Source organism: Methanobacteriaceae archaeon, from assembly GCA_030656015.1.
Taxonomy (GTDB): Archaea; Methanobacteriota; Methanobacteria; order Methanobacteriales; family Methanobacteriaceae; genus UBA349.
This window is the reverse complement of sequence record JAUSNX010000001.1, coordinates 173,014-230,684: the sequence shown is the minus strand read 5'-3', so window position 1 is coordinate 230,684 and position 57,671 is coordinate 173,014. Positions and strand designations below refer to the sequence as shown.

At 32.1% G+C, this 57,671-nt stretch carries 56 protein-coding genes and 1 pseudogene (2 of these 57 only partly in view); 32 read left to right on the top strand and 25 right to left on the bottom strand.

Going from position 1 to position 57,671, the window contains the following annotated elements:
• The 9 genes from Q7I96_01065 to Q7I96_01025 form a co-directional block, all read right to left on the bottom strand.
• Window positions 1–635, bottom strand: the 5' portion of a protein-coding gene (locus tag Q7I96_01065; protein MDO9626199.1) for a tryptophan--tRNA ligase. It extends 472 nt beyond the left edge of the window; 635 of the gene's 1,107 nt are visible here — the first part of the coding sequence; it begins with the start codon at window positions 633–635; the stop codon falls past the left edge of the window.
• 155 nt (window positions 636–790) lie between these two features.
• Window positions 791–1,294: a tRNA-intron lyase gene (gene endA / locus Q7I96_01060; protein MDO9626198.1), complete on the bottom strand. Its 504-nt coding sequence runs from the start codon at window positions 1,292–1,294 to the stop codon at window positions 791–793.
• A gap of 197 nt (window positions 1,295–1,491) precedes the next feature.
• Window positions 1,492–2,076, bottom strand: a complete 585-nt coding sequence (gene hxlB, locus Q7I96_01055; GenBank protein ID MDO9626197.1) for a 6-phospho-3-hexuloisomerase — start codon at window positions 2,074–2,076, stop codon at window positions 1,492–1,494.
• Between the two features lie 71 nt (window positions 2,077–2,147).
• Complete coding sequence (gene npdG / locus Q7I96_01050; protein ID MDO9626196.1) at window positions 2,148–2,819, bottom strand: NADPH-dependent F420 reductase; 672 nt, start codon at window positions 2,817–2,819, stop codon at window positions 2,148–2,150.
• A 222-nt stretch (window positions 2,820–3,041) separates the two neighbouring features.
• Window positions 3,042–3,791, bottom strand: a complete 750-nt coding sequence (locus Q7I96_01045; GenBank protein MDO9626195.1) for a sugar phosphate isomerase/epimerase family protein — start codon at window positions 3,789–3,791, stop codon at window positions 3,042–3,044.
• A 121-nt stretch (window positions 3,792–3,912) separates the two neighbouring features.
• Window positions 3,913–5,769, bottom strand: a complete 1,857-nt coding sequence (locus Q7I96_01040; protein MDO9626194.1) for a PINc/VapC family ATPase — start codon at window positions 5,767–5,769, stop codon at window positions 3,913–3,915.
• On the bottom strand, window positions 5,770–6,180 hold the full coding sequence (gene hisI, locus Q7I96_01035) for a phosphoribosyl-AMP cyclohydrolase (protein MDO9626193.1): 411 nt from the start codon (window positions 6,178–6,180) through the stop codon (window positions 5,770–5,772).
• Between the two features lie 64 nt (window positions 6,181–6,244).
• Window positions 6,245–7,555, bottom strand: coding sequence for a histidine--tRNA ligase (gene hisS / locus Q7I96_01030; GenBank protein ID MDO9626192.1), 1,311 nt, complete (start codon window positions 7,553–7,555; stop codon window positions 6,245–6,247).
• Window positions 7,556–7,862: 307 nt separating this feature from the next.
• Window positions 7,863–8,525 (bottom strand): RNA ligase partner protein, encoded by a 663-nt coding sequence (locus tag Q7I96_01025; protein ID MDO9626191.1) that lies wholly within the window; start codon window positions 8,523–8,525, stop codon window positions 7,863–7,865.
• 418 nt (window positions 8,526–8,943) lie between these two features.
• On the opposite strand from Q7I96_01025, the gene Q7I96_01020 reads away from it, so the two are divergent.
• On the top strand, window positions 8,944–9,786 hold the full coding sequence (locus Q7I96_01020; protein MDO9626190.1) for a shikimate dehydrogenase: 843 nt from the start codon (window positions 8,944–8,946) through the stop codon (window positions 9,784–9,786).
• Window positions 9,787–9,833: 47 nt separating this feature from the next.
• On the opposite strand, the gene Q7I96_01015 is transcribed toward Q7I96_01020, so the two are convergent.
• Both Q7I96_01015 and Q7I96_01010 read right to left on the bottom strand, forming a co-directional pair.
• On the bottom strand, window positions 9,834–10,307 hold the full coding sequence (locus tag Q7I96_01015) for a GNAT family N-acetyltransferase (protein ID MDO9626189.1): 474 nt from the start codon (window positions 10,305–10,307) through the stop codon (window positions 9,834–9,836).
• 100 nt (window positions 10,308–10,407) lie between these two features.
• Entirely contained in the window at window positions 10,408–11,115 is a 708-nt protein-coding gene (locus Q7I96_01010) for a HEAT repeat domain-containing protein (GenBank protein MDO9626188.1), read from the bottom strand.
• 432 nt (window positions 11,116–11,547) lie between these two features.
• Here Q7I96_01010 and Q7I96_01005 point away from each other — a divergent pair, with 432 nt between their 5' ends.
• Window positions 11,548–12,510: a replication factor C small subunit gene (locus Q7I96_01005; protein ID MDO9626187.1), complete on the top strand. Its 963-nt coding sequence runs from the start codon at window positions 11,548–11,550 to the stop codon at window positions 12,508–12,510.
• A gap of 112 nt (window positions 12,511–12,622) precedes the next feature.
• Window positions 12,623–14,179 (top strand): replication factor C large subunit, encoded by a 1,557-nt coding sequence (locus tag Q7I96_01000; protein MDO9626186.1) that lies wholly within the window; start codon window positions 12,623–12,625, stop codon window positions 14,177–14,179.
• A gap of 164 nt (window positions 14,180–14,343) precedes the next feature.
• Here the strand turns inward: Q7I96_01000 and Q7I96_00995 are convergent, their stop codons facing one another.
• Together Q7I96_00995 and Q7I96_00990 are read right to left on the bottom strand one after the other, a co-directional pair.
• Window positions 14,344–16,206: a glutamate synthase-related protein gene (locus Q7I96_00995; protein ID MDO9626185.1), complete on the bottom strand. Its 1,863-nt coding sequence runs from the start codon at window positions 16,204–16,206 to the stop codon at window positions 14,344–14,346.
• A gap of 11 nt (window positions 16,207–16,217) precedes the next feature.
• Window positions 16,218–16,886, bottom strand: coding sequence for a tributyrin esterase (locus tag Q7I96_00990; protein MDO9626184.1), 669 nt, complete (start codon window positions 16,884–16,886; stop codon window positions 16,218–16,220).
• 206 nt (window positions 16,887–17,092) lie between these two features.
• Between Q7I96_00990 and Q7I96_00985 the strand changes: the two genes are divergently transcribed.
• The gene (locus tag Q7I96_00985; protein MDO9626183.1) at window positions 17,093–17,641 is read left to right on the top strand and encodes an ArsR family transcriptional regulator; all 549 of its coding nucleotides are present in this window, start codon (window positions 17,093–17,095) and stop codon (window positions 17,639–17,641) included.
• Between the two features lie 67 nt (window positions 17,642–17,708).
• Here Q7I96_00985 and Q7I96_00980 read toward each other — a convergent pair whose 3' ends face one another.
• Window positions 17,709–17,930 carry a hypothetical protein gene (locus Q7I96_00980; GenBank protein MDO9626182.1) on the bottom strand — a complete coding sequence of 74 codons (222 nt, stop codon included), beginning with the start codon at window positions 17,928–17,930 and terminating at the stop codon, window positions 17,709–17,711.
• A gap of 223 nt (window positions 17,931–18,153) precedes the next feature.
• Here Q7I96_00980 and Q7I96_00975 point away from each other — a divergent pair, with 223 nt between their 5' ends.
• Window positions 18,154–18,564, top strand: a complete 411-nt coding sequence (locus Q7I96_00975) for a hypothetical protein (protein ID MDO9626181.1) — start codon at window positions 18,154–18,156, stop codon at window positions 18,562–18,564.
• 104 nt (window positions 18,565–18,668) lie between these two features.
• Here Q7I96_00975 and Q7I96_00970 read toward each other — a convergent pair whose 3' ends face one another.
• Window positions 18,669–19,352: an ATPase gene (locus Q7I96_00970; protein ID MDO9626180.1), complete on the bottom strand. Its 684-nt coding sequence runs from the start codon at window positions 19,350–19,352 to the stop codon at window positions 18,669–18,671.
• A gap of 205 nt (window positions 19,353–19,557) precedes the next feature.
• Between Q7I96_00970 and Q7I96_00965 the strand changes: the two genes are divergently transcribed.
• The 4 genes and pseudogenes from Q7I96_00965 to Q7I96_00950 all read left to right on the top strand — a co-directional run bounded on the left by Q7I96_00965 (window position 19,558) and on the right by Q7I96_00950 (window position 23,151).
• A complete protein-coding gene (locus Q7I96_00965) occupies window positions 19,558–20,496 on the top strand; it encodes a hypothetical protein (GenBank protein ID MDO9626179.1) in 939 nt (312 codons plus the stop codon).
• Between the two features lie 134 nt (window positions 20,497–20,630).
• Window positions 20,631–21,237, top strand: a pseudogene (locus tag Q7I96_00960) (DedA family protein).
• A 168-nt stretch (window positions 21,238–21,405) separates the two neighbouring features.
• Window positions 21,406–22,365: a zinc metalloprotease HtpX gene (locus tag Q7I96_00955; GenBank protein MDO9626178.1), complete on the top strand. Its 960-nt coding sequence runs from the start codon at window positions 21,406–21,408 to the stop codon at window positions 22,363–22,365.
• A gap of 150 nt (window positions 22,366–22,515) precedes the next feature.
• The gene (locus Q7I96_00950; protein MDO9626177.1) at window positions 22,516–23,151 is read left to right on the top strand and encodes a hypothetical protein; all 636 of its coding nucleotides are present in this window, start codon (window positions 22,516–22,518) and stop codon (window positions 23,149–23,151) included.
• A 487-nt stretch (window positions 23,152–23,638) separates the two neighbouring features.
• Here Q7I96_00950 and Q7I96_00945 read toward each other — a convergent pair whose 3' ends face one another.
• Both Q7I96_00945 and aroD read right to left on the bottom strand, forming a co-directional pair.
• The gene (locus Q7I96_00945; protein ID MDO9626176.1) at window positions 23,639–24,259 is read right to left on the bottom strand and encodes a S24/S26 family peptidase; all 621 of its coding nucleotides are present in this window, start codon (window positions 24,257–24,259) and stop codon (window positions 23,639–23,641) included.
• Window positions 24,260–24,401: 142 nt separating this feature from the next.
• Entirely contained in the window at window positions 24,402–25,067 is a 666-nt protein-coding gene (aroD, locus tag Q7I96_00940) for a type I 3-dehydroquinate dehydratase (protein MDO9626175.1), read from the bottom strand.
• 487 nt (window positions 25,068–25,554) lie between these two features.
• On the opposite strand from aroD, the gene Q7I96_00935 reads away from it, so the two are divergent.
• From Q7I96_00935 to Q7I96_00915, 5 genes are all read left to right on the top strand, one after another.
• The gene (locus Q7I96_00935) at window positions 25,555–25,947 is read left to right on the top strand and encodes a DUF5518 domain-containing protein (protein ID MDO9626174.1); all 393 of its coding nucleotides are present in this window, start codon (window positions 25,555–25,557) and stop codon (window positions 25,945–25,947) included.
• 226 nt (window positions 25,948–26,173) lie between these two features.
• Entirely contained in the window at window positions 26,174–26,902 is a 729-nt protein-coding gene (locus tag Q7I96_00930) for a hypothetical protein (GenBank protein MDO9626173.1), read from the top strand.
• A 311-nt stretch (window positions 26,903–27,213) separates the two neighbouring features.
• On the top strand, window positions 27,214–28,074 hold the full coding sequence (gene sucD / locus Q7I96_00925) for a succinate--CoA ligase subunit alpha (protein ID MDO9626172.1): 861 nt from the start codon (window positions 27,214–27,216) through the stop codon (window positions 28,072–28,074).
• 199 nt (window positions 28,075–28,273) lie between these two features.
• Window positions 28,274–29,485, top strand: coding sequence for a hydroxymethylglutaryl-CoA reductase (NADPH) (gene hmgA / locus Q7I96_00920; protein MDO9626171.1), 1,212 nt, complete (start codon window positions 28,274–28,276; stop codon window positions 29,483–29,485).
• A gap of 90 nt (window positions 29,486–29,575) precedes the next feature.
• Window positions 29,576–30,154 (top strand): TIGR00267 family protein, encoded by a 579-nt coding sequence (locus Q7I96_00915; protein MDO9626170.1) that lies wholly within the window; start codon window positions 29,576–29,578, stop codon window positions 30,152–30,154.
• A 56-nt stretch (window positions 30,155–30,210) separates the two neighbouring features.
• Here Q7I96_00915 and Q7I96_00910 read toward each other — a convergent pair whose 3' ends face one another.
• From Q7I96_00910 to Q7I96_00895, 4 genes are all read right to left on the bottom strand, one after another.
• Window positions 30,211–30,714 carry a hypothetical protein gene (locus Q7I96_00910; GenBank protein ID MDO9626169.1) on the bottom strand — a complete coding sequence of 168 codons (504 nt, stop codon included), beginning with the start codon at window positions 30,712–30,714 and terminating at the stop codon, window positions 30,211–30,213.
• Between the two features lie 72 nt (window positions 30,715–30,786).
• The gene (locus Q7I96_00905) at window positions 30,787–31,629 is read right to left on the bottom strand and encodes a TatD family hydrolase (GenBank protein ID MDO9626168.1); all 843 of its coding nucleotides are present in this window, start codon (window positions 31,627–31,629) and stop codon (window positions 30,787–30,789) included.
• Window positions 31,630–31,815: 186 nt separating this feature from the next.
• Window positions 31,816–32,526 (bottom strand): DUF116 domain-containing protein, encoded by a 711-nt coding sequence (locus Q7I96_00900; protein ID MDO9626167.1) that lies wholly within the window; start codon window positions 32,524–32,526, stop codon window positions 31,816–31,818.
• A gap of 229 nt (window positions 32,527–32,755) precedes the next feature.
• The gene (locus Q7I96_00895) at window positions 32,756–33,187 is read right to left on the bottom strand and encodes a HEAT repeat domain-containing protein (protein MDO9626166.1); all 432 of its coding nucleotides are present in this window, start codon (window positions 33,185–33,187) and stop codon (window positions 32,756–32,758) included.
• Between the two features lie 267 nt (window positions 33,188–33,454).
• Between Q7I96_00895 and Q7I96_00890 the strand changes: the two genes are divergently transcribed.
• On the top strand, window positions 33,455–33,577 hold the full coding sequence (locus tag Q7I96_00890; GenBank protein MDO9626165.1) for a hypothetical protein: 123 nt from the start codon (window positions 33,455–33,457) through the stop codon (window positions 33,575–33,577).
• Between the two features lie 174 nt (window positions 33,578–33,751).
• Here the strand turns inward: Q7I96_00890 and Q7I96_00885 are convergent, their stop codons facing one another.
• Window positions 33,752–34,228 (bottom strand): hypothetical protein, encoded by a 477-nt coding sequence (locus Q7I96_00885; GenBank protein MDO9626164.1) that lies wholly within the window; start codon window positions 34,226–34,228, stop codon window positions 33,752–33,754.
• Window positions 34,195–34,350 carry a hypothetical protein gene (locus Q7I96_00880; protein ID MDO9626163.1) on the bottom strand — a complete coding sequence of 52 codons (156 nt, stop codon included), beginning with the start codon at window positions 34,348–34,350 and terminating at the stop codon, window positions 34,195–34,197. Before Q7I96_00880 ends, Q7I96_00885 begins: the two co-directional genes overlap by 34 nt.
• Window positions 34,351–34,622: 272 nt before the next feature.
• Between Q7I96_00880 and Q7I96_00875 the strand changes: the two genes are divergently transcribed.
• The 8 genes from Q7I96_00875 to polX all read left to right on the top strand — a co-directional run bounded on the left by Q7I96_00875 (window position 34,623) and on the right by polX (window position 45,213).
• Entirely contained in the window at window positions 34,623–36,818 is a 2,196-nt protein-coding gene (locus Q7I96_00875; GenBank protein MDO9626162.1) for a VWA domain-containing protein, read from the top strand.
• A gap of 172 nt (window positions 36,819–36,990) precedes the next feature.
• Window positions 36,991–38,178, top strand: a complete 1,188-nt coding sequence (locus tag Q7I96_00870) for a histidine kinase dimerization/phosphoacceptor domain -containing protein (protein ID MDO9626161.1) — start codon at window positions 36,991–36,993, stop codon at window positions 38,176–38,178.
• 147 nt (window positions 38,179–38,325) lie between these two features.
• Window positions 38,326–39,450 (top strand): FIST N-terminal domain-containing protein, encoded by a 1,125-nt coding sequence (locus Q7I96_00865; GenBank protein ID MDO9626160.1) that lies wholly within the window; start codon window positions 38,326–38,328, stop codon window positions 39,448–39,450.
• Between the two features lie 19 nt (window positions 39,451–39,469).
• A complete protein-coding gene (locus tag Q7I96_00860; protein MDO9626159.1) occupies window positions 39,470–41,638 on the top strand; it encodes a PAS domain S-box protein in 2,169 nt (722 codons plus the stop codon).
• A 148-nt stretch (window positions 41,639–41,786) separates the two neighbouring features.
• Window positions 41,787–42,296 carry a DUF367 family protein gene (locus Q7I96_00855; protein MDO9626158.1) on the top strand — a complete coding sequence of 170 codons (510 nt, stop codon included), beginning with the start codon at window positions 41,787–41,789 and terminating at the stop codon, window positions 42,294–42,296.
• 3 nt (window positions 42,297–42,299) lie between these two features.
• Window positions 42,300–42,446, top strand: a complete 147-nt coding sequence (locus tag Q7I96_00850; GenBank protein ID MDO9626157.1) for a 50S ribosomal protein L40e — start codon at window positions 42,300–42,302, stop codon at window positions 42,444–42,446.
• 89 nt (window positions 42,447–42,535) lie between these two features.
• Window positions 42,536–43,270, top strand: a complete 735-nt coding sequence (locus Q7I96_00845; GenBank protein ID MDO9626156.1) for a geranylgeranylglyceryl/heptaprenylglyceryl phosphate synthase — start codon at window positions 42,536–42,538, stop codon at window positions 43,268–43,270.
• A gap of 236 nt (window positions 43,271–43,506) precedes the next feature.
• A complete protein-coding gene (gene polX, locus Q7I96_00840) occupies window positions 43,507–45,213 on the top strand; it encodes a DNA polymerase/3'-5' exonuclease PolX (protein MDO9626155.1) in 1,707 nt (568 codons plus the stop codon).
• 58 nt (window positions 45,214–45,271) lie between these two features.
• On the opposite strand, the gene Q7I96_00835 is transcribed toward polX, so the two are convergent.
• Window positions 45,272–45,526 carry a hypothetical protein gene (locus Q7I96_00835; GenBank protein ID MDO9626154.1) on the bottom strand — a complete coding sequence of 85 codons (255 nt, stop codon included), beginning with the start codon at window positions 45,524–45,526 and terminating at the stop codon, window positions 45,272–45,274.
• A 52-nt stretch (window positions 45,527–45,578) separates the two neighbouring features.
• On the bottom strand, window positions 45,579–46,241 hold the full coding sequence (locus Q7I96_00830) for a molybdopterin-dependent oxidoreductase (protein ID MDO9626153.1): 663 nt from the start codon (window positions 46,239–46,241) through the stop codon (window positions 45,579–45,581).
• A gap of 686 nt (window positions 46,242–46,927) precedes the next feature.
• Here Q7I96_00830 and Q7I96_00825 point away from each other — a divergent pair.
• The 9 genes from Q7I96_00825 to Q7I96_00785 all read left to right on the top strand — a co-directional run.
• On the top strand, window positions 46,928–47,314 hold the full coding sequence (locus Q7I96_00825) for a heavy metal-binding domain-containing protein (protein MDO9626152.1): 387 nt from the start codon (window positions 46,928–46,930) through the stop codon (window positions 47,312–47,314).
• Window positions 47,315–47,601: 287 nt separating this feature from the next.
• Window positions 47,602–47,775, top strand: a complete 174-nt coding sequence (locus tag Q7I96_00820; GenBank protein ID MDO9626151.1) for a hypothetical protein — start codon at window positions 47,602–47,604, stop codon at window positions 47,773–47,775.
• A gap of 4 nt (window positions 47,776–47,779) precedes the next feature.
• Window positions 47,780–50,125 carry an AAA family ATPase gene (locus tag Q7I96_00815; GenBank protein ID MDO9626150.1) on the top strand — a complete coding sequence of 782 codons (2,346 nt, stop codon included), beginning with the start codon at window positions 47,780–47,782 and terminating at the stop codon, window positions 50,123–50,125.
• 234 nt (window positions 50,126–50,359) lie between these two features.
• Entirely contained in the window at window positions 50,360–51,496 is a 1,137-nt protein-coding gene (locus tag Q7I96_00810) for a DNA double-strand break repair nuclease NurA (protein MDO9626149.1), read from the top strand.
• Between the two features lie 9 nt (window positions 51,497–51,505).
• On the top strand, window positions 51,506–53,080 hold the full coding sequence (locus tag Q7I96_00805; GenBank protein ID MDO9626148.1) for a DUF87 domain-containing protein: 1,575 nt from the start codon (window positions 51,506–51,508) through the stop codon (window positions 53,078–53,080).
• The gene (locus Q7I96_00800) at window positions 53,080–54,363 is read left to right on the top strand and encodes a DNA repair exonuclease (protein MDO9626147.1); all 1,284 of its coding nucleotides are present in this window, start codon (window positions 53,080–53,082) and stop codon (window positions 54,361–54,363) included. The genes Q7I96_00805 and Q7I96_00800 overlap by 1 nt, the downstream gene beginning before the upstream one ends.
• Window positions 54,353–56,794 carry an SMC family ATPase gene (locus Q7I96_00795; GenBank protein MDO9626146.1) on the top strand — a complete coding sequence of 814 codons (2,442 nt, stop codon included), beginning with the start codon at window positions 54,353–54,355 and terminating at the stop codon, window positions 56,792–56,794. Before Q7I96_00800 ends, Q7I96_00795 begins: the two co-directional genes overlap by 11 nt.
• Window positions 56,784–57,104, top strand: a complete 321-nt coding sequence (locus tag Q7I96_00790) for a hypothetical protein (protein MDO9626145.1) — start codon at window positions 56,784–56,786, stop codon at window positions 57,102–57,104. Before Q7I96_00795 ends, Q7I96_00790 begins: the two co-directional genes overlap by 11 nt.
• 541 nt (window positions 57,105–57,645) lie before the next feature.
• On the top strand, window positions 57,646–57,671 hold the 5' end (the start) of the coding sequence (locus Q7I96_00785) for a hypothetical protein (GenBank protein ID MDO9626144.1). The gene runs 418 nt beyond the window's last position; the window shows 26 of its 444 coding nt (coding positions 1–26); the start codon lies at window positions 57,646–57,648; the stop codon falls past the right edge of the window.

Here is a 57,671-nt window from a genome sequence, read left to right as displayed (position 1 = left end):
TCAGGTCCAACTGGAACAACAGTTGGTTTTGGACCTCCGAATTCTTCTAATTGGGGGTGTAATATATCTGCCACTTGAATGAGAGGTGCCTGCATGTGGGCCATATTGGTAGAACCATTAAAACCATAAATAGCTTTCATTTCATTAAATGTGACTTTTTTGGATAAAACATATGCTAAATCATTCACTAACAAATTTTTGGACTGAAGATAAACATTGATATTGGATTTTTTAAAGTCAAGGCCCAGAGCAATATAATTGGTAATGTATTCGTTTATGGCCAGTTCTCTGGAGGCTTCAAAATCTACTCCACGGGCAGAGTAAGATTCCATATCTGCAATGGGGATGTAAATATCAGCTCCGTGATTTTCGTACCATATTATTTGATCAACAACCATCTTATGGCCAATGTGCATTTTTCCACTGGGCATCATTCCAGTTATTACGGCAAAATTTTCTTTATATCTTATTGCTTTGACTATTCTACCATAATCGCGCTGGCCAAATATGATTCCCCTACGCATTAGTAAATGGGGATCATTTAAATCATTTAGTAAATCTTTAAATGGTTTAATACCAAATTGTTGTACTAATTTCTCGTAATCAACGTTAGAAGAGCCCCAAGGGTCTATCAAATGAATCACCTTATTTAATTATAAAATTGACTTCAATAATTTATTTTTAAATTTATAATAATTTTATTATAATAATGTTTATTTAGTATATTTTTACTAATGGATTTAATTAGACCTTATTTTTTTTTAAACTTATTTTTTAAAAGAAATATGTATCATGGGCGAACCCATTCTATATTATAATAAGTTATATCTCCTTCTTCATCCACCACGGCTAGCATAAGATTCTTATTGACTCCATGAGCCACCCTAACATAGCTGGAAAAGTCCATAACATTTAAATCATAGTTTTCGGATATTACTCTGACTAAAAAATCAGAATGGCCGTCTCCAGGAGATTTTCCTCTTTCATATAGCCTGAACTCTGACCCGTACTTGAAACCAGTTTTAACTATATATCCTCTGTTTCTAAGGTCTTTAAAAACCTTGTATTTGCTGTATAAACCCTTTTCTTTTAATAGGGATGTTAATTCATGTAAGGAATATTCTTTTTCTTCTTCAAAAATGGAAATTTTTCCCTTTTCTAATAAAAATACAGCTTCTATTAATGATAATTCAAGACGATCATTTTCCAACCTTCCAAAATGACTTTTTTGATTTATTTTCACGGAGGATGGATTAAATATAGTTACTACATCTTGAGATAATTCAGAACGCATTTATTCACCTTTAAAATATAATTAGATGATTATATATCATTATTAAACAAAAATGTCAAATTTAAGCATTTAAAATATTAAAATGGTTAGGATTATAAAACATTTATAAATTCAAAACATTTTATTTGATTTATAATCTAATTTATAATCTTTAATTTGTTTTAATTGTATATGTTGTTCATTTCTTTAAGATTTGCTTACTCTATTATAGCATGCCTTTTTTTAAGGTCTTGTTCTTTTTTACCTAGAAGTGCCATGAATTCGGCTATCAGGCCATCCAGAAACAAGTGAGTACTGTCTTCGAATAGAGTTCCCATAGGAGTTAGATCATCGTAATTACCTTTTAAAACATTGGAAGTGTAATGTTTCCATGGTTCCTTTGTTTTACTATCAATACTTATTACCACATTAAGTAACTTACTTAAAGTTGATTCTAGGTTAGCAGTTATTCCTATTACACTTGCACCCACATCTTTAGAAGTTTCAGCAGCTAAAGTAACGGTTTTTGTTTCTCCAGAACCAGATATGGCGATTAAACAGTCGCTATCTTTAATAGCAGGGGTGGTTACATCACCTACTACATACACGGTGAAACCGAGGTGCATTAAACGCATGGCAAACATTTTACCTACTAATTCAGAGCGACCAGTACCTACAATAAACACACAGTCTGAATTTATAATGGTTTCAATCATTTGAGAGACTTGTTCTTCCTCAATCTTGTTAATAACAGCCAGTGCATGTCTGGTAATTTCTTCAGTTGTTTTTTTTATGATTTCCATTTTTTCACTTGATTAGGATTTATTTAATGCTCAGAACTAATAAATAAATGGTTTATGTCTAAATATTCTATTTAAAGACCTGTAATTCTAATACCGGCTAATCTGGTTTTGTTTCTAATATTTAAATTTATTAAAAGAGGAGTAATTTTTTCTACAATACGGGCATTTTCCAGAGGCCCGCAATCAATAGATTTAACACCAGGTATTTTTTCAGCTAACTCCATTACAATGGTTTTAGATTCAGAATCGTCTCCAGATATTAGACAATCGCATTTTACATCTTCTTTAATATTGGTTAAACTGGCAGAACTCACATTGTTAAATGCTGAAACTACAATGGTGTTTTTATCCTTTAAAATTTCGGCAGTTCTCTCTGCCGCAGATCCTTCCCATAAATCTATGTATCTGGTGCTCTTACCACCCACGCATGTTTCTAGTGGCACGGTTGCATCAACCAGGATTTTTCCTTCTAAATAATCTTTTATACTATTAAGTGTAATTTTCTGAGCTTGTAGGGGAACGGTTAATATTACTATATCTCCCTGAGCAGCAGCGTCCTGATTGGTCATCCCCTGGATACAATCAAGTTCTTCACCCTTAAGCATATTATGAATGACGTTAACACTATTTTCAGCTTTTTTAATATCTCGGGATCCTAAAAGAACCTTTTCTCCTGATTTTGCAAATCTCAATGCCAGTCCAAATCCTTGATCCCCGGTTCCACCTATTATAGCCACTTTCATTTTTTCACCAATTTAAAAATAATGATATAAGAATAATTATCATATAATGATTTAATTTCATATTATAAAAATTAATATAATAATTGTTTGATAAGAATATCTAAATGAATTTTATTTAAAATTAACTATTAATATTTATCTTAAATTATTTTTAATTCAATAAATATTATTTTCAGCAGAAATTAAGCTTGTTATTTGATTATTTAAATCAAGATCCTTAATTTAGATTTTATTTTTCAAGAACCTTAGACTTTCTAAAACTTCTTCTCTATTTTTAACTTCTATAGTTAAAACACCATTATAATTTATTTTATTAAGATTTTCAACTAGATTATCAAAGTCAATAGTTCCCTTACCCAGTGCTTCGTGATTATCAAAAGATCCATCATTATCTGACAAGTGTATATGCCTTAAACGGTCAGATTTAACCATTTCTTCAGCTGAAAATCCAGTATTATGGGCGTGACCAACATCTAATGTCATGAATACTCCTAATTCTTCAACAAGATCATTAAGTTGGTTTATATCTTTAAATAAGTAACCTTCCATGTCAGGCATGTTTTCCACACACATTTTTATTCCTATTTCATCAGCATAATCAGCACATTCACGCAATGAGTTGAAATTGTTCTCTATAATTTTTTCTTGGAATATTCTGGCCAGAAATGGAACTTGACCGGGATGCACCACTACAATATTTGCATTTAATTTATGGGCCAAATTAATAGATTTTTTAACCTGTTCTATAGATGCCTTTCTAATGGATTCATTGGGAGATGCCAGATTCATATCTGATATGGGGCTATGTAATGTTGTTTTTATAGTGTAGGATTCAAATATTTCACTTTGAACTTCATTTAAAGGATATTCATTGATTATTTCACAGTAATCTACCTTTAAATCTTCTAAAAATGGTAAAATATCCTCCAATGGATTTGGATAAAGTGCAAGTGTGGAAACTCCAATTTTCATTTTAATCTCTCTAACTTTTAAAATTATTATAATACTATAATATATGTTATAATGGCACTAAATGCCATCAGTAATGTTTTATAAAAGGAATATCCGTATTTAATCAATAAAAAGAATTTTTTCATTGATCAAGTCTTATACGGGCACTGACCGGAATATTTCTTTTAAGGGCTTTAATTATAATATCTGCCAATTCAATATCTTTTTTAATTTTTATTGATCCTTTTTTACCGACAGTTGCTGTGAATAAATATTCTTCTTCTACAATGATCTCAAAAGAGGTTCCTATGGCATCTTTTCCAAAGTTAAGCACTACATAGTTTCCAGATAGTTCCACAGGTATTTCAATTTGGTCTTCCATAACTTCTTGAGATTCTACTTTTTGAGATTTTAAGGGTTCTATTCCAATTCCTATTCCTATTCTTTTTTCTAATTCGTCAATGTTTCTTCCTTTTTTACCAATAATTTTAGGAATATGTTTTTCTTCCACCCATACCGTGGCCCTTTTATCGGATTTGACTTCAACTCGGAATTTAGATCCTGGAACTCTCCTTTTAAATTCCCTTTCAATTTCTCTCTCAGCAATTTTTTGTACCGGACTTCTATCTTGTGAAACAGGTGCTGCGGCTGCTCCCACATCCATAACTATGGTCTGTTCACCATAGGTGTAAATCTCATTTACCAGTTCTCCGGTTCCAAAGTCCCTTATTTCTATTAAAGGTCGGGCCAAATCAGCTTCAGTCATTCCGGTAGGAACTTTTACTGTCATTTTTACGTCATAAATGGCCTTTACTTTTCCTTCGTCAATGAAAATTGTAGTGTCCACTACGGAAGGTATAACTCCCAGTTCAACTCGCCCGATAATTCTTTGTATGGCATCAATTGCTCTAGTAGCGTGTACTACTCCAATCATTCCCACACCCGCCAATCTCATGTCGGCAAATATACGGAAATCCTTGGATTTACGCAATTCATCGTATATAGTATAATCTGGCCTTACTAATAACAGAATATCTGCTGTTTTTTGCATGTCCTTTTCAATAGGAGCGTATTGGGTTATTTCATTTCCAACCTGCAAATCCCGGGGGGATTCCATGGTTTTTACAATGGATCGCAAGTCTTTGCTGTAAAAATCTGCTACTGCCTGAGCAAAAGTACTTTTACCAGCACCAGGAGCACCTGAAATTAATACTCCCTTTGCAGTATCTCTTAAACGTGCTATTAATTTATCTGGAAGCTTATAATCTGCCAGTGAAACTCGGGTTATGGGCCTAACTGCAGTTATCTCAAAACCGTCTGAAAATGGAGGCCTCGCAATGGAAATCCGGTATTCCCTAAATTGGACTACGGTAGCACCTTGCATTTCAATTTCAATGAAACTTTTAAAATCACTTTTAGCTCTTTCTACAATTTCACGAGCCATAGCATGAATCTCAGAGTGCCTTAAAGGCTTAGAACCAAGATTAACTAAATTTATATTTCCTGGAGTACCCTTTTTGGCCATAGGTACCACACCTTCTTTAAGGTGAATGGACATGGTGTTTTTATCGAAATATTTGCTTATTTCTAATTCTTCATAGGCCATTATCTCTTGCTTGATGTAGACAACGTCCAGGCCCTGTGCTTTACCTACTTCTGATTGTACCCGGTCACTGGTAACTAGAACTGCATCGTGTTCCCTAGCAGTGCCTCTAATCATGGCGTCGATTTCTCCGCCTCTAGAAAGGGAAATTTCTTCTAGGGTTGGCCTTCTTCCCACAAAAGTTAGAGATATGGTGGCTTTTTTACTGAGTTCCTGAAGATTTTTTAACTCTTCCAAGCCATTAAAACCAGTTTCTCTACCTCTATTCGCCTGGTATTCCAACTCAGATACAACTGCTTCTGGTACAATAACTTCACTGCCTCTAAATTCTTCTTCCTGCACGATATTGGTGATTCGGCCGTCAACGATAACGCTGGTATCTGGTACAATTCTCATTTACCTCTCCCCATAAATTTCTTTTGGCTCAAAAATTTTCTTCCCAATTTTTTCAAACTTTTCTGTATCATTTAATTTATCCAAATCATCTAAATCAATTTTTCTGTAAAAACATGAATAGTAACCTGTGTGACAGGCTCCACCTTCTTGTTTGACTTTTAAAAGGATGGCATCCTCGTCGCAATCAACCCTAACTTCTTCTACAAACTGGATATGGCCTGAACTTTCGCCTTTTAACCAGAGCTTATTACGCGATGTGCTCCAATAATGGGCTTTTTTAGTCTCTAAAGTTTTCTTTAACGCTTCTTTATTCATATAAGCAACCATAAGAACTTCTGAAGTTTTAAAATCTTGAGATATGGCAATGATCAAATTTTGACCATTAATATTGTGTTTAAAATTTAATGGAATAATAACTTCTCCTCAATTAACTTTTTATTTACAGTAACTATCAACAGTAACTATTTATTCTGAGTTAGAGTGTTTTTGAAATGTGTTCAACTATATTTTCTACTAGGATAAACTCTTGATTTCCGGTTTCCATGTCTTTAAGAGTTATATTTCCTTCTAAAAGATCCCTTTCTCCCACCAATATTACATATCTGGCTTTTAAGTGGTTGGCAAAGGAAAGAATTTTTTTGAATTTTCGTCGGCCCAAATCAACTTCAGTGGAAATACCTGCACTTCTGAGTTTTTGTGCAATTTCAAATGATTTTGATCTAGTTGCATCAGATATTGGTGCTACAAATACATCTGTAGCTCCATTAGTGGTAGAAACTTTTTCCTCAAACATAAGAGCATTCATTAAACGATCAAATCCAAAGGCAAACCCAGTTGACTCTATTTTTTCCCCGCCAAATGTTTCAATAATGTTGTAGGTTCCCCCACCACAAATTTGTTTCTGTGCTCCTAATTGTGGGACGTAAACTTCAAAAACCATTCCGGAGTAATAGTCTAAACCTCTGGCAATTCCTAAATTGATTACTACATTGTTATTTTCTTTATCTCCAATGTTATCAATTCCAAAATCATTTAATGTATTTAAAAGGGCTGAGAATTCTTCAAGGGCTTCTAAAACAAGTTTTTTATCAGAAATTTGTTCTCTGACTTTATCTAATACTTCTGAGCCGCCTTTCATATCAATAATCATTAAAAGGATACCAGTGGTCTTATCATCCATTTCTATTTTATGGAGATAATTTTGAAGACCATATTCGTCTCCTTTATCAATTAAAGCCATTATTTGATCTTGATCTGTTCCTTCTACCTGGGCCTCTTTTAATAGTCCCCTTAAAATTCCTAAATGGCCCACATGGATTTCATATCCTTCCAGGCCAAGTTCTTCTAATGATTGAGATGCCAGGGCAATGACTTCTGCATCAGCTTCCGGGGTTTTCCCTCCAATCATTTCGCAACCAAACTGCCAGAACTGACGATATCTTCCTTTTTGCGGCCTTTCGTATCGAAAACAGCTTCCATAATAATACATTTTAATGGGTTTTGGAGATTTTTGCATTTCATTCATGAAAACACGAGCTACAGGGGCTGTGATTTCAGGGCGAAGTGTCAGTTCCCTTTCACTTTTGTCTTTAAAGTTGTAAAGTTGATCTACAATTTCCTCTCCAGATTTCTTGGTAAAAAGTGATAAATCTTCAAATAAAGGAGTTTTTATCTCCTGATAAGCATAAGTTTCAAAAACCTTCTTTAAAGTAGATTCTACTTGTTTTCGTTGTTTCATTTCTTCAAAGAGGAAATCTCTTGTTCCTCGCGGTTTTGATAATTCCATTAAATTCTTCCTCCAGAGGATAAATTTGATAAGTTTATTAAATTTAATTATTTTATAATATTTTTTTTAATTTTATTCTTTTAATACAATAAACAATTTGAACTTAAAAGAATATAATGATTTAGCTGTTTAATGGGATATAAATTTCTGTAGGAAAATATTTAGCAATAAATAATGGCTTTAATAGATTAATATAGTCTGGAATTAGGGATATTGTACCCAAACTTCACAATCATCCTTAAAATAAACTTATTATTAATTTATTGAATAGAATATTAATTAATTTAAATGAATAATCAGTATTTGATTACTCATAATATTTTAAATATTCTTTTAACATTTTAGGAAATGAATTAGCATTTAAAAATCTAAGTCCCAATCTTTCGGCCCAGACCCTAATTCCATCATCAGCAGCCACTACACCAGCACCTAATTCCTTAGCTAGAAGCAGTACATCAAGATCGGGGGCACTGTCCAGAGTTCCTTTTCTAAGTGCAGCCCGGTATTTTTTTCGGAAGTCTTTTATGGCTTTTCCAATGATTTCCATTTCTATTTTGTTCTTTTCTTCCCCACGAGAGGTCATTACCATGGATTCCATTGCTGCTTCCCATATTGCTGTTTCAGAAGTTTTCATTCCTTTATTCATCCTCTCTCTCATGTCCTGTACATATTCAAAGAAAATTTCTGAGGGAATCTGAGTATCATATCTATTAGGAGTTTTTTTAACAATCCATGTTTCGGCCTTTACCATCACTTCTTCAGGACATTCATAGCGGGCCATGTAATCTGAAAACTCTTTATAAGTTACTGGGGGCATGTGGCAACTGATATTGAGTTTTATTCTGGACCTGGCCAGTAAATCTAGCATTACATCAACTGATTTTGTCAAATCACCATTTCCCATGTCATCTCTTAATACATTATCTGTAAAAGCAGTTGTATCCAGAACAAATCTCTGTTTTGCAAGCAAAATTTCACACTCCCCTAAAGTTCCCCTAAAACATATTAATTTTTATAATCTGGTCTAGATCAAATAGGTGCATTGACTCTAACTAAACCAAAATATCCATATGGGATTAGTTTATAATCAATATTTACTAAGATTAACTCAATTAGTATTTGATTTCAAATTTATTTAAGTTCTAACACTAATTTTATCTAAAAATAGATTAATATAATTAATGGTACTCTAATTAATGATGGGACTTTTAAAATATGGGTTAATAAATATTTTTATACAATTATTTTAGAAAATCAACTAAAATAGACAGATTAAGTAGAATAATTATAAAAATTATAAACTAATATTAATTATAATTAATTAGGGGATTAATCTGATAATTAGTTAATTATAATTAAATCTAGGACTAATTGGAGAATGGGAAGATATGATAACTGGAAAAACTAATATTGTGGGTTTAATTGGCGATCCTGTAGAACACAGCATGTCCCCACCAATGCATAATGCCGCTTTTGAATATTTGGGACTGGATTTTGCTTATGTTCCCTTCAATGTTAAAACTACTGCGCTAGGTGAAGCTATTAAATGCGCTAGTGCTCTGGGAATCAAAGGCCTCAATGTAACCATTCCTCATAAAACCAATGTCCTGGAATTTTTAGATGTGGTAGATAATCCTGCAGAACTAATTGGAGCAGTCAATACTATTAAATTTGTCAATGGTAAGATTATTGGGTATAATACTGATGGTATTGGTGCTGTAAGGGCATTGGAAGAAGTTGTTCAGGTGAAAAATAAAAAAGTGGTTTTGGCGGGAGCTGGTGGAGCGGCCCGGGCAGTGACTTTCCAATTAATTCTTTCAGGAATTGAAAGCATTACTATAATTAATAGAACTCTTGAAAAAGCTTTAAAATTAAAAAATGAAATTGAATCTAAGATTGATTCAAATATATTCTATGGTAATTTAGAAATTTTAGAAAAAGAAATTTCAAAGGCAGATATATTAATTAACACCACACCCATTGGTATGTATCCACATACTAATGATAAACCTCTGGCCAATGCAAGTATGATGCATTCTGATCTGGTGGTTAATGACCTGGTTTATAATCCTATGGAAACTGTTCTTTTAAAGGAAGCTGAAAAGGCAGGGGCTAAAAGTGTTTCTGGATTAAAGATGTTACTTTATCAAGGCGCAGAGGCATTTAAAATATGGACTGGCCAAGAACCCCCAGTAGATATTATGGAAAAAACATTACTTGCTTTATTATAATTATTATTTCAAAAAATCATTTTTAAAGATTTATTATAGTTTTAAAGTCATAAATACATCTGCATCCGAATCATATCTTTACATTGGATACCATTTTCATATATTTCTTCTTTATAGTGGTGTTTGATAAAAAAATCAGAGTCTACCCCTACAATCCGAAAACCACATTTTTGGTATAAAGCTATTTGATTTATTCCACAATTTCCAGTTCCAATTTCGATGATTCGGGTTTCCACTTTCATGGCCATAGATATAACATAATTTATTAGTTGTTTACCAATTCCTTTTTTCTGAAATTCTTCTCTAACGGCAATGTTTACAATTTCCAAAGTCTTTGGTCTGGTGGGCATTATAACAATTATCCCTACCACATTGCCACTTTTTTTCGCCACATATAGTTGGCTACGGCCAAGATAATCATTTAACATCTCTTTAGAAGAATCTCCTAATAATAACAACTCATAAATGTTATTATCTATTTCTTCAATCTCAATCTCTTCAATCTGAATTTTAAGTGTCATTGAATAATCCTTTTTATTATTTTTATTATTATATAAAATTCTAATTTTTTAAAAAACTGATGATACTGATAAAAAAAGTTAATTTTAAGTTTAATTATAATTATGACTTATTTTTTATTTTAATTTCTTTTATGGCCTTTTCAAGTGCAATCTCAAATCCATGAGATTCTCCATTTGAATTTTCGAGGGCTTCTTGAAGATAAGGAAGTGCTTCTTCGTCACCTATTGTTCCCAGGGCATTGGTAGCATTTACTCGGACAAAATAACTCTCATCATTTAATGAATTAACCAGTGCTTTCACGGCCACATTATCTCCAATTTTACCCAGAGAAGTTACGGTACAGGCCCTTAATAAATAATCTTCCTCTCCTAAAATTTCAGTTAATGGTATGACTGCTTTTGCATCCCCTAAACTGCCCAAGGCATCTACCACTTCACATTTAACATTCAAAGTACCGTCTTTTAAGGCTTCAATTATAGGTTCAACGGCTCTTTTATCTCCAATTGCGCCCAGAGCCAAGGCCGCTGTTTCTCTAACATGCCAGTAACTATCTTTCAACATTCCAATAATTGGATCAAGTGCCTTTTTATTTCCAATTCGGCCCAGTGAAAGAGTAGCTGCCTTACGAACAGGCCAGTAATCATCATTTAAACAGTTGATTAAGGAATCAACAGATTCTTCGGATTTAACATCTCCTAGAATATATGCTGCCTTTTCTCTGATTCGATTATCTTCATCCAGTGCTTTTATGAGGCCACTAACATCTTTTTCGTCCCTCATTTTTTCCAGATCTTCTATGGAAATCATGGTATTTTCTCTTATAGCTTATTTAATTAATTATTATTTAATTTTCAATAATAAAGTTTTTCTGTTTATTTTTAAGGCCAATACATTGCTTTTAAACAAATGTGTTGATTCATGTCTTTATGGAACTATGAAAATTAATTTTTAGTAAAATACAAAGTAAATATGATATAGATCATAGTTATTGAAAATAATTTTCAACTAAAGCATATAATTAATAAGTCCCTAAACAAATTAAAATAAGAATAAAATTATTTAAAAATAAGTTTTTTATAAATAAATATAATAAAATTGATTAGTACTATAAAATATATTATAACTCTAAATCTTATTTAATAGATTAATACTCTTTTTAATGAGTTATTAACTAATAAATTGTTGAATTGATGTATATTAAATTAATTGACATATATTAAAATTATTAACGGTGATTTCATGAGTGGACCATGGGTAGAAAAATATAGGCCAGGCAATCTGGATGAAATTGTAGGTCAAGAACATATTGTTGACAGGCTTAAAAGATATGTAGAAGAAAAAAGCATGCCTAATCTCATGTTTACTGGACCTGCAGGTGTGGGAAAGACAACCACTTCATTGGCACTAGCAAAATCAGTTTTAGGAGAATACTGGAGACAGAATTTTTTAGAACTCAATGCATCTGATGCCAGGGGAATTGACACAGTAAGGACCCATATTAAACATTTCTGTCGATTAAAACCAGTGGGAGCCCCTTTCAGGATAATTTTCCTGGATGAAGTGGACAATATGACTAAAGACGCCCAACACGCTCTTAGGCGAGAAATGGAGATGTACACCAAGACCGCTTCATTTATATTGTCATGTAATTATTCTTCTAAGATAATTGATCCGATACAGTCCCGTTGCGCTATTTTCCGCTTTGCACCGGTGAAAGGCCATCATATAATTAAACGTCTGGAATACATTGCCACCCAGGAAAATTTAGAATATGATCTCCAAGCCATTGAAACCATAGTCTATTTTGCAGAAGGGGATGTGCGTAAGGCTATAAATATTTTACAATCTTCAGCTTCTATAGATGAAAAAATAACTGAAGAAAGTATCTATGATGTGGTATCTAAGGCCCGACCAAAAGACGTTCGTAAAATGGTCACCGTAGCTTTAAATGGAGATTTCATGGGTGCCCGGGATACATTAAGGGAAATCATGGTTTTACAGGGAACTAGTGGCGAAGATATGGTAAATCAGATTTATCAGGACGTTTCTAGAATGGCTATGGACGATACCATTGACAAGGAAGTTTATATATACTTAATTGAAGCCATTGGAGAAACTGATTTTAGAATCAGAGAGGGAGCTAATCCACGTATACAATTGGAAGCTCTTTTGACTAAATTTTTAGCCAAATCAAAGGTTTAAGACTCAATTATTTAAATTAATAAAAATTTGAAATTTTAAAAACTTGGAATTAAAATTTTAATATAATTTTAAAGAATTATATTAAATATATGCTCTCAAGAGGACAGATTAAATGATATGGACGGAAAAATATCGACCTCAAAGTTTTGATCAAGTTATTGGCAATGCCAAGGCCAAAAAAGAGATTAAGGAATGGGTTGATGGCTGGCATAAAGGCGAACCACAGCAATGCTTGCTTCTAGTTGGTCCGCCAGGCACAGGAAAAACCACCATGGCCCATGTAATAGCCAATGAATTTTCAGATTCAGTGGAACTCAATGCCAGTGACAAGCGTTCCTATGATATTATAATGAATACTGTGGGTGAAGCTTCTGCCACCAGGTCTCTTTATAACCAGGGATTAAAACTCATAGTTCTGGATGAAGTTGATGGAATCCATGGAAATGATGATAGGGGTGGAACAAGGGCCATTGGAAAGATTATCAAGGATGGAAAACATCCACTTATTTTAGCGGCTAATGATTTCTATAGTAAGCGTCTTAAAACCATTAAAACCAAGTGCCAGGTTATTAAGATGCAGAAAGTGCATACCAATTCTATAGCTGCTTTCTTAAAAAAGATTTGTCATAAGGAAGGGGTTAAATTTGATGATGATGTCATAAAAGAACTGGCCAAACGTTCCAGTGGTGATATGAGATCGGCTATAAATGATCTGGAAGTTATGGCCCAGGGAAAGGACCAAATTACCATGGAAGATATAGCTGTGGTAGGTATCAAGGACGCTACTTCCAATATTTTTGATTCAGTTAGAATTGTTCTAAAAAGTAAAACATTGAAGAAGGTAAAACAGGCCATGCGCCTGAATGAAGATCCAACATTAGTAATGGAAATTATTGCTGAAAATATTCCAAGGGAATATGAAAAACCCCATGAAATCCAAAAAGCTTATGAAATGATTTCCCAGGCAGATTTATATTTTGGAAGAGCTATATCCAGCCGTAATTATACTTACTGGAGATATGCTTCAGATTTAATGGGTTTAGGGGTGGCTTTATCCAAGGATGAAACTTATCGTAAGTTTGCCAGATACACGGGATCCTCATCATTCGCTCTGCTTGGCAGAACCCGTTCTAAGAGGGATATGCGTGATAAAGTGGCCTCAAAAATGGCAGAAAAACTTCATGTTTCTAATCAAGTGGCCATTGCTCAATTTCCTTTTATGGAGATAATGTTTACCAATGATGAAGTGGCCTATGAGATTTCCACTTATTTGGGACTGGAAGACGATGAGATAAAGCTTTTCCGTAGTAAAAAGATTCCTAAAAAAATTGCTAAAAAAGTAAATGCTGAGAAGTTAGCTAAGAAAAAGGCTGAAGATCAGGTCCCAGATATATCTGAAGGAGGAGAATCTTCTCTCTTTTCAAGTATTTCACCACCAGCTAAAGCGGAATATTCCTCTAAAAAAGTTGATATTGATAAAATAAAGTCTGAAAAGAAGGTAGTTTCTAAAGATGAAAGCAAGGCTAAAAAACAAGCCAAAAATGATTCAGAAAAAGATAAAAAATCTTCTAAATCCAAGGCTAAAAAGGTAAATAATAATGAAGAAGAAGAAGATAAAAATGCCAAAGAAGAGGATAAAGGAAAGCAAACTTCTCTTTTCAATTTTTAATCTTTTTTTTTATTTAAATAGATTTTAATTTTTTAAAAAAAATTCTAAAAAAATATTATAATTCCAAGTGAATTATAAATATATTTTCAATCTATATTTATTTCTAAAAAAATTTAAAAAATAGAATAATTAGATTTATTGAAAAAATAAATAATTAATTTATATTAATTTCCAATAAGTCTTAAACCAGTTATGGCAGCAGCATTAATATCTAATGCTCTTAAATCATCTGTAGAGAATTTTCTTATATCATCGTGACCAGTTAGCTGGGCTAACATCTTGGTTTCTTCAGTCATGGATTTAATATAATTAGCAACTCTCATAGCAGATAAATCTAAATCCATTCTTTCTCTCAGGATTGGGTCCTGGGTAGCCACTCCTACGGGACATTTACCAGTGTAACACATACGACACGCACGACATCCCATGGCAATCATGGCTCCGGTTCCAATATAAGCTGCATCAGCACCCATAGCCATTGCCTTGGCCACATCTGCACCGCTACGAATACCACCAGTAATAATGAGATCTACTTCGTCTTTTAAACCGATTTCTTTTAGGCCATTCACCGCCTGTACCAGTGAAGCCATGGTAGGAACACCAGTATGTTCTATAACTACTTCGGGAGCAGCACCAGTTCCTCCTTCCATTCCGTCCACGGATATTATGTCTGCACCGGCCTCGGCCGCAATCTTAACATCTTCATCAACTCTACCGGGACCTAATTTAACAATTATAGGAACTCTCCAGTCTGTAACTTCTCTTAATAGTTCAATGTGTTTAGCAAGGTCTCCTTCGCGAGTAGCATCTAAAAACCGGGCAGGGCTCAGAGCATCAGTTCCCAAGGGTATTCCTCTTATTTCAGCCACTTCTTGACTGACCTTTTCTGCTAAAAGATGCCCACCCATTCCAGGCTTAGCACCCTGTCCAATTTTAACTTCAATGGCATCTGAAACATTCAAATAGTCTGAAGAAACACCAAAACGTCCTGAAGAATATTGTACCACTAAATTTTCAGCCATTTCTCTTTCTTCTGGTAGCATTCCACCTTCACCGGTATTGGCACAGGATCCAACCATGGAGCTACCCTTGGCCATGGCCAGTTTACTTTCTTTACTCAGAGCACCAAATGACATACCTGCAATTAAAACAGGAGTTTGTAAAGTTAATGGCTCTTCTGCATACCTGGTACCTAGTACGACCTGGGTGTTGCACGCTTCCCGATACTTGTCAACTGGAGCTATTGATGCCTGGGCAGGTAATATGATGATATCATCAAAGTTAGGGAGTTTCCTTTCGGTACCAAATCCTCTCAAAACATACTTCCCTGCCTTGGAAGTGTATCGGATGTCTGCTATGGTTCTTGGATCCCATATGCTACCGGCACCGGTGGGAATTAAAACTGGACAGGAGGCCAGACAGGAATTACACATAATACATAGGTTTTTATTTATTTCCGGCTGTCCATCAATTACTTTTATGGCATCAGTGGGACATACTATTTCACAAGTACCACAGAAAACACAAAGACCCTGGGTCGCTGCTGAAAGATCGGATGATGTTGAATTTGAATTAAAAGAATTATTTGAGGTAGTGGGACTTAATTCAAAACCTTTTTGTATGCCCGTTGCAAATTCCTTAACATCAACTGCTTCCAAACACCCGCTTTCACACGCACTAACGCAGGCGGGAGTATCATTAGAATCATTAACGCACTGTTGATCGCATTTAAGCATACCACTTTCTGTGTAAGTTATTCCTCCAATAGGACACATTAACATGCATATCTTACAACCAGCACATGATTCCTGATTTAGTTTAACTATACCATTTTCCCGACTAATTGAATCTTTAAAACATCCTCTTGCACAGGCAGGATCCACGCACTGTTGACAAACAATAGCTGAATAACCTTCACTCCTTTTATTTAAAAATAATGCGCTGGCACCATTTACCTTTTCGCACGCTTCTATACAATCTTTACACCCATCACATTTTTTAGGGTCAGTTAATAATATTTGTACCATTTAAATCCCTCTTATCCATAGAACGGTCTTATTTCCTGGTGTTCTATTTTTTTGAAAGTCTCTATTGGTGCTTCAATACCATAATTTTGGAATATGTTTTGAAGCTTTTTTTTATCGGAATTTTCCAGTACGCTGACCTCAGCATTAGTTCCTGTCTGGAAATCGCCACCTACATAAATGGTTCCTCCGATCATCCAGTCCCCAGTATCTTCCCCAGCATCACCAGTTACTATGATTTCACCACTAAGCATATAAAGCCCGGCTAATTTTCCTATGTTTCCGTCTATTACAATAGTGCCTCCTTTATTTAACTGGCCAATAGAATCTCCAGCATTACCCTTCACAACTATGGTTCCATTGTATGTACCAAATCCAACACCATCTTCGGCAGTACCATTGATAATAATTTCGCCACGGGTCATGTTATTGCCTACATAGCGTCCAGTTTTGCCTGAAATTTCTATTCTAGCACCATCATTCAATGCCCCAACAAAATCTCCGAATTCACCTTTTAATTTAAAATTAGATTCTTCTCGTAAACCCACTACAATCGAATCTAGTTTTTGAGAATTTTCAATATAAAAAATCTTTTCATTTTCACTCAATCCTTTTTTAATCTTCTGATTAATCTTTCGAGTTGAAAGATCCGTTCCTGAGATAGTGATGTTTTTTGTCGTCATTTTATAATCCTCATTTAAAGATTAAATTTATTAAAAATATTTTCAGTGCGATTGGATTTAAAGGTACCTTATTTTAGATTTTCATAATAGACAAATCTATATTATAATGAGACAATAATTATTAGTAGAATAGGTGATTAATACTGATTTATTATAGATTATTTAACCTCAGTAACTCCAATGAAAAATAGGGTGCAATTGATACTATGAAAACATTAATAACTAATTTAAGGGGTCGCTGTTTATTTGATGTTTCTATGAAAACCCAAATCGACGGTTTAATATGTATACAGTCGCAAGAGCATAAAGATCAGTGTTTAGACAAGTTTATTAAGGGTGGGACTTTGAGAATTGAAACTCAAGATCCTATCGAAGCTTGCCAAAAAATAACTGATGTGATTAGGGGTGCAAAAAAGCATGGGGAAGTTTTTGTGGCATATGATTCCAATTTTACGGGTTCTTTATTAAGTTTCATTGCGAATAAAGAAGCTGTTGACGCTATATTTATTTGTTTTCAGGATAAATCTTTTCGATTGCCTGTTTTAAAACTTGATTTGTCCAATACTCGATTAAAAATTTTAGAAGTCCTGGATGAGGAGAGTCTAACGGCTATTTCCATTGGTAAAAAAGTAGGTATTTCCCGAGCCATGGTTTACAAGCACTTAAGTGGCCTCATGGAAATGGGATTAATAAAGCAGTCGCAGATGTTTGAAAAATATTCCATAACAAAATCAGGTAAAATGGTCATTATTTGATAATTAAAAAATAATAATGTAAAATAAATAATAAAATGTTAATTAACAAAATAACATATTAGGGGGTTCATTCTACAGGATATTCTACTCTAAGACGATAAGAAGCTTTTTCACTAAGTAAAACGGTACCCGGAACGAAAAAATCCTCAAATTTATCTACTTTTTTCTTTATGCATGGGTTTATATCCATTTTCTTAGAATATGATGCACATTCGTCTTCTTCTAAAATTCCCTTTTTTACTAGTGTAATGTATCTCATTTTTAATGTTTCTTCAGTAATCAGGCCCACATAATCACCATATTTTAATATATTCGAACTTCTATAAATACTATGTGCAGATATTCCTGTAAAACATATAATTATTTATATTATTAATTCCTTATGTATGAACAATGTTCAATCGAAATTCAGAAAAAATTTTTATTATTTAAGCTCCAATAACCCATATTATGTGGTATTGTTTCATTAAATTAGAGTTTTATTGTAATTTAAAAGCTTTAAAGGGATAAATATGAAAAAAATCAATTATTTAAACTCTAAATCTTTCAAACTACAGAATAATATAATAAAATCAGTTTCAGTTTACCTGCAACGTGAAGGATATAGAGTAACTGCCAAACATATCAATCATCCTAATGGATGTCCTAAAAATTTAAATGGGTTTGTCCCGGACATACATGCTATAAAAAACTTTGAAAATATTATTGTTGAAGTCCAGACATCTAAAAAAATGATTTTTCAAAATGAATTGAAAATGAAGAGGTTTAGTTATAGTGGTAATAGATTCTGGCTGGTCGTGCCACCAGAATGCTATGAAATAGCTCAAATGAGAAAAAAAGCATTTAATATTCCTGTGGAAATATATTGTAACGATATGAACCAGAATTTTTCCATAGAATCTGACAGAATCAATTCAAAATAGTATTTTAAACAAAAATAAATTTATTCCTTTTTTTCATTTCACATTTTTTTATCTATTATTTTTAATTTAATTTATCATTCAATATTCAATTTCATAAAAAATAATTATTCCTCAGCAACAAAACGGGCTGACTTCAAGATATTTTCCCTTACCTGGGGGACCACACCTTCCAAATACGTCAAAAAATCGTGGGCCAATTCATTTAATTCATTTTCTGAACAATTTTGTTGGTCTAACCAGTAACAAATCCATTCTTGAGGGATGTTTAGTAAAGGATAAATTATTTTGACCCGGTGTAGATTATGGAGTGAACTTTCTAATTCTACTTTTTTTCCATTAAATATCTGGTCAAGTACATTTTCCACTTCTTGATCCAGGGTGAGGGGTAGGGCCACTACATTAAAATCTTCTGTTATGTTCTCCAGTTTTTTTAAATCAAATTCCCTTTCAATTATTTCAATTCCATATTTTCTACTATATGGTTCTAAAATTGCAGAAAGGGCCATATCGCAGGGATTATTTGATTTGTTAATCATGACTTTTTCTCTAGGTTTTAAAGAGTCTCCCAGAACTTTAGAAGATCTGGAACATATTTTCTGGAAAATATTGGATCTTATAACTCTTAATTCAGGATAATTTTTTATAAATAATTCTTCTCTGGTTCGTGAAAATTTTGAAAATCTCAAATTATTTATAAGAATTTCGGGTGGCATTACACTTACAAAACGGGTATCTACACCAATTTTTTTTAAGAAACTCAAAATTTCCTTTTTTTCAGTGGCATTCATGGTGTTCGCTCTATCTCTTGGTATCCTGTTATATCTTTTATAATTTATTTTAAGTAATTTAGATTATTAATTTATGTAACTATGATAAAGCAAAATATTTTCTATTTTGAATTATTAATAATAATAATAATAATATATAACAATAAATAATTTAAAATTTATTTCCTCAATTTAAATCCATACCAATTAAAGATGGGGGATAATAATGCTCAATATTTTTGGCCGAAAAAAGGATTCAGATGAAAATATCTATGAAAATGTACTGGAAATAGAATTAAAAGAACCAGTGGACTGCCTTTGTGATTTCACCTATAATTTCTACTGGCAGCATCAGGGAGAAAAGATGAATCCTGATGAAAATGTTCCTGGAAATGACCATACCTTTCGTGAAGTTGTAGAACACCTTAAAAAAGGCCATAATATTAAAATCATGGGGGATGTGGGCCATAGATTTTGTTCCAGCATGGGGGTGAACCTCCAGTACTTTGGAGGGGATGGTAAGGATATTGAAGTGGGAAATGTTATTATAGATGGGAATGTTGATTCTAGAATGGGAATTAGCATGGCCCGAGGCAGTATTTATGTCAAAGGAAAAATAAAAGAGCCGATTGGTAATTTAATTGAACTAAAATCTGACTTAAAAGATTATAGAAAATTTAAGTCAATAACTGACATGGTAACCAATGGATTGAATGGTGAAAAACTAATTGGTGGGGAATTATCCAGAAAACGGCTTAGTATTGATGATGGAATAATTCGAGATACTGTTGGGGCCCGCTTAAATATTGATGCTGAGATTATTCACTATGGTAATGTTGATCTTTCCACCGGAATTCTCATGAGAAAAGGAGTGGTCAAAGTTAATGGAAATGCTGGAAAAAACACAGGGGCTCTTTTAAATGGTGGAACTGTGGTTATTAATGGAAAAAGTGACGATTTTTCAGCCATTGAAATGAAAAAAGGAACTCTGGTAATAAATGGAAATGCTGGAAAATTCATGGGTGCCCAAAAGAAAAATGGAGTTATTCTGGCCAAGAAAGGAAATCCTATTCCTCCCACGGAGCAAAAAAATCTGGAAGAATCAGATAAACAGCTTTTAATTTCTCTGGGTGTTAATCCTTCCGGGTTTCTTAAATTTGAGTAAAACTGGTTTGAATTGTTTTATCTAGAACAATTTAATTCTTTTTAGAAATTATTTATATTCATTTTTTTTCTCAGGTGGTAATTCTTGAATTTATAAAAAAACTTTTTATAGTTGAGATTGCTCTTATTAATAATATGATTAGTATTGTGGAATATTTGAGTGATTTGGCTATACATCTCATACAAGCCCTTGGTTACTGGGGTGTTTTTATTGGAATGACACTGAAAGTGCATGTATTCCTCTTCCTAGTGAAATAATAATGCCATTTGCAGGATATGTGGCCTGGAATGGCGAGATGACCTTATTGGAATTACTTTAGCTGGCGCATTTGGAAACCTGGTAGGTTCCTGGATTGCTTATTTCATTGGCCTAAAAGAAGGAAGGCCTTTACTGGAAAAATATGGAAAATATATTCTCATTAGCCATCATAAATTGGAATTGGCCGATAAGTGGTTTGAGAAATATGGTCATGAGGCAGTCTTAATTGGAAGATTACTACCTATCGTGAGGACTTTCATATCTTTACCTGCAGGTATTGCTGGAATGGACTTTAAAAAATTTACTATCTATACTTTTGTTGGTTGTCTACCATGGTGCTTTGCCCTAGCATATATTGGATACAGATTAGGCCCTAATTGGGATACTATTAGGGATATTTTCCATATGCTGGACTATGTGGTGGCTGCTGCGCTGGTGATTGTTTTCATTTATATTGTCTATAAATTGAGAAAAGAAGAATAGATTTAATTTAATGTATCCTATTGTGGAATTAACCTCTTAAACTAATAAATATTATTTTTTTATATATTCTTATCTTTTAATAACAAAAGGTTATATATATGTTCTAATGTATATTATATGAATTAAGTTTACAAATTAGTTATCATTTTCATGGAGGAAAAAACTAAAATGAAAAAAGTTAGTACATGGAAGCTACAATTAAGAATGATTTTGGCTATGATGATTTTTGGAATCATTATTTCTGTTTTAGTAACCATAGTTGGGGTTTTCTTAGGAATTACATATCCTGCATTTTACGCTGGATTCTTTTTATTACTGATTCTAGGTCAGTATCTTGCCGGGCCAAAACTGGTGGATTGGTCTATGAAGGTGCGTTATGTATCACCTGAAGAAGCACCTAATTTACATAGGATGATTGATGAACTGGCTATGAATGCTGGAATACCTAAACCAAAAGTTGGAATTTCCGAATTCATGATTCCTAACGCATTTGCCTTCGGTAGAAGACAAAAAGACGGCCGTGTCTGTGTTACACAAGGCCTTATCAATAAATTAAATGAAGGAGAACTAAAAGCAGTTTTAGGCCATGAAATAGCACATATTAAACACCGTGACATGATTGTCATGACTTTAATCAGTGCAATACCCGTAATTGCTTATTGGATAGCATTGAGCACTTTATTTAGTGGAGATAATGACAGTTATTCTTGGGTTATCGGTTTAGTTGGTCTGGCAGCTTACATCATAGGACAACTACTGGTGTTATTTGTCTCCCGTGTTAGAGAATACTATGCTGATCAGGAAAGTGTGGCCATTGGAAATGACCCTCATCAATTAGCCAGTGCATTATATAAATTGACTTATGAATCTGCCTCTGCCAGTAAAGAACAAATTAAAGAAGTTCAAGGATTCAAGGCCTTCTTTGTCAATGATGTATCGGATGCTGGAAACGAAATTCAAGAACTAAGTCAGCTTGATTTGGATATGGATGGCCATTTATCTCAGGACGAATTGGATAGGTTAAAATATGATAAAATAAACCTTAAAACTTCCAGTAAATTAATGGAATTACTTTCCACCCATCCTAATATGGTTAAAAGAGTTAAAAGATTGGCCGAAATGAGCTAATCTGTTTTTTTATTTTTTTTATAGTTTTTTTCTTTATTAATTAATGGATTTGATATTGATTTTTTGTTATAGTAAATTTTTACTTAGTTTAATTTAGTTTTATTGAAAAAATAGTAAATTATAATAAAAAATATGAATATAAAATTAAATATGACAAAAAAATATTTAATAGTTTTTTTGATTGCTGCTTTACTTTTTATCCCCACGGCCTTTGCAGATGTTATTCAACCTGGTGAAAAGGCCATAAACTTTGACTATCAATTGACCAATATCAAGGATTATCCTGATTATGTTTTTATTTTACATGGAATGCCTAGTCCTACTATGGAGATATTAAGCTCTTCTGAATTTAGTTTTTACAAATTGAGTACCTGTTCTATTTATGCTATCAAAAAAACTGATTTTAATAAAATTAATATTAGTAAAATGAATGATACTGAAATAGAAACCTTTTTAATGAATGATTCTCGATTAGCTCGCTCTAATCTAGAACTTGAAGGCCAATATGGGTCAGTTACTATTGATAATCCACTGGAGAGTGCTATGGTTTTGCTGCGTATTAATTCTATTCAGGGCAATAACTTGGAAATTCAGAAAACCAAAATAGTTTATGGATACTCTGATGGCCAAAAAACGGAAAAAGCATTTCAAAATCAAAATCAGACACCAGAACCTCCTAATTCTCAAAACCCGTTAACAAATTATATTTATTATCTGTTAGTACCTATTATTGCAGCCATAATTTTGATTTACATTATAGCCAAAAGAAAATCTAACAAACAATAAATATTTTTTATTATTTTAAAAATAAAGTTTAGTACTATGCTTATTCAAAGTCTATTAATCCCCTGGATTCTTACCATATTTATTGAATTTATTATAATATGGATTTTTATTCGGAAAAACCCGCAAAAACTCTTTTTTTACTCTTTAATAATTAATTCCATTACTCTTCCTCTATCTACATTAACTTATATCTATTTTTTTCACAATTTTTTATTGATAGAAATAGCTGTTTTTTTAATGGAGATTTTTCTTTTAAAGAGCATTTTGGAACTTAGTTATGAGAAAGCAGCATTAATATCTTTAATGACCAATTTTATCAGCGCCCTGGTAGGAGCATTAATTTATAGCCTATTTTAAAGCCCATTAAATGTATTTAATTGGGTAATTAATGTATATTTGAAGATTAAATCTGATATAGAATAAGCATTTAATTTAATATTATATTCTAAATTATATGAATAGATCAAAAATAAATAAAATTAATGATTTAATATTCCTTTACTACGCCAACAACATAGCTCCTAGGTACCCAGGTATTCAAAGGAGTTTTGGTTATAATATAATTAGTTTCATAAATGGTTTCCACGTTTTTATTGTCACTCATTAAATAAACCCGGCTTGCCTCGATTTTACCCACTCTTTTTACAATAAGGCCATATTTATCATGTTTAGAAATAACAATATCTCCCACTTTGAAGTTCTTTGTTTTAAGAACCATCAGGCTTTGGCCATCATTTAATGTGGGGTACATGGAATCTCCATTAACTACGGCGGGCATAGGAAGCTGGTTTTCTCCAAACTGGGACTTAAGATTAACTGTAACTTGAGTATAATTGTATTTCTGACTAATACTGGTTACACCTGAAGTAATGGTATTCATAGTACTGTCGGGGCTTTTTATTTCATCAGCGAGATATTGTCCTATCTCATTTTCCATTGAAGATGGTGCTTTGTTAAATGGTATGGTCGATGTTGCAACAGTAATATCAGATCCATTGGTTTCTATATCAATGTTAACTGCATTGGAATGTTGGTTTAATAATATGGCTGATCCAGCTACTAGCATTAATACTATTATTCCAATAATAATCCCTGATTTTTTATTCAATATTTCACCACCAACTTGTGTGAGTATTATTAATATGATTATTGCTTAGTTTAAATTATATATTCTATTATTTTTGCTCTTAAACTTCAATATATTTTGTATGGTAGGTTAATATATTAATGAGTAGGATTTCAATTGTTTACTATTTTTCAGTTAGTTTATCCAACATAAAACGGGTAGATTTTAAATCAAGCTGTCCTGGTGCTGTTTTAGCTCCTACAGACGCAAATGTAAAAGGAGCACCCAGCAGTGGCCCCACAACACGACTGTATTTTCCCATTTCGCCCATGGAAATGGCCACAGTATCAGGATATTCAGATAAAACATTGAGAACGGTAATGGTATCACCTATATTTTGAGGAGTAACCGCAAATTTAGCTATATCTCCTATTTCTCTTTCTTTTTCAACCACCATTAAAAGTTCACTCAGGGGAGGGGTTTTTTCAAAATCGTGAAAAGATATTATACTGCAGTTTGCAGATTCAATGACCTTAGACCTAAAATCTTCTCGGCAATTTAACTCTATATCCACATATTCTGCCTCTTTTGAGGATTCAATGAGTATTTCAGTCCTTTCTCGCTCTGAACCCGAAAAAAAGCCACCTTCAGTTGATATTCTATTAGTGGCAATAATTGGAAAGTCTATTTCTTTAATTAGTTTAATGGCCATTTTCGGTGTAGGATTTTTAAGTGCGTCAATTCTGATTTCTAATAAGTCTGCTCCAGATTCAATACAGATTTTAGCAGATTTAAATGCTTCATCTGCTGTTTTTTCAAATACTGGTGTGCATATTTTATATTTTACCACTTTTAACAGCTCTTTTATTTTTTATAGGCATTAATTTATTTTTTCTTAAAGATTTAATGACGGTAAATAATAATATTATATTAACTTTTTTCAAAATAAATTTTTAAAAGAAATAATATAAACTTTATTGAAATTATTAGTAATTAATATATTAAGTCTTTATTGAATTGGTATTATTTATAAAAATTTATAAAATATTTAATTTATTAAAATATTTATCAAAATTAGTATTAGTTGCAGGTCCACCTGGTAGAACAAGGTTAAATTTTTAACCGCGTAAATGGACCTGCAATTAACCTATGTTCTCATTGGTTATTAATGTATCATGTATTTTCCAACACAGCTTATTTATCCCGTATTCAATAAGGTGATTTTGGGCAAATTGTTACAAATTTGGGTATAATTTTGGGAAAACTATTAAATTAAGGCCCTATAATTTAGTATATAAATACGTTGAAATAATTTAATGTTTTTGGGATGTGAAAAAATGAATAAAAATGATATACAGTGGAAACCGGTCATAATTGGTATAATTGTTGCTTTAGCATTTTTCATTGTATCTTCCATGGTATCTGGTTTGAATACTATTCTCGTTGTGTTTTTATTAGCAGGAATAATTGTTGGATTCATGGCTAGTACTAATTATATGAAAGGAGCACTTAATGGTACTTTGATGGGTGTTATTGGTGGTATTTTAACTATAATACTGCTTTCAGTTTATCTAACTATGCAGGGAGTTGGGGCATACCTATCCGTCTATATAAATACATTTTTGATTTATCTGGTTATTCAGATAATATTGGCTGCTATTGGAGGAGCTATTGGTTCAGCCATTAAAGCAGAATCATTGATAGAAAGGCCTGAAGAAGATTTAGAATAGATAAATATCTTTTTTTTTATTTTCTATTATTTTCTAAGTTTTTTAGTTTTATATTTTTTTGTTTTATCCTATTTTTTTATAATATTTCTCTAATTTTAGTTAAGTTAATCATTGTTCTAAGGGCATAGAAATAAAAAATATATTATCTATTAAAAACAAAAGCATAATAAAATTTATTTATCTATTAATTAACTAAAGTTAATTTAAGAAATTTACAGGTGATCTAGTGAAAATAACTGCCATTGGTGCGGATATATCTAATAATGACACGTCTTGTAGTGGGAATCTTATAAAAAACCTACAAGCTAATATTCCACAGCTAATAGATTTAGGAGCTCAAAATGCTGCTTTAACTAATATTACTGGTGATGATGTAGTTATCAGTGCTTTTATAGAAGATGATCTTTTAGAAATAATTAATCGTGGCATTGTGGATATTTTAACCGAAAATTCAGAAGATTTAGGTGATGTTAATGGTATATCTCCTACTCCCGAAGGGGCTGGTGAAGGTATATCCTATGCTGAGGCCCATATACGTCAAGATAGGTTTCCAGATGCTCTTATTCTAGCCTTTGATACTTATGGTGGAGAACCTTTTGTGGGAAATGCTGCCAACTCGGCAATCAAAGCCGCTCGTGGAATGGAAGGAGTTACTGATGTCAGTGATGAAATAGTGCCTGGGGTTAAAAAAATACCGGGTGTAGGATATGTTTCAGATAAGACTGACGACCCGGTGGTCGTAGCCACTTTGGAAGATTTGGAAAGTGTGGGTGTTGTAGCTGGGGCCATGGTAGGGGCTGCTCTGGGTAATAAAAATGTTTACCTAGTTAAAAGAGGGGCACCATCTTATGTGATTCCGGGAAGTGTTATATTGTCAGTTACTGCTTACATGAACGGAAATATGATGGATTTAGCCGTTCCTTTTGAAGAAAGAACCAGAATTTTAAGAGTTTAGATCCAAACTATTTCTATTATTATATTATTTTCTTTGTTTCTAAGGAAATTCAGTTTTCAGAGCTATTCTATGTAATTTCATGAAGATTAGCATTTTTGATTGAAATAAATTTTAGATCAAAAATAGTGAAATTTAATTATATAATGGCATATAATTATTGTAAATATTCTTGATAAGTTAAGTTATCCATTTTAATAAATTAATTACTAAATTAATTACAGATAATAAAATATGGAATAAAAAACGGACAAATAATGTTCCGTTATTTTAATAATTATTATAATTCATGGATTACAAAAAAGGGATGAAACATGATACTTCTAGATAAAGACACTAAATGTTTAGTACAAGGAATTACTGGTAAGCAAGGTTCTTTTCATGCAGAACAAATGCTGGATTATGGCACGAATATTGTGGCCGGGGTAACTCCAGGTCGTGGGGGCCAAAAATTCGGGCCTATAAATGTATATGATTCAATTGAAGAAGTAACTGAAGAAATGGATGTCAATGCTTCTATAATTTTCGTTCCAGCTCCATTTGCCAAAGATGCAGCATTCGAATCCATTAAACATCTGGATTTAGTGGTAATTATAACCGAACACATTCCCGTTCATGATTCCATGCAAATAATGGAATATGCTCGAAAAAAAGGAACAACAGTTATAGGGCCTAATACTCCAGGAATTATATCTCCTGGTGTGGGAAAACTGGGAATTATGCCCACCCATATATTTAATGAAGGAAATGTGGGTATTGTATCCCGAAGCGGAACCCTGACCTATGAATTCGCCAGTCAAATCACTGGAGCAGGAATGGGCCAGAGTACATGTATTGGAATTGGTGGGGATCCGGTGGTAGGTCTGGATTTTTCCACAGTTCTTAAAAAATTTGAAGATGATCCTGATACAGATTACATGGTCATGATTGGTGAAATTGGAGGAAATGCCGAGGAAAAGGCAGCTAAATATATTGAAAAGAATATTTCCAAGCCCGTTATGGCTTTTATCTCTGGAACCACCGCACCACCAGGTAAAAAAATGGGGCATGCTGGTGCTATTATTGAAGGCAACAGTGGAACTGCAGAGAGCAAAATCAATGCCCTGGAGTCCGCAGGAGTCCAAGTGGCCCGAAAGCCTTCTGAAATAATTAATATTATTAAAGAATTCAAATGATTTATTTTAATCATATTCTAAATAATATTTTAACTTAAAAAATTATTTTAATTAATATTTTATCCAATAATTGAATTTCAAAATCTAAGCTGGGTAATTAATTTAATTTAATTATTTCACAATCTTTAATTTAATTTTCAAACTTCAAGAATTATTTTATTTTAAAAAAATTTTATTAAAATCATTTTAAGTGATAAATATGGTAGATGAAAACGAAATTATTAATAAACTTACCCGTGGCGAAATTAAACTCCATGAAATAGAAAAATACACGCAATTAGTTCCTGAAGCTGTTGAAATCCGGCGCAAATTCATGGAAACAATTTCTGCATCTTCACTGGACCATGTATCACACTTCTCGCTGGACATGGAAGAGGCCATGAAAAAGAATATAGAAAACCCTATAGGTGCTATTCAGATCCCTGTGGGAGTAGCAGGGCCTCTAAAAATCAATGGAGAACACGCTGAAGGAGAATTTTATGTTCCACTGGCCACCTCTGAAGGAGCATTACTTGCTTCCGTAAATCGGGGATGCTCCACTATAAGTCAATCTGGCGGAGCTAATGTTAGGATAATTGACGATAAAATGACCCGGGCCCCAGTTATAAAGGCAGAATCCGTTATGGAGGCCATGGAAATAAAAAAATGGATTGAAAACCATTTCAACGAACTTAAAGAAGCTGCTGAATCCACCACTAGCCACGGAAAACTATTAAAAATTGATCCAGTGATTGTAGTAGGCCATTATTTATACCCTAGATTCGTATACTCCACTGGAGACAGTATGGGTATGAATATGGTAACCATTGCCACCGAATCAGCATTAAATTTATTATTTAAGGAGACCGGGGCCCATGTGATTGCCCTTAGTGGTAATGTCTGCGTAGATAAAAAACCTGCTGCTTTAAACTTAATTGAAGGCCGGGGAAAATCTCTGGTGGCCGAAGTAGTGGTTCCTAAAGAAATAGTGAATAAAAAACTTAAAACTACTCCTGAAGCCATTGAAGAAGTGAACATGGCTAAAAATTTCATGGGATCGGCTATATCTGGAAGTATGGGATTCAATGCCCAGTATGCTAACATGATTGGAGCTATATTTTTGGCCACGGGCCAGGACGAGGCCCATATTGTGGAGGGCAGTCTGGGAATTACCACGGCTGAAGACAAAAATGGGGACCTTTACTTTTCAGTGACCTTACCTGATGTTCCCCTAGCCACTTTTGGCGGAGGAACCCGTCTGGAAACAGCTAAAGAGTGTCTAGAAATCATGGATGCCTATGGTTCTGGAAAAGTCCACAAGTTTGCTGAAATCGTGGCTGGAATTGTTCTGGCCGGAGAATTGTCTCTAATGGGAGCTTTAGCTGCAGGACATTTGGCCCGGGCCCATAAGGATTTAGGACGGGGAAAATAAATCTGATGAGAAATTTTCCTTAGAAATTACTTATCAAAAAAACATGAAAACATTTTTTATTATATTTTTCATTCAAGGAGAACTTTTTAAATGAACATAAGGGAATTTATACACGAATACCTTCAAATGAGCAGATATGTAGCCTTAGGAACCTTAGATGGTATCCTGGCTGTTATGGGAGTGATCCTAACTGCCAGTGGAGTCATTGCCCTGGGTGGTGGTGAAGTTCAAAATTATCTCATAGGCCTAACTGGACTTAGTGGTGGTATTGCTCTGGCTATGTCCAATGCATTTGGATCATTTATTGGTGAACGGGCCGAAGAAACACGGACCCTCAGAGAACTGGAACGTAAGATGGTCATGGATGAGGGAAAACTGGATGATACCATAATTCACAAACAGGCCAAGCGCAGAATTTACATGAGTATGTTTACCCATGGATTTTCCAGTTTTATAGGATCATTCGTACCAGTACTGCCTTTTTTACTCATTGCTGATAGAATGACAGCCACCGTGACTACTATTGTCATGTGTTTTACGGCATTAATCATTCTAGGTGTTTATTTAGGTAGAGTTTCTAGAGAAAGTCTATTTAAAACAAGTTTAGAAATAGTTATTATAGGTATTGTAATTAGTGCTGTGAGTTTCATTATTGGTGGAAGCCACTAAAAACAATTTTTTTTTAATTTATTTTACTCAATTCACTATTATCATTTAATCATTTCTCATTTTTTTTGAAATAAATCGTGAGCAGGACAACCTAACTCGCTTTGTTTACACTTTGGACAGGTTAATCCCCTGATTAGAGCATTACCAAATAGTGAAAGTATTAAAAGAACTACAATTAATGAAAGGATTAGCCATGAAAAATTAGATAATAATATAAATATTCCTGCTAATGTGGGCACAATAAAAACTAATATATCTGGAATCATATCTTTCCATTTCAATTCTTTATGGGAAAATTTAGAAGGATCACCTTTTTTGAAAAATAAGGCACTCAAGCGACCTTTACCAAAACCACAAATTTTACCATAATAATAACAATTCACGCAACCTTTTTTCAAGACTTTAATCTCTAAAATTAGGCAATATATTAAATATAATACGGAGTAAAACCATCCTAGATTGTATATGATGACAGCACCTATAATATAAATGGATAATATTAATATGTTGCTTAAAAAGACGATTTTTAAGGGATAATTTTCATAACAATGGTTTTTCATGATTTAATATTGGCTTTAAAAATAATAAATAATTAATGGGATTAATTTTTAAGTAAAAATATATTTTAAAAATCAATCTTCTATCCCATAAACTCTTTTAATATTATCTGAATGGATTTTAAAAGCATCTTCTTCAGTCATTAAGCCTTTATTAATGAATTCTTGGGTCCTACGGGGAACGGTTTTTGGCCCTAAAACGGCACCAGGCCTAGTTAAATCATCCAGATAATCAGTTTCCATTAAAAAATAATTACTTTTTTTAATTCCTTTAGATACCACATCTCTGGTGGAAATCAAAGAAGGAGTCAATCCAAAATTCTCCTTCTCATCAGTATATGGGCCTGAGAAATGTTTTACCAGTTTATATGTTCTCAACCCAGCTTTTTTTGCCATTAAAGAGAATTCTTCGAATTGCTCTTCACTGGAGGTTTCCGTATGCAGTTGCACAGCACAGTCTGCTTCCTTAGCCAGTTCCATGGCATAAATCATGATTTCATTCTGCAGATCCCATTCTTGCGAACTTACTTCATAATGCGGCCTTCCTATTTCGCCTATGGCCACGGCTTTTCCTTCAATGACCAGTTTCTGGGCATACTCTAATCCTTTTTTAATTATTTTTTCGGCAGCTTTTAAGTCCTTACCACTTTCTAGTAAACGGGAAAGCTCAGCAGGATGTAGCCCCACTACCGCATAGGCCTTCACCCCAGTATTGGAATTTATTTCATCCACATATTTTAGAACCATTTCCATGGCCTTAGTGAAGTTAAATGGTTCTCCAAAAGTCCAGGAAGGTTTGTTAGGAATGATCATTCTTTGACCACCTGATCTGTGGAATTTTTCAGCAACTTTTATAGGGCCTTCGCCATTGAAGGGGTCTACGTGAATGTGGTTATCGGTAATAGGAATATTTTCCATAATATTTCATCTCAATTGTTATATAACTTCTACTTAAACTAAACTTAAAATATATTTGATTTATTTTATAGTTATATTTTACAATTTTTAAAATAAAATTCTATTATAACGGATTAATTTATTTTATTTCATAAAATATTAATCAAAAAACAAAAAATTATAAAAAAAGAAATTGTGAAATTTAATCTAAAAAGAATGTTTATCCGGGGTTTCTTTGCTGCAGGGACTGATATTTTTGATAGAAGAATTTTCAGCAGAAACTTCTTCTGTTATTCCCATCTTTTCTAAAACCGCCTTAGGATCTACTTTGGTCTTAAAACAACCATCTCTGGATAGAGGAACTCCCTGTGGAGAAAACTTGGAAAGCTTCATCATGGACAGATTTAAATCCTGATAACAAGCCACTCCTAGCACGGCTTTAAAGTTATTTTGTTCAATTATCTTTTTAAGGAAGGTGGAACCGGGTATAATGAATACTTTGTATCCAACACATTCTGCATTTTCCTTTAAAGTCCCAATAACACATTTTTTGCAGTTGGTACATACTAATCCTGCTGGTTCTAATGTGGCCTCGCAATTAGGACTTCTCAAACAATGGGGAAGAATCAAAAGTTTCTCATCAGATTTTGTAGATTTAAATCTTTTTTCATTGACTTTGTTTCTAACTTCTACACCTATATGGTCCACTATTTTTTCATCAAGACCCATACTTTCTGAAAATTTTTTGAAAGGACCGTAGAAAAGATCTATAGTTAAAAGTAAGACTTTTGGAAAGATTAATCTGTCCTGTTTAATTAGTATCTTCCCTAAAATAAGGGTCGAAAAAAGCATGGCTAATATAATTATACCCGCAATAAACACCATTTGTCCAAATATTTGATAAAACTCGTTGAACATAGAATCCCTGTTAATATGACATTTTTTTAATATAATAAGTCGTTAAAATGATTTAATTTTTTTAAAGATTAATTTAATATATTTTTATTATCAAAACAAAGCAAATATAGCTATTATAACAATTAGATATCATGATTTAGAATAGTATACTATTGTTAATTATTTTATATAAACTTGGTGTTTAAAATAATTATTATAAAAAATAAGTTTAATTTATAATCAATTATTATCAATGTGTCTCATTAATGCTTTTTAGTACATTAAATGCTGTTTCTTTAACATGAGGATCTGTATCCATAACTGCCGGGGCTATTAAATCAATTGATTCTGGTCCTGAAATTCGGGCCAAAGATTCTATGGCAGCACATCTAACTGTCCAGTCTTCATCATCTAAAAGATCTATAATCTTCGCTCTGGATTTTTTATCTTTTTTTTCTGCGATTTTACCTACTGATTGAACAGCTACTGCTCTAACTCCCCAAGAATCATCTTTTAGAACACTGAAAAGATATTTTAAGCAGTTATGGTTTCCAATTTGCCCTATTGCTTTCGCTGCTTCTTTTCTCATCTGTGGATTTTCTTCTTTTAAAATTGAAACCAGAGATTTTAAATCATTATCCAGTTTCATAGTCTCTATTTGAAATCCCAAAACACCGGCCAAATTAATCACCAATTAATGCAGATTGAACTAAATATTTCCTAAAAATTACTTAAATTGTATCTTAGAATATTATTGTGTGATTCCAACTTAATAAATATTTAGTTTTAAGGAATTGGAATAAAAATAGGATTCAATTAAAAAAATAAGTCATTAATTAGTAATATTGGATTATATCTATGATTTCAGGCATGAACTGGAAAAATAATGTTTTAAAATAAAATTATGATTTAAGGGATAATATTAAATGGCCATATTTAGGGGGGGGTCATGGAAGATCCTATTAAGATAAGATCTCCACATGATGAATTTATCAATAAGATAAAAACAATTCTAACATCTAACATAATCCCTTATAAACATTACCTTAATAACAAACATAATAAATCTTAATCACTGATTAATTCATACTTAAAACGGAAAATGGGGCATTTAAGTAATAATTTTAAAAAAAAATATAATCATTTAATTAACTAGAACCGTTTTAAATTTTACTAAAAAATAAATAATTATTTATTTTTATATATTGGTTAGTAAAAAAAGATTATTTAAAAAAGATTAGTGGAATTAAAGAGTTTCTAACTTTAAATTTTCAACATTTCCTTCAATTAATACTCCTTCTTCGGTTGAATTTAGTTTAACTCCGGAAAGAGTCTCGCAGGCACATAAAATGTCCTGTTCTGGGTGGGTGCCCGGTACAATATTACAGTCCAGCCTTACATTACTTCCCACAGCTACTACCATTTTTAATCTTTTAGAAGTAGGGTGATTATCTGGTAAAACCACAATAGGGGATTCCATTTCCCTTAAAAGATAGGCCATACATTTAATACCTTTTTCTATCTCCGTTCCTTCTCCAAAAGCAGATATTACTAGTAAATCTTCTTTTTCAAGAAACATTACTACTTCATCTTCATCTGGTGTGCCAATAAAGACCATTCTCGGATCACCAGATTTAACAATTCCCACAGTTCCTGATTCACCTCTTAAAAATAAAATTTCAGAAGTATCTATTCTGAGCACTCCACGTTGTCGGATTGGCATGATGGACATACTACTCTTTTACCTATACCTTTAAATTCATTTCCACAATCTAAACACTTACAACGTTTTGTTTTCAGTTTTTTCATTTTAATATCAGCCATGGGGCCGCCCACAGTACACATATTATCACCATATCCATTTTTAGCCATAATATTATTTATTTGTTTTTATCTTTATTTTTGGCCTAAATATGGGCCTTTAGCAAAATTAAAATAGAAAATTCTTTATTTTTCCACTTTACTTATTAATTGATTTATAAATAAAATGTGAAATACTTATTACAAAAAAGACAGATAAATTAAACATCATTTAAGTCTAAATATCAAAAATAATTATTAAAAAATTTGTATTAGTATATATTTCGTTTATAACGACTTAAACCTAAGGTGAGCCCATGAAAAATCTTATTTTTCCATTCACAGCCATTGTTGGTCAAGAAGAGATAAAAAAATCTTTAATCTTAAATGCTATAAATCCTGGAATTGGTGGGGTTTTAATAAAAGGAGATAAGGGTACAGGAAAAACTACTGCAGTTCGTGCCATAGCTGATCTTTTGCCTTTAATTCCCGTGGTTAAGGGATGCGCCTTTAATTGCGATCCTCAGGATATGGTTTCATCTTGTGAAATCTGCCGCTTGAAAAATCGTGAAATTGAAGAGAAAAAGATGAAAGTAGTCGAATTACCGCTGGGGGCTACTGAAGATAGGGTGGTTGGTTCCATTGATATTAATAAAGCTTTAAAAAAGGGTATTAAAGCACTAGAACCTGGAATATTAGCTGAAGCTAACCGTAACATATTATACGTGGATGAAATTAACCTTCTGGATGATCATCTAGTAGATGTGCTTCTGGATGCAGCAGCTTATGGCATAAACAATGTGGAGCGAGAAGGAATATCACTTTCTCATCCTTCAAAATTCATGCTGGTAGGTACTATGAATCCAGCTGAAGGAGAGCTCCGGCCCCAATTAGCTGATAGAATTGGCCTACATATAATTGTCACTAGTATTCATGATATTAAGGACCGGGTGACTATCATGAGTCGTCGGGAGCAATTTGAAAAAGACCCTGAAGAATTTAAAAAACTATTTGCTACCGAACAAAAGGAATTACTGGATAAAATTGTCTCCGCTCGGAAATTACTTTCTCAAGTCCAAATTAATAATGATTTAATGGAATTAATAGCTAGAATTTCTTTAGAAACTGGTGTTGATGGCCATAGAGCAGATATAGCTATTTTAAAAACTTCAAAGGCAATAGCAGCTTATAATGGCCGAGTCAAAGTCAATGAAGATGATTTAAAAGAGGCCATAACTCTGGTTTTAGGTGAGAGAATACCGGGCAAATCACAGGATCCAGATAAAGTCTGCAAACAAATGGATAAGGCCAAATCGGAAATGGAACGAGAAAAAGAAAAAGAGCGTGAACAACAAGAGAAAGAAAAAGAACAAAATCACAATCAAGATAATGCTGATCAGAATGAAGGAGAAAAAAAAACTCTTGATGGTGATGAATCTGACTCTGAAAGTGATAAATCAGCAAATCAGAATTCTGATGAGATTGATCAAGATAAAGGCCTGGAAAATAAGGAATCTAATAGTGAAAATCAGAATCCTAAGCAATCAGATACTAAGCAATCGGATAATAATTCGTCATTGCCAGAAGAAAATCTAGAAGATACTTCATCATCGCACAATTCTTCTGGTGGTGATATCTCAAATGAGGAAGAAAAGGGCCAAAAATTATTTTCAGAAAATAAAAATGAGGGAAATATAGAATCCTCTGATGTGGGGATTGATATAAAAAAACTGCTTAAAGTCAAGGGTAAAAAAAAGGATAGACTCTATGGTAAACGTGTGGAATCAAAAACAGAGAAGGGAAAATATGTAAGATCTAGATTTTCATCTCAAAGGCCTAAAGATATTGCTATTGATGCTACTATTCGTGCTGCTGCCATGAAATCCAGTGGAGAAATCAAGGTAGAACCTCATGACTTACGGGAAAAGGTTAGAAAACACGGAGCCAGGGCTTCTATTGCTCTGGTGGTAGATATAAGTGGATCAATGGTTTCTGAGAAAAAGGCCAATCGAGTGAAGAGCATTTTAAATCAAATCATTAAAGATACCCAGCGCCATAAAGACAAGCTAAGCGTGATAGGATTTAAAGGTAGGGAAGCAGAGGTAATTATTCCCACCACTAAACGCGCCGCTGCTTTCCAAAGTAAAGTCGATGAAATTAGAGTAGGTGGAACCACACCCCTGGCTGCTGGTTTAAAGAAAGGCCTGGAAATATTAGTCTCAGAAAAGAAGAATAAAGAATATGTTCCCATGATGGTTGTTTTAACTGATGGAATGCCCAATGTGGGAATTAAACACAGTCCCAGCAGAGATGCCCTTGATTTGGCGGAAAAACTCAATGAAAATCATATTCATACGGTAGTGGTAAACTTTGAGAGAATACTCCATCATGGTCGTAATCTGAATATGGAGCTGGCCATTTATTCTGGTGGCCGTTATTATGATCTGGAGGATTTGCAAAATCCCGGCCAGATTATGAATAAGATTTTAGAATATGAGCGAAGTGTTTTTTAATTTTTAATAATTCAATACCCATAATTGAAATTTAGAAAATAAATAATTTATTTTTATTATTTTAACATTTTATTTTCGTTTCTTTTTTAATTTAAAAATTTAAGTTGGAATTAATTTTTTATCATTTTTTACATTATCTATCTTTTCTTAATTTTAAAAAAATTGGGAAAAAATGGTGGGGGCTGATAATTGGGATAATCTTCGCCGAAAAGCAGAAAAATCTCTTCGCCATAATAAAGAATATAACACGCCATCCATAGCTTTTAAAGATATTAGTAATCTCATCCATGAAATTCAGGTTCATCATATTGAGCTGGAAATACAGAATGAAGAGCTTCGTAATAGTCAAATTGCCCTGGAAAGTATGAATCGTAAATATTTTGATTTTTACAATTTTGCACCTATTGCTTATTTTTCATGTGACAAAAAGGGGATAATTAGTGATGTTAATTTAGAAGGAGCTTCTCTTTTAGGTTTGGAAAGAAATAATCTTTTTAATAGTGCATTTATTCGCTTTTTAACTCAAGATTCCAGAAGGATATTTCATCTACATATGAAAAAGGTTTGTGATACTTTAGAAACAGAGAGATGTAATCTTGAAATGATAAAATCTAATGGATTGCAATTCCATGCTCATTTAGAAACAGTGGGCATTACGGATAGTGATGGAACTTTTAAAGAATTTAGAACTGCCATTATTGATATAACTGAATTTAAACATTCTGAAGATAAAATAAATGGATTTATAAATGCTAAAGACATTCTCCTTAAAGAAACCAATCAACTTCATAAAAACAATCTCCAAATTATATCTAATTTTCTTGAACTTCAGTCTAAATATAGTAAAGATGATGAAACTCAGGAAATTTTCAGGGAATGCCAAAACAGAATAAAGTCAATGACCATTATACATGAAAAATTAGATAAGTCTGATTTTCTTGAAAAAATTGATTTTAAAAATTATATTAAAGAATTAATGGATTATTTACAATCATATTATCATTTAAGCTCAAATATCAAATTGATTTTGAATGGGGATAATTTAATGTTAAATAATAATACTGCTGTTTCATTAGGACTAATTATTAATGAATTAGTTACTAACTCTATTAAATATGCTTTTCCAGATGGTAGAGATGGTGAAATAACGGTAGATTTCTATAAAACTAACAATGAATTTATCCTCAAAGTGAAAGATAATGGTATGGGGCTTCCAGAAGATTTAGATTTCAAGCAAACACAATCGTTAGGTTTAAAATTAGTAAATAGTTTAACCGAGCAAATTGATGGTGAAGTAGAACTTAATAAAACTAATGGGACCTGTTTTAAAATAATATTTAAAGAAATAGAATATAAATAATATGATAAATATTTCTGAAAGTCTTTTCCTATAATTGGAGATAAGATGTTATTGTTTATTAAAATAAATTATATAGATTTGAATGAAGAATAAATCTGTCATTCGAAACCTTAATTATACAAAAGCTATATAAATATAAATGATATTATGAAAACTGGTGTTGGTTACAGCAAATCAAAAGATTCGGCCCAGGCAGGGATAGAAGCAGTAGAAAATGCTTTAAAAGAATCTGGAAAACCTTCATTAACTTTTTTATTTACTACTGATGTATATGATCAAAAATCTGTCTTTGAATCGGTTAAAGAGTTAGTTGGGGATTCAAAGATTGTTGGCTTTTGTGGTGGGGGAATAATAACTCCTGAAGGCGTATTAAGGCAAGGTGTAGGAGTATGCACGCTGAGCGGGAAGGAACTTCTGGTGGAAACTTCTCTGCAAAAAAATATCAACTTGAATCCGCATAAAGCCGGTGAAAAAGCCGGTGAAAAATTGATGGCAAGTGGAATTCAAAAAGGTACAGTATTTGCTTTTCCAGATGGATTCACGTCTAATATTTCTGAAACAATTCAGGGACTTTACAATACTATGGGTCCTGATTTCAAATATGCAGGGGGCGGTGCTGGAGACAACCTTAAATTCTTTAAGACTTACCAGTTTACTGAAAAAGGAGTAGAAAGCAGAGCACTGGCGACGGCTTTAATTGATGGCATTGAAATTCAAACAAGCATAGGGCACGGTTGGGAGCCTAAAAGGGATCCTATGATAATAACCAATTCTAATGGTAAAAAAGTTGTTGAAATAAATGGTATCACCGCTTTTGATTCTTATAATGAACAGATTGGAGTTATTGGAACTGAAAAATTTCCAGAATATGGTATGAGATATCCTCTTGGATTTCCCGATGTTTCAGGTAATTATCTGATTAGAGATCCCCTAAAATTGAACTTTGATAAAAGTATTGATTTTGTAACTGAAATTCCTAAAAATGCAGTGGGTAATGTGATGGAAGGTGAAATAATTGATCTAATTAAGACGGCCAAAAATGTAGCTGAGAAAGCCGTTCAAAACATTGAAAAACCCCAGTTCGTACTTTTATTTGATTGTATATCTCGTTATCTCTTAATGGGTGATGAATTCGAAAAAGAACTGGAAAGTATAAAGAAAGTAATAGGTTTTGAAGTTCCATTTCTTGGAGCACTTACATTTGGCGAAGTTGGTAGCTATATAGATGTCCCTCTTTTCCATAATAAAACTGTGGTAATTGTAGTTGGATAATTATAGTGGGAGAAACTTCATGAATGAAAAATCATATGATAAATTAGCAATTGCTGAATTATCAACTCTTTATGAGATTTCTTCTATTTTATTTCTAAGATCAAAAGATGAGATTTTAAAAGAGGCATTAGAAAAAGTTATAAGGCTTTTTGGAGTCCGTTATTTTTTATTATTTGATGGAAAATCAGATGATGGACAAATTGTATCCTCTTGGGGTTTTAAAGGCTCTGAAGATTTTTTATTGAAAATTAATCAAAAAGAGCCAAATCAATTTAATTTTTCATTTACTAAATTGGGTAATTTGGAGTTATTCATGGAGCAAAGTTACCCTATAAAAACTAGGGAGCGTCGTCTTTACATAATGTTTGCACGAAGCCTTGAAAATTCTCTATTAAATGCTAAAAATATTGAAAAACGTGAAAAGGCAGAGAAAACTCTACAAAAATCTGAAAAAAAATTTAGAGATCTAGTAGAAAACATTAATGATGTAATTTTTACTATAAATCCTGAGGGTTATATTACTTACATTAGTCCCACAATCGAACAAATCACCAGTTACAAAACTAATGAGCTCATTGGTCAAAATTTCACTATTTTTGTGCATCCAAATGATATATCTGATTTATTTGACTCTCTAAAAAATACATTAGCTGGCAAATTAAAACCAACTGAATTTAGAGTTCTGGATAAAGATGGGACTGTTCTTTATATACGCACATCATCTAGACCCATAATAAAACAAAGCCAAACCATAGGCGTTACGGGAGTAATTTCCGATGTAACTGAACGGATAAAATTTGAAAAAGCTCTAAAAAAATCTGAAATAAAATACAGAACTATTTTTGAACACACTGGGACCGCTACTGCAATTATAGATGAAGATACTACTTTATCTTTGGTTAATGCTGAATTTGAAATACTTTCAGGCTATTCTAAAGAGGAACTTGAAAATAATAAAAGCTGGACAGAATTTGTGGCAGAAGATGATTTGGAGAGAATGAAGAACTATCATGCCCTGCGAAGAACTAAAGCGAGCATTGCTCCCTTAAATTATGAATTCCAATTTATTGATAGAAATAAAAATATTAAAAATGTTCTGATAACTGTTGTTCTCTTTCCAGATAGTCAAAAAAGTTTAGCATCTCTTATAGATATTACTGATAGAAAAAAAGCTGAACTAAAAATTAAAGAGCAATTTAATTTCTTACAACATTTAATAGATTCAATAAATCTACCTATTTTTTACAAGGACATAAATGGTGTCTATGATGGATGTAACCAAGCTTTTGAGGAATATTTAGGTCTACAAAAAGAGAATATCATTGGAAAAACGGTTTATGACATAGCACCGAAAGAATTGGCGGATAAATATTATCAAATGGATAATGATTTATTCCAAAAGCTTGGTTTTCAGGTAGATGAAGCTCCAGTAAAATATGCTGATGGTACCACACACTTTGTTGTATTTAATAAAACTACATATAATGATACTACAGGTAATTTAGCTGGATTAATTGGTATAATGGTGGACATTTCTGAGAGAAAACAATCTGAAGATAAAATTAAAAAAGCACTTGAAGAAAAGGAGATGCTTCTTAAAGAGATTCATCATAGGGTTAAAAATAATTTGATGGTTATTTCTAGCCTTCTTAATATTCAATCTAAGTATATTAAAGATAAAGAAGCTTTAGGTATTTTTAAAGAAAGTCAAAATCGTGCTAAGTCTATGGCACTTATCCATGAGAGACTTTATCGATCTAGTGATCTTAAAAGGATTAATTTTGGTGATTATATTCGAACTTTGAGTATAGATCTTTTTCACACCTATATTATTGATCCGAGTTTGATAAAATTGAATATGGATGTGGATGATTTAATGGTGGATATTAATACTACTGTTCCTTTGGGCCTAATTGTAAATGAATTAATAACTAATTCCATGAAACATGCTTTTCCGGATGGAAGAAATGGTGAAATAACCATTGGTTTCCATAAAAACAATGATGAATTTATTCTTTCAGTGAAAGACAATGGTATAGGTTTTCCAGAAGGCCTGGACTTCAGACAAACAAAATCATTAGGTTTACAATTAGTAAATAGTTTAACCGAACAAATTGATGGTGAAATAGAACTTAATAAAACTAATGGGACCTGTTTTAAAATAATATTCAAAGAAATAGAATATTAATTAATTGCAAAAGATATATTTAATAAAAAATAGGATTTTTTAGAATTATAAGAAAAGATTAATTTTTCAATAATTTAACTAAAAATAATATAAAATTTAAATACCCCTTATACTATAATATAACCTTTACAATAAACCGTGAAATAATATGAAAGTAACTGTATACCATGCCGAGGAGTGCGACCGTAAGAAATGCACCACCTTTAAAATGGCCAAAAAAGGAAAGTTTAAAATAGTAAATCATCTTAATCAGTTACCTAGAGGTGCAATTGTACTGAATCCTTATTCTAAAAAAGCAGTCTCTCCTGAAGATAAGGGCGCTGTTATTAAACGTGGAGTGGCTGGATTAGACTGCTCCTGGAAGAAGGTTCAAAAATCTGCTGCGATTTTTAAGACTTCTAAGTATCATAGATCGCTGCCATTTCTTGTTGCAGCAAATCCCACTAACTATGGTAAGCCCTGTATTCTTTCAACTGCAGAGGCAATTGCAGCAACCTTTTATATAGTGGGATTGAAAGATATAGCAGAAGATATAATGTCCCATTTTAAGTGGGGACCCCATTTTCTAATACTCAATAAAGAGTTACTAGAAGCATATTCCGATGCTGAAACCAGCGAGGAAGTTATTAAAGCTCAAAACGAATTTATAGGAGGCTAACCAATGGCTAGATTTGAAGAAGCAGAGAACAGAATATTCAATGTTAAAATTTGTCTTAAATGTAACGCTAGAAACCCACCAAGTGCTAAAGTGTGCCGGAAGTGTGGTTACAAAGGTCTAAGATACAAAGCTAAAGAATCAAGGGGTTAATCATACCCTTTAACTTTTTATATTTAATAATTTTATTTATCACGTTTATCGATTAATGAAGTGTATATTAATTTTTTCAAGGTTTTAAAATGAAAGTTGAAGCTTATTTTAAGGATATTTTAAAGGAAAGAAAGATACATCTCACCCTTCTAGATCCTGAAGAACAAACTCCTGAAGAAGCATTGTCTATATCTAAAGCTGCTGTTTCTGGAGGGTCTGATGGTATTATGCTGGGAGGTTCTACCACAGACGCTGCTGAACTTGATGCCACGGCTAAAATACTTCAAGAAAATCTTGATGTTCCTATAGTGCTTTTTCCAGGAAATATAAGTGGTGTGAGTTCGTATGCTGATGCTATTTTCTTTATGAGTCTTTTAAATTCTAGCAATCCATATTGGATTATTGGGGCGCAAGCATTGGGAGCTCCAGTAATTAAAAAAATGGGAATTGAAACTATACCTATGGGTTATCTGGTAATTGAGCCAGGAGGAACTGTGGGATGGGTAGGAGATGCTAAATTAATTCCACGCAAAAAAGCAGATTTGGCGGCGGCCTATGCCATGGCGGCTGAATATTTAGGTATGCGTCTGATTTATCTGGAAGCCGGTTCAGGTGCAGAACAGCATGTAGATCCAAAAATGATCGGTATGGTCAAAAAAACTACTGATACGATGCTTATTGTTGGTGGAGGAATCCGCAGTGGTGATGAGGCCCATGTTGTTGCTTCGGCCGGTGCTGATATTATAGTTACGGGCACTGTAGTAGAAGATAGTTTTAATGTGGAAGAGAAGATCTCTGAGATTGTGGAAGGTATGAGAAGATAATTTTAGAACTATTTTTTCTTCTTTATATTTAATTTATTAATATTTTATTAAATTTTTCTATTTTATATGGTAACTTACTATTTTGTTTATTTCTATTTTAGATTAATTAAATCTTTTAAAATCTGTTTTTTTATTATATAGATAATTTTATTGAATATTAAAACAAATTATAAAATAAATTAGTTTTTTATATTTCAATTAATGCACAACAATTAGCTGTTTTTAATGGTGATTTTATGAAAAACGAAAAAGTGGCCCATATATTAGATAGAATAGCGGACTTCATGGAAATGAATGACGACATATTTCGTATGAAGGCCTATCGTAAGGCAGCCCATACCGTGGAAACTCTCTCTGATGATATAACTACCTTAACTGAAGAAAATCGTCTGCAAGAGCTACCTGGTGTGGGAAAGGCCATAGCGGCCAAAATCAAAGAAATTGTGGAAACTGGTTCTCTGGAATACTTTGAAAACCTGAAAAAAGAGTACCCGGTGGACTTTGATGCTATGATAGAAGTGGAAGGTCTGGGCCCTAAAACTATAAAACTACTCTATGATGCGTTGGGAGTGGAAAATCTGGATGATCTGGAGCGCCACGCCAAAAGACACCATGTTCGTCGAATCAAGGGCATGGGGGATAAGAAAGAGAAAAAAATTCTTGAAAATATAGAAATGGCCCGAAAAAACTCAGGAAGAAAACTCCTGGGCCATATTCTACCTCTGGCTGAAGCTATAAAACACCAGATTGAAGTTTTAAAAGTAGTGGAAGCTGTGGAAATTGCCGGTTCCATCAGGCGCCGCAAGGAAAGTGTGGGGGATATTGATATACTGGTCATTTCTGAAAATTCTCAAGAAGTAATGGATTATTTCGTATCTTTACCTATTGTTGATGAAATAGTAGTTAAAGGACCATTAAAGAGTACTGTAGTACTTAAAGAAGGACTGGACTGTGATTTAAGGGTATTTGAAAGGGATATATTTGGTGCAGCCATGATGTACTTTACGGGGTCAAGGGATCTGAATATAGAACTCCGGAAAATAGCCATCTCTCAAAATATGAAACTCAGTGAATGGGGACTTTTTAAAGGGGATGAAATAATCACTGGTAAAAGTGAAAAAGATGTTTTTAACTCACTTGGTCTACAATATATTCCTCCTGAGATGAGGGAGAATAGAGGAGAAATAGAAGCTGCCCGTGGGGGAAAAATACCTGAATTAATTGGATATGATGATATTAGAGGGGATTTACAGGTACATACTCAATGGAGTGATGGGAAACATACTATAATGGAAATGGTTCAGGAGGCCCAGAAACTAGAATATGATTACCTGGCCATTACGGATCATCTGGGAACCCTAAGAACTGCTGAGGGAATGAATGACTCTGATATTCTAAATCAGTTTCAAGAAATTGATTCTATTAATGATGAAATGAAAGATTTTACTCTATTAAAAGGCCTGGAAGTGGATATTGACTCTCAGGGAAATTTAAATATTAGTGAAACTATTTTAGCTGAGGTTGATGTGGTGGTGGCCAGTTTACACTCTGATTTAAGGCAAGATTTCTTTGAAATGACGAATAGATTGATTAGGGCTATGGAAAATCCTTATGTGAATATTATTTCTCATCCTACTGGTCGAAAAATTCAGGAACACCGCGAATATGATTTAAATCTGGATAAAATCATGCAAAAGGCCAGTGCTACAGGAACTATTCTGGAGATTAATTCTCATCCTAACCGCCTTGATTTAAGAGATATTTACATAAAAAAAGCCATAGATATGGGGTGTAAATTAGTTATTAATTCCGATGCTCACTCTTCAGGTGAAATGAAAAACATGCAACTGGGAATAGCTACTGCTCGGAGAGGGTGGGCCAGAAAAGAGGATATTATCAATACCTTTGATTTAAAGGAACTTAATAAAATTTTAGGTAATTAAAGGTGTTTAATTTTATTATTTTATTAAATTATTTTATTTTAATTTTTATTAGTTAAAACTATTTTTTCATTATTCTATCTCTTAATGACGGTAAAGAAGTATGTAAAAATATTAAGATTACTAAAGGAACAAAAAACCAGACATGTAAATTAAATGACAGACTTTTATTAAGCAAGCCAATGGTTATAAATTCCATGCTACGGTGATAATTGATTCCCAGGCCACTAATGATTACTATAATTATTACAGCATAAAGAATGTAGGCCGTATATTTTTTCAATTTTTGGTAATCTTGATTGTTTAGGGGAGCCATATAACCATCTTTTTTTAAATTTATAACTTTATTATAAACTTTAAACTATAATTTAAGCAGAAAAACTTTCATTTAAATTACCAGTATTAGAATAACCTCTACTTTCCCAATATCCGGTGTAATTAGTGTTATTGGAAATTTCGATTTTAGTTATCCATTTAACCCATTTATATCCCCATTTACTCTCGGCCACTAATTGAAAGGGGAATCCTCGCTCGGGGGGAATGGTCACATTATTCATTTTATAGGCCATTAAAATATGGTTATTATGCAGATAATCCAAGGGAAAAGAAGTTGAATAACCATCAGCGGCATAAAATATAACTGTTTTACCATCAGGTGTTGGTTTGGTTTCATTTATGAGTTCACTAACTAGAATACCTCTCCATAATATGTTGACGGACCAGCCCTCAACACAGTTAAGGGTAACTACTTTTTGATAGTTTTTATGGTTAATAACTTCTTTATACGTATAATTTTTCGGGTTTTGAACTCTCCCTGTTATTTGTAGTGTATAATTATTAATATCTACCTTTTGAGGGCCTTTAATAGAATTTTCACGAAAATCATTGATAGATGAGAGTTTTTGGCCCTTATAGTCTTTGACCTGGACTGAATCCAGGGTAGTGACATCTGGATTTAAAAAAGCATTTAAGGTGAAGAATGATATTAATCCAATTAATAATAAAATAGAGATTGCAGCTGGTTTATACATAAATCCTCGCAATAATTTTAAATTATTTTATGTATTATGAATTAATTAAGTTTTGAATTAAAGTTCATGGATAATTTATTTATTTCTTAATGAATTTAGATTTTTTGATTTTAATTAATTCTTAATCTATAATGAAATCAAATGAATATATTAACTATATTATTTATTAATTATATTATTTTAGTATCTAAACACAAATTAAATAAGAATGTGAACCAATATAATTAAATATAGACTTTATTAATTGATTGGGAGTTGATTTCATGGTTACCAGTGAAGAAATTAGAAGAAAATTGGAAGAGAAAAAAAGAGCTAAAGTGGGAGGTTCTACCCCTACTAGATCACCAGGCCAAACTCCGACTTCTAAGTCGGCTGTTTCACCACCTAAATCTCCTGGTTCTGGTCTGCCACGACCAAAAGCACCTCCAGTGAGAAAAATTGAAGTGCCAGAACCTGAAGCAGAACCGATTGTGAATGCTCCTGAAATAGAAGCAGAAGAGCCTTCTACTGTAGAAGAAGTAGTAAAACATTGCCCTAATTGTGATGTGGATTATTCCAATGACACTAATTTCTGCCCAGATTGTGGATCTAAATTAGAAGACGTGGTAGAAGAAGTTGTAGAAGACATTCCTGAAGAAGAAGTTGTAGAAGAAGTTTCCACAGAAGAAACTCCAGAAGAACCAGGAATGGTAGTAGTACGGCCCGAAGACATCCCTTTAAACACAGCCACTTTTGCTGATGACATTGTGGTAGTAACCTCTAATTTTGTTCCTGGATTTAAGGCCGTAGAAACCTTAGGGTTTGTATATGGTCTAACTGTGCGAAGTCGAGGTGTAGGTGGCCAAATAGGTGCTGGAATAAGGTCCATGTTTGGTGGGGAAATAAAAGAGTACGTTCAAATGATGGAAGAAAGCCGTAACCAGGCCCTGGAGCGTATGATTGAACATGCCCGTAGTATGGGGGCCAATGCCATTATCAGTTCCCGATTTGATTCAGATCAGATTTCTGATATAATGCAAGAGATTTTGGCCTATGGTACGGCTGTTATTATTGAGGAAGAAGATTCTCAATAATTATTTTTTATTTTTTTATTTTTAGATTATTCCAATTCTTCTTCTGATTTTTTTAAATTTTTTAATACCTAAATTATTATATGTTATTTCATCATTCTATTTCGGCAACCATGTATGTAATAACATGTGAACATTAGATCCAATTAGAATGAAATAAATCTATCAGATCTTGGATTTGTAATTTACTTAAAATTTTCTATTTTATAATAATAACAAATAATAAAAGTAATATTGGATTATAATAGCACATAAATGTTTATTTAAATAAAGTAATATGGGGCTTTAAAATGAGTGTGCTAGAGGATATATTGGAAGAATTCTTTAAAGAATTGAATGATGATGATAAAGTTCCTAATGAACTTATAGATAGCATGAAAAGTTTAATTGAAAATGACGATTTTTCTTCTGAAAATTTATTAGAAATATTGGAAAGTAGTGACTTAAATGGTTCTGAAGATTAAAAAAATGCATATTAAAGCATTTAGGGGTATAAAAGATAGTGAAATTTTACTAAACGAAAAATCTCTTTTGATTTGTGGTGAGAATGGCACTGGAAAAAGTTCAATTGTAGATTCTATAGAATTTTTCTTTAAAGGAAAAGTTTCTACATTAAAAGGAAGTGGAATAACTTTTAATCGGCATGGACCGCACACTAATCATACACAGGAGGATATAAAAGTTGATTTAACTTTTACAGCAGAAAATACTCTTACTAGAACACATAATTCATTTAGTCCAATACCATCTAATTATAAAAAGTATTTTAATGTATCACAAGATGGTGTATTCATTTTACGTAGAAAGCAACTTCTTTCATTTATTGATAACACTCCTTCGGAACGTTTTAATGTCATTAGTGGATTTATGGGAATAGATTATTTAGATAAAATTGAAAAAGCAATGAAAGAATCTGTTTATGACTTAAAAAAAGGAGTAGATGAGAAGGAAACAGGCATCCAAAAAATTTTGAATAATATATCTGAGATTGTTGGAAAAGTAATAACTAGTGAAAAAGAAATTTTACCAAGTTTAAATGAACTATTTAAGAAACATGGTTTGCCTGAACTAACTTCTTTCGAAAAAGCACCCGAACATAGTGCAAAAATGTTTTCAATTGTCAAAGAAGACTCTGATAACTTACAAAATATTATTATTCTTAAAGAAATTCGAGAAAAAACTGAAAATAAAGTTGAAACCGATTCACACTCGAAAATAAAGGATTTCAATATTAAATTAAATGATCTTCTGAAAGAAAACATGAAAGAAAACATGTCTTTAAAATTGTTGCTTGAAAGCGGGAAAGATGCATTAGAAATAGACAAATTAGAGAATAAATGTCCATTGTGTGAAGAAAAAGTTGATAAAAAAGATTTAATATCTAAAATCGAAGAAAGATTGCAATCTTTTGAGAAAACTTCGGAAGACTTCTTAAAATTGAAAGAAGAACTAAAATCAATTAGTGATGAAATAAGTAACCTGATTAATCATGGTAATGATATTCTAAATCAAATAGAAAGATTTGATGAATTTAAAGATGATGAAACAAATTTAAAAGAAAAAATAGATTATTTAGTTAATTTTCAAAAACAGCTGAAATCAGTTTTAGATAAAAATGATCAAATATTGATTAATGATTTTAATACTATCTTAGATGATTTTTCAGATATTTTAATAAATATAAACAAAAAGACTGAAGAATTAATTTCTAAAATTAAAATTACCGACGATGAAAAAAAATTCTTAGATCTATTAGAAGTGCTTGCAGTTGCAATAAGTAAAATCAAAGATATAACTGAGTATAATGATAATTTGAAAGAACTAAAATCTCGATTAGAACTAATAGATAATATTTACAATTCTTTTATTGAATTGAAGAAAAGTAAAATTCAGTCCATTTTTGATTCTATACAATCTGATATTCAAGATTTTTATTCATTACTCCATCCCAAAGAGCCCCATAATAATATAGAATTAAAAATAGTTAGGAACGCAAGTGCTGAACTTAAAATAACTTCTTTTAGTCGTGAAAATCAAGACCCTCGAGCTCTAACTAGTGAGGGGCACCTTGATTCATTAGGTTTATGTATTTTTCTTGCTTTAGTGAATAAATTTAATAAAGATTGCTCTTTGATAGTGCTTGATGATATTGTAACTACAGTGGATTCAGCCCATAGACAGATGATATGTAAATTGCTATTTACACAATTTAAAAAGAAACAATTTATTATAACTACTCATGAAAATTTATGGTATCAACAGTTATTCAAATCACAACAAGTTTTTGGAGTTAATTTTGAAAATTATATTATTTCTAATTGGACAGTTGATGATGGACCTGATTTAAAACCTTATAAAATTAATTTAGATAGAATATATGAGAAAATTTCATCTGGTGACTTATCTTGTGCTGGAAATGAAAGTAGACAATACCTTGAATGGGTTTTAGAAGAGATTTGTAAGTCTATCGATGCAGAAGTCCTAATGAAAGAGAGATATACTGCAGGTGACCTCATGAGTCCTGTCAGAGGCCAGCTGAAAGAAATAATAGCTGATCCAGATATTAAGAAAGAAATAAAAGATGCTTTTAGAGAATTAGAAAATAACAGTATAATGGGTAATATTCTTTCACATAATAACTTATTTGCAGGGAATGTTTCAGCAACAGAAGTTAAAAGATTTGTTGAATCAGTTAAGAAAATACATGATTTAATGACATGCCCGTCTTGTGGAAAATTCATTCAATATCATGAAAGAGCAGGAATTCTTAAATGCCCTAAAAAATGTCCAGATTCAGTTATAATTTCTAATTAATGCATTGAATTTTCTAAAGAAATAGAATGCTATATTTCCAAAAGATTATCATATAATAAATAATAACGACTTAAAAATTATTGTTGAAGGTTATTAGTCCAAGAGAAGACTGAATGGTGAAAATTATATTACTCGCTGTAGAGAGTGGTTAGAGATACCATGCAGGAAATTAGACCACCACTTCTTGAAAATTCTTTACTATAAAGAATGTTATTTAATATAATATGACTAATTATGAACTATTTAAATAACTTCTCGGGAGATGTAAATATATTAACGGATAGTATGCGTCAGATAGCTGAGAAAATCGCTGAACTTTCAGAAAGGGAAATTGGTGAACCTAATATTAAAGAGTTTAAACCGGATAAATTAGATAAAAATCGTTTTTACGAAATTCCGTCAACCCATACATCGAGAAAAATTGCTTGTATTGATGGAGGAAATCAAGAACTTCTTACAACACCTGAATTTTCTGCTCAATTAAATAGGGTTTATTTTAATATTTTTAAAGATAAAAAAAGAGTTCCCATAGAATCGGATATTCCTCAGAAAATTGAATTTTTATCATTGACAACGACGAAATTTGGTAAGAACAAAATTTACTTTGAAACTTCTATTTCACCGATTGATGATGAGTTCAATGAATATTTACCTAATGAAACTAAGTTAACCAGCAGTGAAGTTGATGAAAAAGTCAGTGCGACTTCAAAAGAAGGTATGGAACGTGTAGCTTCAAAAGCTCGTCGGTGTACTGAATGGATTATTGCAAAACGTTTGTTGGATATGGAATTAGATAGTGGAGATATTATAATTAGGGATGGATCTTTGCAAGTAGGCCATAGCCGAGAGAATGAATATGTAAACAAATTATTTAATAAAGCTATTGATGATGGAATTATTTTAACTGGCCTTTCAAAAACATGTAGATTAACCACTACAACACAATTATCTATTATTGCTGCTATTCAAAGGTTATCTAGGGAAACTAAACTTAAATCTAGCAAATGGGTTTATTATCCTATTGCTGAAATGAAAAAGAGTGAACCTAAGCCGTTGATGATGGTGGTTAAAATGAGCAAATTTGCTTATTCGCCATTTAGATTTGAAATGTTGAATAAACAAGCTAATGAACTAGGGCGGAATTCTATTTTGGATATTATTTCTTCCATTGCAAAACAATCAAATGATCTGTCATTGCCAGGGTATCCTTATGGCCTTTTTGACGCTGATAGGTGGGCTAGGGTAACTAATGAAGAAATTGAATCATACAAAACACGTTTTTATTCAGAGATATCTAAAACTGGAATATGGGATGATTTAAAATATAATATTAGAGCTATTGATCTTCATGATAAATTAGATTCTATGTAGGTGATTTAATTGGATAAAATTGGTCAAATTGTAGGTGGCGGATTAAATAACATTTATATAAGGGGAAAAAGTGGAGAAAAATTGGAACTAGGAGATCTTTTAGTTTCAGAATCTAAAAATAAAGATAAAAATTCTATTATCTTCCAAGTTAAAGATATTGAATATAAAAGTCAATTATCCGCATCAACTCATGAAATGGTTTCTGGATTAGAACTTGAGGGATTTGGGGCTGGTTTAAACTGGATGGAACCCGAATTAAGGAATTATGTTGTTGCAAAAGCTAAACCGTTACTTGAAGTTGGAAAAGATGGAAATATCAAAAGCCCAAAAAAACTTCCTGATTTTTTTAATTATGTAAGGATTATTAATAGTGATGATCTTGGATTTTTAGAAACAAAGGATTCTAATGATTACTTACATTTAGGAAAAGTTAGAAGTGGTTCTGAACAGTTAGATGTAGATGTATCTATTGATGCAACCAAAGCGTTAACTCATCACATGTTAATACCTGCAACTACTGGTAGGGGGAAGAGTAATCTGGTAAAAGTGATTCTATGGGGATTAATAGAATCTGAAAATACTGGAATTTTAGTTTTAGATCCTCACAATGAATATTATGGTGATACAATTAATAAAGGATTAAGAGATCACCCTGAAAGTCAAGATATGTTAGATTATTATTCTGTTAATTCTGATGCGATGGGAGAATCATTGATTATTAGTGTCAAAAATATCAGGCCAGAAAATTTTAATGGTATATTTTCCTTTACTTCAGCACAATCAGATGCTATGTATGCATTATATAATCATTTTAGAGAAGATTGGATCTTAAAAATTATTGAAGGTATTGATTCCAATACTTTAAGCAAAATTAGAGTTAGAGCAGAAACTATTAATGTTATTGAGCGAAAATTGGATAGATATATTGGTATTTACTTAAAAGATGATAAAATACGATTTAGAAGCAATATTTTCAAGGGTGAAGAAGGTATTAATACAATTGAAAATATCATTAATTCTCTTGAAGAAGGGAAAATTGTTATTATTGATACTTCTAAATTAAGCGATTCGGAAGAGCTATTTATTGGAAGTATAATTTCAGGAAGAGTTTTAAATAAATATAAAAATTTCAATAGTTCTGAATTGGAAAATAAGCCAGTTATAAGTATAGTTATTGAAGAAGCTCCTAGGGTATTAGGTAAAGACGCTTTTCAGGGACAAATGAATATTTATAGTACAATAGCTAAAGAAGGAAGAAAATTTAAAATTGGATTAATTGCCATAACTCAGCTTGCAAGTGTTATTCCTCGTCCTATATTAGCTAATATGAATACTAAAATTATTTTAGGAAATGAAATGAATGTTGAAAGATCTGCTTTAATAGATAGTGCAGCACAAGATCTTTCTGAAGATAATAGGATTATTGCGAGTTTGGATAAGGGTCAAGCTATTGTAAGTAGTGTTTTCACTAAATTTGCTATCCCTATTCAAATTCCTTTTTTTGATGAATATGTGGATGAATATCTTAAAAATAATCCTCCAAGAAAGAGAGTTACAGGAAAAATTGGTTTGGTAGGTACATAATGTATAAGTTTGCTCATTTGGCTGATTGTCATTTAGGTTTTCAAAAACTAGCAGAATTAAAAGAATTAGAATTTAAAGCTTTTAATGATGCATTGGATATATGTGTTCAAGAAAAAGTTGATTTCATAATCATTGCTGGGGATCTTTTCCATTCTAATCTTCCAGACATGAATGTTGTAAAAAAAACTGTTGCAAAACTAAGGGAAATAAATGAAAAGAATATTCCTATCTATATGAGTTATGGTAGTCATGATTTTAGTCCTAATGCTACTTCTATTATAGATATAATTACAGAAAGCGGCCTTTTAAAAAATATTTATACTCCGGAAATTGTTGAATTGGATGATGGTAACCAAAAAATTGGATTGAGATTTACTACTGATGAAAAAACTCAATGTAAATTAACTGGAATCATTGGAAGAAAAATCGGTCTTGAAGAAGATATTTTTGAATTACTAGATATTGATAGTTTAGAAAATGAAAATGGTTTCAAAATTTTTGTTTTTCATACTTCTATTACGGAATTAATGGATAAATCGTTGTCTAAGATAGTAGATAGTATTTCAATAAATAAATTTCCAAAAGGTTTTAATTATTATGCCGGAGGCCATATTCACAAAAAAATTTTTACTGAGTCCGTTGAAGGTAGAGGCCCGGTTATTTACCCCGGTTCCCTTTTTTCAGGATATCCCCGAGATTTTGAGATTAGTGCTAAAGGTGAAAAAAGAGGGTTCTTCATAACTGAATTTGAAAATGATATAATCGATATAAAGTTTCATGAGATTAAAGTGGCTGAATATGAATTTATTTTATTGAGTGTTAATGATGAAACATCTTATCAGTTCTATGATCGGGTATTGAATGAAGTTCAGGAAATAGATGTGAATAATAAAATTGTTATTTTAAAGCTTGAGGGAGAACTCTCAGGTGGTAAAACATCTGATATAAATCTTTTCGATATTAGAAAAACTTTGAATGAAAATGGGGCGTTTAGTGTTAATATTAATCATCATAGTCTAAAATCTAAAGAATTTTCTAATATAACTACTAAAGGTGAAAATAAGGCTGAAATTGAAGAAAATATTCTTAGAGAGAATATTGGAACAGTCAATATTAACATTGAAAACTTAAAAGGCGATAAAGGCGCTCAAAAAGCATATGAACTTGTTAATATATTAAGACATGACTCAAAACTTAATGAAAAAAAACAGGATTATAAAAATAGAATTATTAAAGATGCTTTAAATCTTTTAGATGTTGAGGTGTTGCCTGATGATATTTAAAGCACTTAACCTAGATAATATTAGAAGTTATAAGCGTTATCAAATTGATTTCCCATTAGGAACTTCTCTTTTTGAGGGGGATATTGGCTCTGGAAAATCTACTATTTTAATGGCCATTGAATTTGCTTTATTTGGATTGGGTAATCAAAAAGGAGATTCATTACTTAGAAAAGGATCGAAAAGAGGTACTGTTGTCCTAGAATTTGAAAATAATGGTAAAAACTATCTGGTTGAAAGAAGTCTGACTAGAAAAGATAAGAGTGCGCCTGTAAGGCAAGGAAAATCTATTTTAAGTATTGATGGGGCGATTTATCAATTTTCTCCTACAGAAATTAAAGAGAAAATATTGGAAATTTTGAATTTTAATGAATCTCCAAATCCAAAATCTCAGAGTTTTATATTTAGATATGCCATTTATACCCCTCAAGAGGAAATGAAAAATATATTGTCCCAAAAACCGGATGTTAGGCTGCAAACACTCAGAAGAGCATTTGGAATAGAAGAATACAAAATTGCTATAGAAAATTCTTTATTAATTTCTAATTACCTAAAAGAGATAAAACGGTACTTTGAGGGCCAAATAGTTAATCTCAATGATAAAAAACAAGAATTTGAAGAACTTCATAAAAGCAAGCTTAGCGCTGAAAAAGATATGGGTTATTTAACAATAGAACTTTCTAAATATGAATCAATCCATGATAAAGAGAAATCTGAATTAGAACAGCTTAATTCTATCGAGGCTAAAATAAAAGAAATTAAGGTTCAGATACCTCATTTAAAAACTCAAATTAATGACAAAGAGTTATTAATAGCTAAATACTCAAATGAGATTAAAAATCTTGAAGATGAGAACCAGTTATTAAATCAAGATATTGCAAACTTTAAAAAAGTGGAAAAACCTTCAAATCTGAATGAAGAACAAATTAAAGGAAATATATCTGCTCTTAAATCGACAATTAATAAAAGGAATGAAATTTTAGCCAAAAAATCTTTTTTAAATGATGAAAAAACAGATTTAGAGTCAAAATTAGGAGATTATAAAGTTTCGGATGTTCTTGACTTGACTAAAGAGAAACAAAATATTATTAAAGCTTTAGAAAAGAAAGAGGATTTAATTACTGGGACAGAAGAGCAGAATAATGAGATTTTGAAAAATAAATTTAGAATTGGCGCTGTTATAACTGAACTAAAAGAAAAACAAAGTAATTTAGACGGGGTTAGTGATGTTTGTCCGATCTGTGATAGTGTATTAGATGATTCTAGAAAAAAATCAATAAAAAACGAAAGAGAAGCTCAAATTCTTGAAAAATCAAAAGAAATTGAAATTATTGAAGAACAATTGAATAGAAAATCCGAGGATTTAAAAAATCTATTAAAAGAAAGAGATGATTATAAAAATTTAATAATAGAATTTGGATCTCTTATTGTTCAAAAAGAAAAATTAGATAATTTAAATGGTGAAATATTTAAATTAAATAATGCTTGTAAAGCATTAGACCTATATATGTCTTCTTTAGAAAAAGACTCATCTGAAATTTCAACTCCTAATGAATTGCTATTTTTTTATGAAGAAATTTTGGAAAAGATTAGATACTTTAACAAAATTCAAGGGGATATTGCACAATTAAATAATCAATTAATCAAAAATCAGAACAAAATACAAGAAAAATCCCTTGAAATCGAATCTAACTCTGCAAGCAAAGAAGTATTGTCAAAAACTCTTTTAGATGCAAAAAAGGAATCTGAACAACTATTTGATATTTCTGATCAAATCGAGAAACTTAAAAAAGAACACCAGACAACAAGTTTTAAATTTCAGGATTTGAAGGCGAGATATGTCAAAACTAAAACATTAATCGATCGTTTTGAAATTGAAATAGAGAAAATAAACTCTGAAATTATAAATAAGGAAAAAATAAAGTCACGTTCAAATATTGTAAATGATAATTATATTTGGATTAATGATTATCTGATTCCAACTCTTAATTTGATTGAAAAGAGAATGATGAAAAAAATATTCATAGATTTTAATAATAACTTTCAAAAATGGTTTAAAATTCTTATTGACGATTATTCTAAGGCTGTTAAAATTAATGAAGAATTTACACCTATTGTTGAACAGGATGGTTTTGAACAGGAAATCAATTATTTGAGTGGCGGTGAAAAAACTAGTGTTGCATTTGCATATAGGCTAGCTTTAAACAGCATTGTTCAAGTAGAATCAACTAGTTTGGAATCTAATGTTCTTATTTTAGATGAACCTACAGATGGATTCAGTAAAGAACAACTTTTTAAAATTAGGGACATTTTAGATGAATTAAAAACTGAACAATTAATTATGGTTTCACATGAACAAGAACTGGAGAGTTTTGCAGACCATACATTCCGAGTTGAAAAAGTTGATGGTAATTCAACTATAGTTGATTTATGATGTGTACGGGCCAGTAGGTAAGACCACACTGGACATGATAAGTGGTGGAGAACGAATAGCTGTTGCATTAGCATTAAGGTTAGGGATTACCAAGGCACTTTCCGGTGGCACTCTTGAGCTTATAATGTTGGATGAACCTACCATACATTTAGATACTTTCCGCCGATCAGAACTTATTGATATTTTAAAAAGAATGTCTATTATTCCACAGATGATAATTGTAACTCATGATGTGGATCTGGAAGAAGCCGCGGAAAATATCATTAAAGTGGAGAAAGTAGAGGAAATTTCTAGGGTAATGGTGGAATAGTAAATAAGTGCATTAGGGGATAGATATGATGTTGTAATTTACTCAAGTTTAATTTCCATTATAATTATTTTATTTTTCAAATATTTTTTTTAAAAAAATCAATAAAAACACCATAAATTGAAAAATATCTCTTAATACGCCTTAATTAAAAATAAGTAACATGGTGTAATATAAATCGTTTTTAAGGAATATTAAAATCTTATTTTATTGATTGCCACCTAAAACTTCCTTCTTTGTAAAGGCCTTACTTTAACTATTTTAGAATACATTTTAATTAGGGTTATTATATTAAATTATGTCACATTTAATGCTCTGAGCTTGAAAATAGGCTCCCATATCTCTTATCTCTATAGGACTATATCAATCTCTTTTAAAAGGCTTTTAAATCCTAAAAAAGTCCCTAAAAGCGTCTTATTTTTATTTTCCGACCAAAGCATTTATAAGTGTTGCAGACTAAAGTTCATTTTTCCAAGATGGGTCTTATGAGTTCAAGACACTTGGAAATGGAGGCGATAAAATTACGCGAAACAAAGTTTTTGCAGTGCTTTTTGCACTAAGTATAGTTGC

Excerpts from the sequence above, each read along its gene's own strand:
- npdG (MDO9626196.1), bottom strand. The coding sequence starts at position 2,819 with ATGAAAGTGGCTATAATAGGTGGAACCGGGGATCAAGGATTTGGACTG.
- Q7I96_00935 (MDO9626174.1), top strand. The coding sequence starts at position 25,555 with ATGAATAAAAATGATATACAGTGGAAACCGGTCATAATTGGTATAATT.
- Q7I96_00845 (MDO9626156.1), top strand. The coding sequence starts at position 42,536 with ATGAAAGTTGAAGCTTATTTTAAGGATATTTTAAAGGAAAGAAAGATA.
- Q7I96_00830 (MDO9626153.1), bottom strand. The coding sequence starts at position 46,241 with ATGTATAAACCAGCTGCAATCTCTATTTTATTATTAATTGGATTAATA.
- Q7I96_01015 (MDO9626189.1), bottom strand. The coding sequence starts at position 10,307 with ATGACACTTAAAATTCAGATTGAAGAGATTGAGATTGAAGAAATAGAT.
- hisS (MDO9626192.1), bottom strand. The coding sequence starts at position 7,555 with ATGGAATTATCAAAACCGCGAGGAACAAGAGATTTCCTCTTTGAAGAA.
- Q7I96_00915 (MDO9626170.1), top strand. The coding sequence starts at position 29,576 with ATGAACATAAGGGAATTTATACACGAATACCTTCAAATGAGCAGATAT.
- Q7I96_01045 (MDO9626195.1), bottom strand. The coding sequence starts at position 3,791 with ATGAAAATTGGAGTTTCCACACTTGCACTTTATCCAAATCCATTGGAG.
- Q7I96_00885 (MDO9626164.1), bottom strand. The coding sequence starts at position 34,228 with ATGCCAATCCGACAACGTGGAGTGCTCAGAATAGATACTTCTGAAATT.
- Q7I96_00910 (MDO9626169.1), bottom strand. The coding sequence starts at position 30,714 with ATGAAAAACCATTGTTATGAAAATTATCCCTTAAAAATCGTCTTTTTA.
- Q7I96_00890 (MDO9626165.1), top strand. The coding sequence starts at position 33,455 with ATGGAAGATCCTATTAAGATAAGATCTCCACATGATGAATTTATCAAT.
- Q7I96_00810 (MDO9626149.1), top strand. The coding sequence starts at position 50,360 with ATGAACTATTTAAATAACTTCTCGGGAGATGTAAATATATTAACGGAT.
- hmgA (MDO9626171.1), top strand. The coding sequence starts at position 28,274 with ATGGTAGATGAAAACGAAATTATTAATAAACTTACCCGTGGCGAAATT.
- Q7I96_00990 (MDO9626184.1), bottom strand. The coding sequence starts at position 16,886 with ATGACGACAAAAAACATCACTATCTCAGGAACGGATCTTTCAACTCGA.
- endA (MDO9626198.1), bottom strand. The coding sequence starts at position 1,294 with ATGCGTTCTGAATTATCTCAAGATGTAGTAACTATATTTAATCCATCC.
- Q7I96_00835 (MDO9626154.1), bottom strand. The coding sequence starts at position 45,526 with ATGGCTCCCCTAAACAATCAAGATTACCAAAAATTGAAAAAATATACG.
- polX (MDO9626155.1), top strand. The coding sequence starts at position 43,507 with ATGAAAAACGAAAAAGTGGCCCATATATTAGATAGAATAGCGGACTTC.
- Q7I96_01000 (MDO9626186.1), top strand. The coding sequence starts at position 12,623 with ATGATATGGACGGAAAAATATCGACCTCAAAGTTTTGATCAAGTTATT.
- Q7I96_00995 (MDO9626185.1), bottom strand. The coding sequence starts at position 16,206 with ATGGTACAAATATTATTAACTGACCCTAAAAAATGTGATGGGTGTAAA.
- Q7I96_00820 (MDO9626151.1), top strand. The coding sequence starts at position 47,602 with ATGAGTGTGCTAGAGGATATATTGGAAGAATTCTTTAAAGAATTGAAT.
- Q7I96_00870 (MDO9626161.1), top strand. The coding sequence starts at position 36,991 with ATGGTGGGGGCTGATAATTGGGATAATCTTCGCCGAAAAGCAGAAAAA.
- Q7I96_00985 (MDO9626183.1), top strand. The coding sequence starts at position 17,093 with ATGAAAACATTAATAACTAATTTAAGGGGTCGCTGTTTATTTGATGTT.
- Q7I96_00970 (MDO9626180.1), bottom strand. The coding sequence starts at position 19,352 with ATGAATGCCACTGAAAAAAAGGAAATTTTGAGTTTCTTAAAAAAAATT.
- hxlB (MDO9626197.1), bottom strand. The coding sequence starts at position 2,076 with ATGGAAATCATAAAAAAAACAACTGAAGAAATTACCAGACATGCACTG.
- Q7I96_00875 (MDO9626162.1), top strand. The coding sequence starts at position 34,623 with ATGAAAAATCTTATTTTTCCATTCACAGCCATTGTTGGTCAAGAAGAG.
- Q7I96_00855 (MDO9626158.1), top strand. The coding sequence starts at position 41,787 with ATGAAAGTAACTGTATACCATGCCGAGGAGTGCGACCGTAAGAAATGC.
- Q7I96_00850 (MDO9626157.1), top strand. The coding sequence starts at position 42,300 with ATGGCTAGATTTGAAGAAGCAGAGAACAGAATATTCAATGTTAAAATT.
- Q7I96_00795 (MDO9626146.1), top strand. The coding sequence starts at position 54,353 with ATGATATTTAAAGCACTTAACCTAGATAATATTAGAAGTTATAAGCGT.
- Q7I96_00975 (MDO9626181.1), top strand. The coding sequence starts at position 18,154 with ATGAAAAAAATCAATTATTTAAACTCTAAATCTTTCAAACTACAGAAT.
- Q7I96_01040 (MDO9626194.1), bottom strand. The coding sequence starts at position 5,769 with ATGAGAATTGTACCAGATACCAGCGTTATCGTTGACGGCCGAATCACC.
- Q7I96_00860 (MDO9626159.1), top strand. The coding sequence starts at position 39,470 with ATGAATGAAAAATCATATGATAAATTAGCAATTGCTGAATTATCAACT.
- Q7I96_00950 (MDO9626177.1), top strand. The coding sequence starts at position 22,516 with ATGACAAAAAAATATTTAATAGTTTTTTTGATTGCTGCTTTACTTTTT.
- Q7I96_01005 (MDO9626187.1), top strand. The coding sequence starts at position 11,548 with ATGAGTGGACCATGGGTAGAAAAATATAGGCCAGGCAATCTGGATGAA.
- Q7I96_00865 (MDO9626160.1), top strand. The coding sequence starts at position 38,326 with ATGAAAACTGGTGTTGGTTACAGCAAATCAAAAGATTCGGCCCAGGCA.
- Q7I96_00825 (MDO9626152.1), top strand. The coding sequence starts at position 46,928 with ATGGTAGTAGTACGGCCCGAAGACATCCCTTTAAACACAGCCACTTTT.
- Q7I96_00800 (MDO9626147.1), top strand. The coding sequence starts at position 53,080 with ATGTATAAGTTTGCTCATTTGGCTGATTGTCATTTAGGTTTTCAAAAA.
- Q7I96_01020 (MDO9626190.1), top strand. The coding sequence starts at position 8,944 with ATGATAACTGGAAAAACTAATATTGTGGGTTTAATTGGCGATCCTGTA.
- Q7I96_00965 (MDO9626179.1), top strand. The coding sequence starts at position 19,558 with ATGCTCAATATTTTTGGCCGAAAAAAGGATTCAGATGAAAATATCTAT.
- Q7I96_00815 (MDO9626150.1), top strand. The coding sequence starts at position 47,780 with ATGCATATTAAAGCATTTAGGGGTATAAAAGATAGTGAAATTTTACTA.
- sucD (MDO9626172.1), top strand. The coding sequence starts at position 27,214 with ATGATACTTCTAGATAAAGACACTAAATGTTTAGTACAAGGAATTACT.
- Q7I96_01010 (MDO9626188.1), bottom strand. The coding sequence starts at position 11,115 with ATGATTTCCATAGAAGATCTGGAAAAAATGAGGGACGAAAAAGATGTT.
- Q7I96_00905 (MDO9626168.1), bottom strand. The coding sequence starts at position 31,629 with ATGGAAAATATTCCTATTACCGATAACCACATTCACGTAGACCCCTTC.
- Q7I96_00955 (MDO9626178.1), top strand. The coding sequence starts at position 21,406 with ATGAAAAAAGTTAGTACATGGAAGCTACAATTAAGAATGATTTTGGCT.
- Q7I96_00880 (MDO9626163.1), bottom strand. The coding sequence starts at position 34,350 with ATGTGTACTGTGGGCGGCCCCATGGCTGATATTAAAATGAAAAAACTG.
- Q7I96_00900 (MDO9626167.1), bottom strand. The coding sequence starts at position 32,526 with ATGTTCAACGAGTTTTATCAAATATTTGGACAAATGGTGTTTATTGCG.